The sequence below is a fragment of the Mucilaginibacter psychrotolerans genome (assembly GCF_004519315.1).
In the GTDB taxonomy this organism is placed as follows: domain Bacteria; phylum Bacteroidota; class Bacteroidia; order Sphingobacteriales; family Sphingobacteriaceae; genus Mucilaginibacter; species Mucilaginibacter psychrotolerans.
This window is the reverse complement of the sequence record NZ_SOZE01000001.1, coordinates 115,023-172,693: the sequence shown is the minus strand read 5'-3', so window position 1 is coordinate 172,693 and position 57,671 is coordinate 115,023. Positions and strand designations below refer to the sequence as shown.

Annotated in this window: 51 protein-coding genes (2 of these 51 cut by a window edge); 18 read left to right on the top strand and 33 right to left on the bottom strand. The window is 46.6% G+C overall.

Going from position 1 to position 57,671, the window contains the following annotated elements; translation table 11 throughout:
- Positions 1 to 834: the 3' portion of an HNH endonuclease gene (locus E2R66_RS00745; protein WP_158288305.1), read on the top strand. 39 nt of this gene lie to the left of the window's left edge; 834 of the gene's 873 nt are visible here — the last part of the coding sequence; its start codon lies off the left edge, out of view; the stop codon is at positions 832 to 834.
- A gap of 53 nt (positions 835 to 887) precedes the next feature.
- On the opposite strand, the gene E2R66_RS00740 is transcribed toward E2R66_RS00745, so the two are convergent.
- From E2R66_RS00740 to E2R66_RS00700, 9 genes are all read right to left on the bottom strand, one after another.
- On the bottom strand, positions 888 to 1,469 hold the full coding sequence (locus E2R66_RS00740; RefSeq protein ID WP_133230393.1) for a TetR/AcrR family transcriptional regulator: 582 nt from the start codon (positions 1,467 to 1,469) through the stop codon (positions 888 to 890).
- A 185-nt stretch (positions 1,470 to 1,654) separates the two neighbouring features.
- Positions 1,655 to 2,404, bottom strand: a complete 750-nt coding sequence (locus E2R66_RS00735) for an SDR family NAD(P)-dependent oxidoreductase (protein WP_133230391.1) — start codon at positions 2,402 to 2,404, stop codon at positions 1,655 to 1,657.
- 205 nt (positions 2,405 to 2,609) lie between these two features.
- On the bottom strand, positions 2,610 to 3,083 hold the full coding sequence (locus E2R66_RS00730; RefSeq protein ID WP_133230389.1) for a hypothetical protein: 474 nt from the start codon (positions 3,081 to 3,083) through the stop codon (positions 2,610 to 2,612).
- 137 nt (positions 3,084 to 3,220) lie between these two features.
- Positions 3,221 to 5,194, bottom strand: coding sequence for a sialate O-acetylesterase (locus E2R66_RS00725; protein WP_133230387.1), 1,974 nt, complete (start codon positions 5,192 to 5,194; stop codon positions 3,221 to 3,223).
- 291 nt (positions 5,195 to 5,485) lie between these two features.
- Positions 5,486 to 5,671, bottom strand: coding sequence for a hypothetical protein (locus tag E2R66_RS00720; protein WP_133230385.1), 186 nt, complete (start codon positions 5,669 to 5,671; stop codon positions 5,486 to 5,488).
- 59 nt (positions 5,672 to 5,730) lie between these two features.
- Positions 5,731 to 6,738, bottom strand: a complete 1,008-nt coding sequence (locus tag E2R66_RS00715; protein ID WP_133230383.1) for an NAD-dependent epimerase/dehydratase family protein — start codon at positions 6,736 to 6,738, stop codon at positions 5,731 to 5,733.
- Positions 6,739 to 6,827: 89 nt separating this feature from the next.
- Positions 6,828 to 8,606, bottom strand: coding sequence for a glycoside hydrolase family 9 protein (locus E2R66_RS00710; protein ID WP_133230381.1), 1,779 nt, complete (start codon positions 8,604 to 8,606; stop codon positions 6,828 to 6,830).
- An 86-nt stretch (positions 8,607 to 8,692) separates the two neighbouring features.
- The gene (locus tag E2R66_RS00705; RefSeq protein ID WP_133230379.1) at positions 8,693 to 9,334 is read right to left on the bottom strand and encodes a hypothetical protein; all 642 of its coding nucleotides are present in this window, start codon (positions 9,332 to 9,334) and stop codon (positions 8,693 to 8,695) included.
- A gap of 153 nt (positions 9,335 to 9,487) precedes the next feature.
- Positions 9,488 to 10,972 carry an alpha-amylase gene (locus E2R66_RS00700; protein WP_133230377.1) on the bottom strand — a complete coding sequence of 495 codons (1,485 nt, stop codon included), beginning with the start codon at positions 10,970 to 10,972 and terminating at the stop codon, positions 9,488 to 9,490.
- Between the two features lie 139 nt (positions 10,973 to 11,111).
- Between E2R66_RS00700 and E2R66_RS00695 the strand changes: the two genes are divergently transcribed.
- From E2R66_RS00695 to E2R66_RS00680, 4 genes are all read left to right on the top strand, one after another.
- Positions 11,112 to 11,474 (top strand): MmcQ/YjbR family DNA-binding protein, encoded by a 363-nt coding sequence (locus E2R66_RS00695; RefSeq protein WP_158288304.1) that lies wholly within the window; start codon positions 11,112 to 11,114, stop codon positions 11,472 to 11,474.
- 163 nt (positions 11,475 to 11,637) lie between these two features.
- Complete coding sequence (locus E2R66_RS28645) at positions 11,638 to 11,850, top strand: YtxH domain-containing protein (RefSeq protein WP_192901934.1); 213 nt, start codon at positions 11,638 to 11,640, stop codon at positions 11,848 to 11,850.
- Between the two features lie 293 nt (positions 11,851 to 12,143).
- Entirely contained in the window at positions 12,144 to 12,551 is a 408-nt protein-coding gene (locus E2R66_RS00685; protein WP_133230373.1) for a response regulator, read from the top strand.
- Positions 12,552 to 12,703: 152 nt separating this feature from the next.
- The gene (locus E2R66_RS00680; protein WP_133230371.1) at positions 12,704 to 13,417 is read left to right on the top strand and encodes a DUF4397 domain-containing protein; all 714 of its coding nucleotides are present in this window, start codon (positions 12,704 to 12,706) and stop codon (positions 13,415 to 13,417) included.
- Positions 13,418 to 13,749: 332 nt separating this feature from the next.
- Here E2R66_RS00680 and E2R66_RS00675 read toward each other — a convergent pair whose 3' ends face one another.
- From E2R66_RS00675 to ilvD, 12 genes are all read right to left on the bottom strand, one after another.
- Positions 13,750 to 14,793, bottom strand: a complete 1,044-nt coding sequence (locus E2R66_RS00675; RefSeq protein ID WP_133230369.1) for an NAD(P)-dependent alcohol dehydrogenase — start codon at positions 14,791 to 14,793, stop codon at positions 13,750 to 13,752.
- 361 nt (positions 14,794 to 15,154) lie between these two features.
- Complete coding sequence (gene ilvA, locus E2R66_RS00670) at positions 15,155 to 16,405, bottom strand: threonine ammonia-lyase IlvA (RefSeq protein WP_133230367.1); 1,251 nt, start codon at positions 16,403 to 16,405, stop codon at positions 15,155 to 15,157.
- Positions 16,406 to 16,411: 6 nt separating this feature from the next.
- On the bottom strand, positions 16,412 to 17,578 hold the full coding sequence (locus E2R66_RS00665) for a 2-isopropylmalate synthase (RefSeq protein WP_133230365.1): 1,167 nt from the start codon (positions 17,576 to 17,578) through the stop codon (positions 16,412 to 16,414).
- Positions 17,579 to 17,761: 183 nt separating this feature from the next.
- Positions 17,762 to 18,520 (bottom strand): class I SAM-dependent methyltransferase, encoded by a 759-nt coding sequence (locus E2R66_RS00660; protein ID WP_133230363.1) that lies wholly within the window; start codon positions 18,518 to 18,520, stop codon positions 17,762 to 17,764.
- Between the two features lie 155 nt (positions 18,521 to 18,675).
- The gene (gene leuB / locus E2R66_RS00655; RefSeq protein ID WP_133230480.1) at positions 18,676 to 19,746 is read right to left on the bottom strand and encodes a 3-isopropylmalate dehydrogenase; all 1,071 of its coding nucleotides are present in this window, start codon (positions 19,744 to 19,746) and stop codon (positions 18,676 to 18,678) included.
- Between the two features lie 129 nt (positions 19,747 to 19,875).
- Positions 19,876 to 20,679, bottom strand: coding sequence for a methyltransferase domain-containing protein (locus tag E2R66_RS00650; RefSeq protein ID WP_133230361.1), 804 nt, complete (start codon positions 20,677 to 20,679; stop codon positions 19,876 to 19,878).
- 93 nt (positions 20,680 to 20,772) lie between these two features.
- The gene (leuD, locus tag E2R66_RS00645; RefSeq protein ID WP_133230359.1) at positions 20,773 to 21,363 is read right to left on the bottom strand and encodes a 3-isopropylmalate dehydratase small subunit; all 591 of its coding nucleotides are present in this window, start codon (positions 21,361 to 21,363) and stop codon (positions 20,773 to 20,775) included.
- 205 nt (positions 21,364 to 21,568) lie between these two features.
- Positions 21,569 to 22,984, bottom strand: coding sequence for a 3-isopropylmalate dehydratase large subunit (leuC, locus tag E2R66_RS00640; RefSeq protein WP_133230357.1), 1,416 nt, complete (start codon positions 22,982 to 22,984; stop codon positions 21,569 to 21,571).
- Between the two features lie 90 nt (positions 22,985 to 23,074).
- The gene (gene ilvC / locus E2R66_RS00635; RefSeq protein ID WP_133230355.1) at positions 23,075 to 24,133 is read right to left on the bottom strand and encodes a ketol-acid reductoisomerase; all 1,059 of its coding nucleotides are present in this window, start codon (positions 24,131 to 24,133) and stop codon (positions 23,075 to 23,077) included.
- A 159-nt stretch (positions 24,134 to 24,292) separates the two neighbouring features.
- Entirely contained in the window at positions 24,293 to 24,946 is a 654-nt protein-coding gene (ilvN, locus tag E2R66_RS00630; RefSeq protein WP_240049197.1) for an acetolactate synthase small subunit, read from the bottom strand.
- A 52-nt stretch (positions 24,947 to 24,998) separates the two neighbouring features.
- Positions 24,999 to 26,747: a biosynthetic-type acetolactate synthase large subunit gene (gene ilvB, locus E2R66_RS00625; RefSeq protein ID WP_133230353.1), complete on the bottom strand. Its 1,749-nt coding sequence runs from the start codon at positions 26,745 to 26,747 to the stop codon at positions 24,999 to 25,001.
- Between the two features lie 160 nt (positions 26,748 to 26,907).
- Positions 26,908 to 28,617 carry a dihydroxy-acid dehydratase gene (gene ilvD / locus E2R66_RS00620; protein WP_192901933.1) on the bottom strand — a complete coding sequence of 570 codons (1,710 nt, stop codon included), beginning with the start codon at positions 28,615 to 28,617 and terminating at the stop codon, positions 26,908 to 26,910.
- A gap of 522 nt (positions 28,618 to 29,139) precedes the next feature.
- Here ilvD and E2R66_RS00615 point away from each other — a divergent pair.
- The 4 genes from E2R66_RS00615 (at position 29,140) to E2R66_RS00600 (ending at position 35,136) form a co-directional block, all read left to right on the top strand.
- The gene (locus E2R66_RS00615; protein WP_133230351.1) at positions 29,140 to 32,016 is read left to right on the top strand and encodes a UvrD-helicase domain-containing protein; all 2,877 of its coding nucleotides are present in this window, start codon (positions 29,140 to 29,142) and stop codon (positions 32,014 to 32,016) included.
- 199 nt (positions 32,017 to 32,215) lie between these two features.
- Positions 32,216 to 33,001, top strand: coding sequence for a Fic family protein (locus E2R66_RS00610; RefSeq protein ID WP_204985843.1), 786 nt, complete (start codon positions 32,216 to 32,218; stop codon positions 32,999 to 33,001).
- 66 nt (positions 33,002 to 33,067) lie between these two features.
- Positions 33,068 to 33,985 (top strand): DUF6263 family protein, encoded by a 918-nt coding sequence (locus E2R66_RS00605; protein WP_133230349.1) that lies wholly within the window; start codon positions 33,068 to 33,070, stop codon positions 33,983 to 33,985.
- A gap of 98 nt (positions 33,986 to 34,083) precedes the next feature.
- The gene (locus E2R66_RS00600; protein WP_133230347.1) at positions 34,084 to 35,136 is read left to right on the top strand and encodes a carboxypeptidase-like regulatory domain-containing protein; all 1,053 of its coding nucleotides are present in this window, start codon (positions 34,084 to 34,086) and stop codon (positions 35,134 to 35,136) included.
- 70 nt (positions 35,137 to 35,206) lie between these two features.
- On the opposite strand, the gene E2R66_RS00595 is transcribed toward E2R66_RS00600, so the two are convergent.
- The gene (locus E2R66_RS00595) at positions 35,207 to 37,750 is read right to left on the bottom strand and encodes an ATP-dependent Clp protease ATP-binding subunit (RefSeq protein WP_133230345.1); all 2,544 of its coding nucleotides are present in this window, start codon (positions 37,748 to 37,750) and stop codon (positions 35,207 to 35,209) included.
- A 625-nt stretch (positions 37,751 to 38,375) separates the two neighbouring features.
- Here E2R66_RS00595 and E2R66_RS00590 point away from each other — a divergent pair.
- Together E2R66_RS00590 and E2R66_RS00585 are read left to right on the top strand one after the other, a co-directional pair.
- Positions 38,376 to 40,823 (top strand): glycoside hydrolase family 95 protein, encoded by a 2,448-nt coding sequence (locus E2R66_RS00590; protein ID WP_133230343.1) that lies wholly within the window; start codon positions 38,376 to 38,378, stop codon positions 40,821 to 40,823.
- Positions 40,824 to 40,825: 2 nt separating this feature from the next.
- Positions 40,826 to 41,842: a zinc-binding alcohol dehydrogenase family protein gene (locus tag E2R66_RS00585; protein WP_240049196.1), complete on the top strand. Its 1,017-nt coding sequence runs from the start codon at positions 40,826 to 40,828 to the stop codon at positions 41,840 to 41,842.
- Between the two features lie 69 nt (positions 41,843 to 41,911).
- Here the strand turns inward: E2R66_RS00585 and E2R66_RS00580 are convergent, their stop codons facing one another.
- From E2R66_RS00580 to E2R66_RS00565, 4 genes are read right to left on the bottom strand one after another with little or no spacing between them, the layout of a single operon-like run.
- Entirely contained in the window at positions 41,912 to 42,469 is a 558-nt protein-coding gene (locus E2R66_RS00580) for a GNAT family N-acetyltransferase (protein ID WP_158288303.1), read from the bottom strand.
- Between the two features lies 1 nt (position 42,470).
- On the bottom strand, positions 42,471 to 42,677 hold the full coding sequence (locus E2R66_RS00575; protein ID WP_133230339.1) for a hypothetical protein: 207 nt from the start codon (positions 42,675 to 42,677) through the stop codon (positions 42,471 to 42,473).
- A 30-nt stretch (positions 42,678 to 42,707) separates the two neighbouring features.
- The gene (locus E2R66_RS00570) at positions 42,708 to 43,295 is read right to left on the bottom strand and encodes a DUF1543 domain-containing protein (protein WP_133230337.1); all 588 of its coding nucleotides are present in this window, start codon (positions 43,293 to 43,295) and stop codon (positions 42,708 to 42,710) included.
- On the bottom strand, positions 43,292 to 45,007 hold the full coding sequence (locus E2R66_RS00565; RefSeq protein ID WP_133230335.1) for an FAD/NAD(P)-binding protein: 1,716 nt from the start codon (positions 45,005 to 45,007) through the stop codon (positions 43,292 to 43,294). Before E2R66_RS00565 ends, E2R66_RS00570 begins: the two co-directional genes overlap by 4 nt.
- Before the next feature lie 489 nt (positions 45,008 to 45,496).
- Between E2R66_RS00565 and E2R66_RS00560 the strand changes: the two genes are divergently transcribed.
- The 6 genes from E2R66_RS00560 to E2R66_RS00535 all read left to right on the top strand — a co-directional run bounded on the left by E2R66_RS00560 (position 45,497) and on the right by E2R66_RS00535 (position 51,906).
- Positions 45,497 to 47,161 carry a UxaA family hydrolase gene (locus tag E2R66_RS00560; RefSeq protein ID WP_133230333.1) on the top strand — a complete coding sequence of 555 codons (1,665 nt, stop codon included), beginning with the start codon at positions 45,497 to 45,499 and terminating at the stop codon, positions 47,159 to 47,161.
- A gap of 14 nt (positions 47,162 to 47,175) precedes the next feature.
- Positions 47,176 to 47,940, top strand: coding sequence for an SDR family NAD(P)-dependent oxidoreductase (locus E2R66_RS00555; protein ID WP_133230331.1), 765 nt, complete (start codon positions 47,176 to 47,178; stop codon positions 47,938 to 47,940).
- Between the two features lie 5 nt (positions 47,941 to 47,945).
- Positions 47,946 to 48,803 (top strand): fumarylacetoacetate hydrolase family protein, encoded by an 858-nt coding sequence (locus E2R66_RS00550; protein WP_133230329.1) that lies wholly within the window; start codon positions 47,946 to 47,948, stop codon positions 48,801 to 48,803.
- 49 nt (positions 48,804 to 48,852) lie between these two features.
- Complete coding sequence (locus E2R66_RS00545; protein ID WP_133230327.1) at positions 48,853 to 49,602, top strand: (Fe-S)-binding protein; 750 nt, start codon at positions 48,853 to 48,855, stop codon at positions 49,600 to 49,602.
- Complete coding sequence (locus E2R66_RS00540; protein ID WP_133230325.1) at positions 49,599 to 50,960, top strand: lactate utilization protein B; 1,362 nt, start codon at positions 49,599 to 49,601, stop codon at positions 50,958 to 50,960. The genes E2R66_RS00545 and E2R66_RS00540 overlap by 4 nt, the downstream gene beginning before the upstream one ends.
- Positions 50,961 to 51,309: 349 nt before the next feature.
- Positions 51,310 to 51,906, top strand: a complete 597-nt coding sequence (locus E2R66_RS00535) for a LutC/YkgG family protein (protein WP_133230323.1) — start codon at positions 51,310 to 51,312, stop codon at positions 51,904 to 51,906.
- A gap of 75 nt (positions 51,907 to 51,981) precedes the next feature.
- Here E2R66_RS00535 and E2R66_RS00530 read toward each other — a convergent pair whose 3' ends face one another.
- Genes E2R66_RS00530 through E2R66_RS00515 form a run of 4 tightly spaced genes read right to left on the bottom strand, consistent with a single transcriptional unit; the run spans position 51,982 to position 54,299 of the window.
- Positions 51,982 to 52,218 carry a cytochrome b5 domain-containing protein gene (locus E2R66_RS00530; RefSeq protein WP_133230321.1) on the bottom strand — a complete coding sequence of 79 codons (237 nt, stop codon included), beginning with the start codon at positions 52,216 to 52,218 and terminating at the stop codon, positions 51,982 to 51,984.
- On the bottom strand, positions 52,215 to 52,892 hold the full coding sequence (locus E2R66_RS00525; RefSeq protein WP_133230319.1) for a lycopene cyclase domain-containing protein: 678 nt from the start codon (positions 52,890 to 52,892) through the stop codon (positions 52,215 to 52,217). Before E2R66_RS00525 ends, E2R66_RS00530 begins: the two co-directional genes overlap by 4 nt.
- A 1-nt stretch (position 52,893) precedes the next feature.
- The gene (locus E2R66_RS00520; RefSeq protein ID WP_133230317.1) at positions 52,894 to 53,466 is read right to left on the bottom strand and encodes a hypothetical protein; all 573 of its coding nucleotides are present in this window, start codon (positions 53,464 to 53,466) and stop codon (positions 52,894 to 52,896) included.
- Positions 53,466 to 54,299 (bottom strand): phytoene/squalene synthase family protein, encoded by an 834-nt coding sequence (locus E2R66_RS00515; RefSeq protein WP_133230315.1) that lies wholly within the window; start codon positions 54,297 to 54,299, stop codon positions 53,466 to 53,468. Before E2R66_RS00515 ends, E2R66_RS00520 begins: the two co-directional genes overlap by 1 nt.
- An 80-nt stretch (positions 54,300 to 54,379) precedes the next feature.
- Here E2R66_RS00515 and E2R66_RS00510 point away from each other — a divergent pair, with 80 nt between their 5' ends.
- Positions 54,380 to 55,858, top strand: a complete 1,479-nt coding sequence (locus E2R66_RS00510; RefSeq protein WP_133230313.1) for a phytoene desaturase family protein — start codon at positions 54,380 to 54,382, stop codon at positions 55,856 to 55,858.
- A 243-nt stretch (positions 55,859 to 56,101) separates the two neighbouring features.
- Here the strand turns inward: E2R66_RS00510 and E2R66_RS29065 are convergent, their stop codons facing one another.
- From E2R66_RS29065 to E2R66_RS00500, 3 genes are all read right to left on the bottom strand, one after another.
- The gene (locus E2R66_RS29065; protein ID WP_204985841.1) at positions 56,102 to 56,743 is read right to left on the bottom strand and encodes a DUF3095 family protein; all 642 of its coding nucleotides are present in this window, start codon (positions 56,741 to 56,743) and stop codon (positions 56,102 to 56,104) included.
- Positions 56,728 to 57,276, bottom strand: coding sequence for a DUF3095 family protein (locus tag E2R66_RS29060; RefSeq protein ID WP_204985840.1), 549 nt, complete (start codon positions 57,274 to 57,276; stop codon positions 56,728 to 56,730). Before E2R66_RS29060 ends, E2R66_RS29065 begins: the two co-directional genes overlap by 16 nt.
- Positions 57,277 to 57,364: 88 nt before the next feature.
- A protein-coding gene (locus E2R66_RS00500; protein ID WP_133230311.1) for an ATP-binding protein crosses the window boundary here: on the bottom strand, positions 57,365 to 57,671 show its 3' end. Its footprint extends 857 nt past the window's final position; the window shows 307 of its 1,164 coding nt (coding positions 858–1,164); the start codon falls outside the window, past its right edge — the gene reads right to left on this strand; its stop codon occupies positions 57,365 to 57,367.

The following is a 57,671-nucleotide window of genomic DNA, read 5'->3' as shown; positions in this document are numbered from 1 at the left end:
ATTCCAAACTCTAGCATTTTTTTAACATTGGAACACGTCCCACCAGAATCTTTGGGAGGAAAAGGAACCATTCTTACTTGTAAAAAATGCAACTCCGAAAGCGGAAGAACGTTGGACGCAGAATTATTAAAATATTTGGAGGGTATAGATTTCGAACAATTTCTCCCCAACTCCAAACAAAGTACCCCAATGACTTTAAACGGAAAAACTATAAATGCAAGAATTAACGTAGAGGAAAATGGTCTCATTAATTTACATTTTGATCCAAATAGGTCCAATCCTAAAATTTTCGCCGAAGTTGTAAATGAAATTGAGCGTGCCCATTCCTTTGATCCCGACCAAATAACAAACCTTTCAGGAAACATTCCAAGAAAAAAACATGATGCCCGTATCATGGAAATTGCATTATTACGAATAGCATACCTTAAATTATTTCAAACATTCGGATATGCCGCCTTGCTAAACCATGGAATGTTGTTCATACGGGAGCAGATAGCAAATCCAAATAAAGACATTTTGGAGCGCCCTCAAATAATGATTGCCGACTTTCCAGAAGGAATAAGCATAATTAAATCACCGATCGAAATCCAATGCTTTTTAGTCACATTCAATCTTAAGACAAAAAGTGCTACCCGTAAGTTTAATGTCATGCTCCCCGGCCCATCGGGTGTTAACATTGATATTTATAAAAATTACAGGTCGTTTGTTTTAGGCAATCATGAAAAGAGCAATGTGCCATTAGCAATGGAGTACCTCCCAGAAAAAAAATATGTCAGTAATTTAAATTTAGCTTTCGGCTATCATTATTATTGGCAAACCTTTACTAAATCATGATAAAGGTATTCATTTACTTTCTATAATATTTACCTGATTGACAATCAATGTCCCTACCCCAACACCATCACCGCCGTATTGATGATATCTTCGAAAACGGCCCTGTCGCAGGTTGATTTGGCGATTACCTGTATACCTTTGATGGTGTTGAACATAAAACGTGCAATGGCCCTTGCATCCTGCCGGCTGCCTATTTCGCCGTTCTCCTGCCCTTTTTTGATAACGAGGTAAAAAGTTTCTTCCAGTTGCTGGTCGTTCTTTTGTATCATATCGCTCACTTCCTTATCGTGCAGGGCAACTTCTACTTCGGCGTTCACCATAAAGCAGCCCTTATGGAATTTGTCGTTCAGCAGGTTATCTACCACGAAACTCAGCAAATTCCTGATGATGTTTTTGGTGGATTCATCGGCATTGATAATATCTACAAACATGCCCGAATTTGTGCACTGATACGCCGCCAGTGCTTTGATGAACAAGGTGTGCTTATCCCCATAAGTATCGTAAAGGCTGGAGCGGCTGATGCCCAGCCCGTCTACCAGATCCTGCATCGAAGTTGCATTATATCCTTTGAGCCAGAATATATCCACCGCCTTTTTCAGCACTTCACTTTCGTCGAAATCTTTTGTCCTTGCCATAACTGCGGATAGCCTTGCTTAATAATAAGCAAAGCTATCCATTTTTTTATTGTTTGTGGAAGCCTCACCTAAACGGCGAAGCCCTCATGTAATAATCCTCTCCAAAGGAGAGGACTTAAAAACAGAAGCTTTATTCCTTCTCCTTTGGAGAAGGTGCCCAACGGGCAGATGAGGCTTCCCGATAATTAACGCACGCCGCCACCTGCAAGCAGGGTTTCGTTGGTTAACCAGCGTGAATCTTCTGATGCCAGGAAAACGGCTATCAGCGCGATATCTTCCGGCTGACCGATACGACCCAGCGGGGTAGTTTTTTCTTGTTGCGCATGCATCTCGCTGCCGATGAAACCTGCGGTGTGCGTGCCTTCTGTTTCTATCATGCCCGGGTTAATCGAGTTCACCCTGATGTTTTTAGGGCCAAGCTCTTTAGCCAATACGTGGGTAATGGCATCAACAGCGCCTTTTGTAGCACTGTAAACAGCGCTGCCTGCAGGCGTAATAGCACTTACTACCGAACCGATATTGATGATGCTGCCACCGTTAGGATTAAAGCTAGCCACCGCACCTTGGGTAGCTAACAGCAAACCAAGCACGTTGGTATCAAACTGTTTGTGGAAATGTTCTTCGGTAATCTGTTCTATCTGGCCAAACTCGTAAACACCGGCGTTGTTAACCAACACATCTACCGGACCGAAGGCCTTGGTGGTTTCTTCAAACAAGCGTGTAACATCGGCCTTGTTGGATACGCTGCCCTGCACCGCAATGGCTTTGCCGCCTGCGGCTACAATTTCATCCACCACTTTATCGGCACCAGCCTTTGATGATGCATAATTTACTACTACCGATGCACCTGCTTCGGCAAGGCTTTTTGCAATACCGGCACCAATACCTTTTGATGCGCCTGTGACTACAGCTACTTTATCTGCTAACTTTTTCATTTCGTTTTTTTGATTAGTTTTGTTTATTGGAATAATCGTTCCGCAAATGTACAATCAAAACGGAATGAACGTTCCGTTATTTAGAATTATTAGCTGAGGATGACAAATGCAGGCTAGAAATATGGAGGAGAGGATACGAAAAGAGCAGGTTGTCACATCCTCAACCATCTGCTAATCAACGAGAAGCAATCGATATAGCTAATACTTATTTCTTTTGCTTGCGAATCGTCTTTCTTAAGGCCTTCATGCGCCGTTGGGAATCTTCGTCGCTCTTTTTGGTCTGCGCCATCAGCGTATCCAATTGTTTGTAGCCGGGCGTGCCAAAATTGTAGGTGGTAGCTATAGGGCATTTGCCAGCTGGGCACATCCGCCACTCCTGCTCGGTAATTGATTTATCGCCCTCGTAGCGAATAATCATAAAAGCATCCCGCAGTTCGGCTTTGAAATTAACGTCCACGTTTTTGGGGTGCTTTCCTTTTATGGGCGATATCTTTACCATAAACAATTGCTGACTGAGCAGCACCTCGCGCACTTTCGATTCCTTGCGGATAGAATCTATAGCAGGCTCAGGGATTGATGCCGCAGTTGGATGGGCTACGGAAAACGCAGTGAGTAATAAAAAGCAGCAAATTAATACCGTGCATTGCTGGAAACGGGATGATGTGTAATAGATGTTCATCGTGTTGTTGGTTTAGGCTATGTGTGATGTTTGTACCCGCAAAATTGCATTATTTTCTGCTAATTGAAATGGATAATCCCTTTTTCATATAGAGGAACGGGCCGTACCATGTCAAGACTCAAAACGCCCCACATCACTCACTTCTTCCCAAAAGTACTATACTGCCAGCTATCCGTACGGAACGGCGATGCAGGCAACCCAGCCGCGTTATAAAGGTTACAAACCGGGTTATTAGCCCAGGCATAGCGCACGGCTACAGGGTTCTTTACGTTCGGGCTGCTCACGGTTACCTTATCGCCGTTTACTACGGCATCGGCCCAGTAAAATTTCTGGTCGGCACCAGCTATAGCGAAGCCGGTGAGCGCGCCGTCCTTAGCCTTCATGCCATCTGCATTTTTGAATTGTATATCGATGTCATCGCCATTAATCTTAAAAGATTTATAAACCGGTCCTTCATAGGCCTCTGCCTGCCCGTAATTTTTGGCCAGGGCAATCAGCGAAAGCCTGCGGCCTACCTCCTGTTTGTTTTTAGGGTGAATATCCAGAGCCTCCCCAACATCAATAGCTACCGCCATGCCGGTATAGGGCAGCGCTAAAGTGGCGGCCTGCGCATCGCGCAGTTCGGCCCAAGCTGATGCTACAGGTTGCGGACTAACCGGCATAAAGTTGGCCAGCTGCACAAAATAGAAAGCCATTTTAGGGTTGTTCCAATCGCGGCGCCAGTCGTTTATCAAGGCGGGAAACAACTCCTTGTACTGTTGCGCCCGGTTGGCATTAGATTCGCCCTGGTACCAAATAGCACCCTTCACTGCATATTGTATAAAAGGGTTTATCATGGCGTTGTACAAAACCGAGGGGCGGTTGGGTCCATCGTTTAGTACAGGAGCCGGTAAATCTTTAAAATCTACCGCAGCTTTATATTGCCACGGCCCTTCAAGGGAGATACGCTGACCATCGGCACCTTGTATGGCCATTACACCTTTTTTGGCCATAAAGCCGCCATCGCCGCCGCTATCCAACACGCGGATGGCAATAACCATCTCACCGGCTTTTACCTTATCGGCAGGGATAACGTAATTACGTGGCGCAGCATAAAAATTGGTCTCGCCTATCTTTTCGCCATTGATGAACGTAACATCGTTGTCGTCTATGGCACCGAGGCTAAGTTGTACGGGCTTACCCACCCAGCTTTCGGGGATGGCTATCTTTCTACGGAGCCAAACGATGCCATCAAAATCGGGCAGCGTAGTGCTTTCCCAGGAACCGGGTGCTTGTATGGTTTTCCAGTTGGTAGCATCCAGTGTTGGCGCGGCCCAAACAGCTACACCGTTTTGATAGCCGCCATCTTTTGCCGCAATGGCTACTTGCCAGGTTGCCGCTTCGGTGTTATACAAGGCGAGGCTTTGTTCTTTACTGAGGGTCTTCATCTTGTCGTATGCTTTCGCCAGGTCGGGCAGTTGTTTAACGGTACCCTCGCTGGTCCATGCCTCTACAATGGTGCCTCCCCACGAGGAATATATCACCCCGATAGGTATGCCTGTCTTTTTATAGATATCTCTTGCGAAGAAGTACGCCACGGCCGAAAACTGCGCTACCGATTGCGGGGTACAAGCCAGCCATCCGCCACCGGTAATTTTTGCATCTTCAAGTGGCTCGGTGCTGGTAACGTGTTCTACCTGCAACAGGCGGATATTGGGGTAATTGGCATCTGCCAGCTCCTGCTGGTAATTCACCACCTGCGACCAGCCCGACACCGGGAACTCCATATTAGACTGCCCCGAAGCCACCCACACCTCGCCTATTAAAACGTTTTTAAGGGTTATAGCGTCGCCATCGCTCACCGTAATATCATAGGGCCCGCCGTAGGATGGTGTGGCCAGCATCACTTTCCATTTGCCATCGGCACCAGCCACAGCCGAATATTTTTTTGTGCTCCAGGTAGTGGTTACCGACACGGTTTTGCCCGGCTGGGCCTTGCCCCAAATGGCAGCCTTTGTTTTTTGCTGCAGCACCATATTATCGCTAAAGGCAGATGATAGAATAACTTTTGCATCGGCACGCAGGCTGGTAGCTACCAGCGCGGTAAGGAATAAGGCACGAAGGATTTTCATAATTTTAAGGTTAGGCAAATATTGATTTTTATCGGGGGAAATAAAAGGGTATTTTCTTTATTTGTGATATTGCTAAAAGGGTTAAGCAAACAATCTTCTCATTCTTTTGTCATTACGAGTGATAGCGCGGCAATCCTCGGCAATGAGGAGCTCATTGCAATCCGTCTTACTTACCGATGACTGCCACGTTGCGCCGCCGCGCGCCCGCTCACAACGCTACTCACAATGACCCGATAGTAACAAAAAAGCACCGCCAACTGGCAGTGCTTTCCATTTATGTTTTAGTAAAACTTAGTCTAATATTTTGAAAACAGCACGTAACGCGATGATAGAACCGAACAACAGGATGATGTTGGATACTAATGTAGCGTGAGGGAAATCGGCGAAGCGTAAAAAGCAACCTAATAAACCTACGGCGATGGTAAGGATTAAAAATTTGTAGTGGCTCTCGTTGTTGGCATTTTCCATTGATTGCATAGCGCTGTTGTTTTATTTGGCACAAAAATATAAATGTTTACCGAAAAACCGATAACCTTTTAAGCTTTTACTGCTTTTTTGTTCCAGCCCTGCGGCAGGTTTTCTTCAATCTCTATATTCTCGAACTCAGCACTTGCGCGCGAGCCTACTACCTTGGCCCATGCGGCCATTTTGCTGATACCCTCTTTAAGGCTCACATTGGCACTTTTGCCGAAAACGCTTGCCGCTTTAGAGTGGTCGCTATGGGCGTGCATCACTTCTTTGCGGGCCTCCAGGTGGGTTACTTTAGGTTCTACGCCAAGTTCATCTGCCACTACCTGTACCAACTCGTTCACGGTGTAAGGCTTATCGGCACCTACGTTGAATACCTCATTGTAGGCAGCGGGAACATTAGGGCTATTGGCAATATGCGGCGCAACATCGTCTATATAGCTGAATGCGCGGGTTTGCTCGCCATCGCCAAAAATAGTCATCGGCTTTTCCTGCATAATCTGGTTCATAAAAATGCCGATTACATTGCGGTACTTATCGCCGATGTTCTGGTTTTCGCCATACACGTTGTGAGGGCGGAAGATGATATAGTTTAAGCCGAACATGTGGTGGGCAGCTTTCAAATCCATCTCTACAGCGTATTTCGCTACGCCATAAGGGTCTTCGGGTTGTGGCACTAATTCCTCACGCATAGGTAGCTGACCAGCACCATACACCGCTATAGATGATGTGAACACGAAGCATTTAACCTTATGCAATACCGAGAGATTGATCAAATTTACCGAGCCGATAAGGTTGTTATTGTAATTGAACCTTCGGATAAAGTGCGAAAGCCCTTCTGCGGCGTAGGCAGCCAGATGGTAAACATAATCGAACTTGTGCTCTTCGAAAAGTTTCTCCAGCAATTCATAATCATTAATAGAGCCAACAATAAATTCAACGCCTGCAGGTACGTGGTCTTCAAAACCGCCGCTAAGGTCATCTAATACAATTACTTTGTGCCCCAGGTTAAGGCAATGTTTTGCTACATGTGAGCCTATAAAGCCGGCCCCGCCGGTTACTAATGATGTTATCATATTCTAATAGTTTTAGGTTCCAGTTAAAAGAGGGGCTTTTACGGTTATTTTTTTCAAATATCTAAAAAAAATATTCAATCGTTATAATTTTACTTGTTTGCGCCCTCTGGTTGTGCCATTGCCGCAACAGCTTGCAAAAACCAGGCCGCATGCGGTATCCACTGTTCGGTCCAGCGCCATTCATTGCCCGCTGCCTGTTGCTTAAAATCAATACCCGAGCCATCGGGACTGCCATCACGGCCCGTAACGCCGTTAGAAATGCCCCCACGCTCGCTTCCGTGGCCATAATTGGAGGCCATATACGGCACATTGGTTTTTCCATAGCCATAAATAAAACACATCCCATAGGGGTTGCAGCCCATTATCCACGATAATTGGCGTTCCGCAAAATCAGCAAGTGTTGATTTTATTCCCCAATTCCCCTCTGCCGGGTAGGCTAATCTGCCGCCAACAATAGCCGCCGTAGCCAGCGAGGCCAGGCGGGCGTTCTCTCCCTGCCACCACCAGCCGGTTTCGTTTTCGTGGGGGATAAAGAAGCTATCCTTCACTTTGCCTTTATACAAAAAGCTTTGGCGAGCATAGCCAAAAGGATTACTTATTTTATTGGTTACCAAAAGGTTGTAATCAAGTGCCTGTTTGATGGTTTTAAGAGCCGTAGCGCGGTAGGCCTCATCTTTTTCCTTATCCAGATAACGTGATAGGGCTACCACAGGCAGGCCCGCGTCAGAAGCATGAAAGTAGGGCCGGTTAGCATCGTTGGAGACAAAATAGCCGTCGGTGGTCATGCGGCTATTTAAGTTTGCCGCCCGCTTGCGGGCTTCGTCGCGGTATTGGTCCTCATCTGTGGCTATCCATAATTCCGTAGCGGCCATTAGCGCGCAATAATCGTCGATGATGTTTTCCTTGCCGTCGTCGTCGTATTTGGTATTGTTTACCAGCAGGTGGGCAAAGGCGCGTTTGGCACCATCCAAATATTGCCCCGAAGTAAAATCGCCATTCTTTTTCCATTGCGATATACGGGCAAGTGCGGCTATGGCCATACCTCCACCTTCGCGGAAAGCGCATTGGTATTGATTGGTAGTAACACTGTTGGCCAATAGCCCCACCACGCGGCGGGCTTTAGGATCCTTGTTGAAATAACTGAACACGATCATATAAAAATAGCCCTCTTTGCTGAGCGCACGCATCATGTAATCGGCGCCATAAAGCGCCTCATTATCAATAGAATCCTTTAGTTTCCATTTCTTAAGCAGGCCTGGGATGGCTTCGGCCGCGCTTGCCATACTCCAAGTAACCAGCGGCGTTTGCTGAGGCGAAAAGAAATTAGCATACGCCAGGTGCGAGAAATATTTGCTTACATCTCCCGAGGCATCGCACCAGCCGCCGCGCATATCAACCCTTTGGTTGCTGCCGAACAATTGCATTTTGGCATCAGCGGCCAGTTCGCCCGGGGTGTTTGCACGCTGCTTGTTATAATAGTGGATAATAGACGACAGTGTTCTGCGGGCCAACGCATTCTCGCCTATCTCAAATGGGTGCGATGTATATATAAGTCCCTCATATTTAATGCGTAATCTATACTTTCCTGCCGTTTTAAAAGCCGAAAAATCTGCCTGGAAAAAGAGCTTTCCGGGTGCCCAATCGGTGATTGTTGAAGGGTTGGTAAGCATGCCTGTGTAGGCCACCCTGCCCGTAGCAATGTTCACCAGGTTGAAGGCGAAAGCTTTAGTAAGTTTATCATCGAATTGCACCACACCTACTTTTGGGCCGTTGCTATCGAAGGCTACCTGGTTTACGTAAATAACAGGATTCGCGAAGGCAGCAGCTACAATAAGTAGTAAGGTAAATAAGGAGTAGAGTTTTTTCATATATATTAATTTTTTATCGTAGCCGAAGAAGCGACACCATACGTCTCAGGCACGCAAATCGTTGCGTTGGTTACCGTTCGAGGGAACTAACGGTCACCTTCGGAGAGGATTTTATTTATTACTTTATACTCTGATTCCCTGGCATCTACTTCAATCTTTGCTAAGGTTGTAATTACTGCCTGAGCCGGAATCCCCTCTCCAAAATAACTTACCTGCCAGCTTTGGGGTGCGTCGCTATTCACGGGTTTCGGGGCTTTGGTATCCAGCAAAATAGTAGTATTTTTTGCGTTAGCACCCAAAAGGCTTATCAGCGTTTTTCGGGTTTCATCAATCTCTGTTTTTAAAACAGTAGCCTCTCCGCTACGGATCATTAAATATCCCGAATAGGAAAGATTTTCGCTGGTATCGGAATTTGTAAGTATATTTTCCCTTAGTGCCCTCCTGATAAGATCAATATGTTCCACAAGTTTATCCACCGCTGCAGTAGCCTGCTTCGCCCTCGATAGTAAGTTAGCGGCTTTTTCCGGGTCGCGGTTCTGGGGGTTATTTTTTAGCGCTTGGTAAGATACATTGATGCTGCTATCGAGCCCTTTTTGCGATGCGTCTAAACTTTTTGTTATAACATCGAATGAGTTAAGCAAGTTGGTTGGTATGCTTACCCACGGATAGGCGATAAGGAATGTGGCTGCAAGTAAAATAAGCAATATCCAAACTGCTTTTCTTTTCATTCGACAAAATAATCTAGTGAGATGCTGGTTGTGCCTCTAAAGTAATACTTTATTTTCCATTTCAGTAGCGTGATTTCTACGTAATCGCCGAATACGATTTCGGGCCGAAATTTGCATCCCGGCCCGAAAAAGTTCTTGAAGATAAATTAGTAATTATTTCTTAACCGCCCATACCGAAACAGCGCCGGCGCGGACGAAGAACTCACCCCAGCCGTCTTCGCCGATGGTAACCCCGGCATCGTGCTTGTTGAGGTAGTCAACAAATACTTTCCCGGCGTGGGCCTGGCCTATTTCCATACGCTTGCTGGCTTCATCGCTATTGGAGATGAGCACCGCGCAGCCCGAGTTCTCGTGCTCGCCATCGCCTTCGCGGGTCCAGCCAATGCAATTAGCGTGGTCGAAATAATCGCGCTGGGCACCATAGGCTATGTGTTTGCGTGCCCATAATAGCGATTCCATTTCGGCAATGGCAGGTAGCTCCACTTCATGTTCGTTGCCGTCATCGCCTTTATCGCTGTATTTAGTGCCGTACAAATCGGCGTAAAAAACGCAGGGGTAGCCATGTTCGCGCAGCAAAATAAGCGCGTAGGCCAGTGGCTTGAACCATTGCTCTACAGGTAAAGCAAGCGATTGCAGGGGCTGGGTATCGTGGTTTTCTACCAACGTAACCGCCCGGGATGGGTTTGCCGCTACCAGCGTATTTTCGAATATTTTGGTGAGGTCATAATCTTTACCACCTGCCGAAGCATCGTGCAGGTTTTGGTGCAGTGGTGCATCGAAAAGCGACATGCGCCCGCCCGTAGCGGAAATGTATTCCTGTAGCAGGCTAATCTCGTAGCTCCAATATTCGCCTACGGTGAATATCTCCTGCCCTGTTTCGGCGCGTAGCGTATCCAGCCAGTCGTTATAAAATTCGTATGAGATGTGCTTGATGGCATCCAGGCGCATCCCGTCGAATTGCACGGTATCATGAAACCATTTGCCCCAGCGCTTCAGCTCATCGCGCACGGCGGGATTGCGGGTGTCAATGTCATCCAGCATCAAAAAATCAAAGTTTCCGTTCTCGTCGCCAACAACATCTTCCCAGGCATCGCCGTATTGATTCTGGATGCTGAAGATGGCCGACTCGTTATTTCCGGCATCATAATCTATCCCACTAAAGCATTGCCAATCCCAAACGAATTGTGAATGCTGGCCCTGCCTGCCGGGGAACGTAAATTTAGTAAACGCTTCGATCTCGTAAGGCTCGCTGATAAACTCGTTGCGATTCTCGGGGTTTACTTTGCGCACAGTAACTTTTTCCTTTTCATCTGCCCCACCCATATGGTTCAGCACGATATCCATGTACACCTGCAGGCCCTTGCTTTTAGCGGTTTCTACTGCTTCTACCAACTGCTCCTTAGTGCCATATTTGGTACGCACGGTGCCTTTTTGATCGAACTCGCCCAAGTCGTAAATATCATAAACATCATAGCCTACCGAGTATCCGCCCGCCTCCCCTTTATAAGCCGGAGGCAACCATACCGCATCTATGCCGATGTTTTTTAATCGTTCCGCATCGTTTTTAAGATGTTCGTATAAACTGCCGTCGCCAGGGTAGTACCATTCGAAAAACTGCAGCATCGTAAAATTTTCCATAAGAGGCTATTTGTGTATTTAAACAGCCTACACAACTTTTAATTTTTAATTTGGTTTTAACAGCGGTGGTAAAATGATTTAAAAAGCATGAGATAGCTTTGTTTTTTAAGAAATGGTTATTTTATTTAACTTGCATAATATGGATACAGGCGTATTTATTTACCTGCAATTTTTGCGCAACGTGGTGTTACCCTTGCCTGGTGTTACCGAGAAATTGTGCTTTGGCACGCCGGCTTTTTATGTGAATAAAAAAATATTTGTCCGCATACGAGAGGACGGCGAAACCCTGGTGCTGCACACCAAAGAGCGCGATAAATGTATGGCCGCCAAACCCAAAGTTTACTTTATAACCGAGCACTACTACAACTACGATTATATGTTGGTTAACCTCCCCAAAGCCGATCCGGAAGAGCTGAAGAGCCTTTTGATACAGGCATGGAAGAACCGCGCAAACAAGAAAACGATAGTACAATGGGCGATTGGACAGGATTTAAAGATTTAGTGATTAAACAGGATTAAAAAAAGAAGGAAAAATTGAACGGAATTTATCAAAAGAATCGTGTCAAATCGCTTAATCCCTTAATCGTGTTGAATCGTTTTTAATCATGTTGGCATCATCATTGTACATAAGTTCTTGTTAACATTTACCTTAAAAATATAAAAACATGGGCTTATTAAAATTTATAGCAGTTGGCGCGGCCATTGGTTATGGCATTAATTACCTGATAAAAAAAGATGCCAGCGGGCGATCGATGCTGGATGATATTACCGATGAGGCTTCGGTTTGGGCAGAAAAAGCCAAACGTTTTGCCGAAGAGAAAACCGAACAGGTGATAACCGCAGCGCAACCTAATGGCGGCTATAACGAAGAAAAGTAAAAGCATTAAACGCTTTCAAAGAAAAACTCCGGCCTTTGTTGCCGGAGTTTTCTGCTATTGTCACATTCGCCTAAGGGCCATAAACCTGTAAAGCCCACCGTAAATTGCGTATCAATTAATATGCTTGCGCCTATACTTTAAAGCACTTAAAACCGTAATTAAATTACAAACACACTGCTTTGCAGAGTATTTTATATAACTATATTTATCGCAGCAGACACACGCATTTATAGCAGTTAGCTGCTGTTACCATAAAACCATGCACCGGTATGCCTCGTATTTTCAATAAGTAAATGGATAGTAAGATAAAGATAGCTTGTATAATTGATGACGATGAAATATACACTTTCACCGTTAAGCGCGTTATTGCGCGAGCAGAAATAGCAGAGCAAAGCATCTTTTTCAATAGCGGCGCTTCGGCCCTTGATTTTTTTAAGGCAAACGCCCAAAAGAGCGATATACTTCCCGAACTTATCCTGCTGGATATTAATATGCCCCAACTTAACGGGTGGCAATTTTTAGAGGAATATGTAAAGCTGGCACCAAGCCTGGCAAAAAAGACGAACATCTTCATCGTAAGTTCTTCCATTGATGCCGAAGATTACGCACGGGCCAAAAAATACAAGGAAGTGAGCGACTTTATTGCCAAACCCATTACGGTAGATAACCTGCAGAAAATCCTTAGCAAGCTGCCCAATTAAGTCGGCGCAATTTTTTCTAATTGATATATTGTTGACAACCAGACCGCAATGATAAATTGGCCAAGCCTGCGTTAAAAAATATTTAAGTGTTAGTAGCGTTTTTTACAATAGCCGCGTAATGGGATTATTACACTTTACTAAATACTGAAATAATGAAAAACGTTCAACACAATTCAAGGAGGTGGGCAGGCATAGTTGGGACAATGTGTTTGCTGGCCGTAACGCTCAGTTCGTGCTTAAAAAACAGTAATACTGTTACGCCTGATACGGCCGCACTAACAGTTATTAATGCTTCGCCGGATGCACCCGCACTGGATTTTTATTTAGATGCCAATAAGGCCAACGCCTATGCATTTGGCTACGGCAGCGGTATAGATTATGTTGCGGCCTACGCCGGCCACCGCACCGCTACTTTCACCGTAGGCGGTACTCAAACCAGTTACAAATCTGACACACTTACGCTGGGTAAAAACAAATACTACTCGCTGTTTTTAACCAACACCGTTGGCAACGAGCAACTGCTGCTGCTTAGCGATACCATTGCCCGGCCCGATGGTACTAAAGCCGGCATAAGGTTCATAAACCTTAGCCCCGATGCCCCGGCTGTAGATTTGGCCATAAAAAGCGGTGATGTATTAGTTGCCAACAAGAGCTTTAAAGGCTACAGCAAATTTTTACCCATAAACGGTACCGCCAAATACACATTCGAAATACGCCAAACAGGCACCGCTACCGTTTTGGCTACAATAGAAAATGTAACCCTCAACAGCAATGCGCTATATACCGTTTCGCTGCAGGGGCTTACATCGGCAACAGATGTTAAAAAGCTGGTTGGCAAGGTGCAAACCAACGCGCAGTTTAATTAATCGTATTCGTTACAACATAACAAAAACGCCCCGGGCTTGCAAGCTCTGGGGCGTTTTTGTTATAACGGGTTTGCGTGCTAAACCATACAAAATACAAACAGCCATCAGTTTTGGCTGATGGCTGTTGTGTGGCTTGCATGGCCTGAGAGTCTACTCACCCCGGGTTCGCTTTGCTGCCCGACCCTCTCTCCGCAAGCGGAAAGAGGGTGAGCTTCAGTTTTTTCTTCACCCTCTTTGCGAAGCAGAAAGGCTCTACGACCCGTGCATAGGGGGCAGTTGGTCCGAAGGTCTCTGTGGAGGGTGAGTCAAATATGCGAGCGACTGTTAAATTATTACAGCGTTGCCATATCTATCACGAACCTGTAACGCACATCGCCTTTTTGCATACGCTCATAAGCAGTTTGGATATCTTTGATGTCGATAAGCTCGATATCTGATACGATGTTATTCTCGGCGCAGTAATCGAGCATTTCCTGGGTTTCTTTAATGCCGCCAATGCCCGATCCGGCAAGGCTCTTACGTCCGCCCAATAAGCTGAACGCTGCTACAGATGCTGGTTCGTTTGGCACACCCACGCATATCATAGTACCGTTGGTGCGCAACAGCGACAGGTACATATTAAAATCGTGCGGTGCAGATACGGTATCCAATATAAAATCGAAGGTGCCTAGTGCAGCTTTTATTTGCTCAGGATCTTTAGTTACTATAAAGTGGTGCGCACCCAGTTTTTTGGCATCGTCTTCCTTGCTGGCCGAAGTGCTTAGCACGGTAACTTCGGCACCAAAGGCAACGCCGAACTTAACACCCATGTGGCCAAGGCCGCCAAGGCCTAACACGGCCAGTTTATGCCCCTTGCCAACTCCCCAATGTTTTAGCGGCGAGTAAGTGGTAATACCTGCGCAAAGCAATGGCGCAACTGCTGCAAGGTCTACACCTTCTTTCAGCTGCAATACAAATTCTTCGCGCACTACTATGGTGTTGGAGTAGCCGCCATAAGTAGGCATCGAGCCATCGCGCTCCATGCTGTTGTAGGTTTGTGTGTTGCCTTCCAGGCAATATTGCTCCAAATCCTGCTTGCAGTTTTCGCATACCTGGCAGCTATCAACCATACAGCCGGTTCCAGCGAGGTCGCCAACTTTAAATTTGGTTACATGGTCGCCCACTTTTACTACACGGCCTACAATTTCATGGCCGGGTACCATAGGGAATATGCCTGGGAACCAATCGTTTGTTATCTGGTGCAAATCCGAGTGGCAAACGCCACAAAAAAGGATATCGAACTGCACATCGTGCGGGCCCAAATCGCGTCGCTCGAAGGTCCAGGGTGCCAAAGGCGTTTTTTCGTCCTGGGCCGCATAAGCTTTAGTTTCAATCATGTTAAATAAATTTTTTGAGTTTTTTTGAGTGGTAATGGGCGGTAAGCCATAACAAATATACAAGCTGCGGCATCGCTGCAAAGTGCTACACGTAATTTTACTTTAAAATTGCCATGACTGCTTCCCCGGTATTGTTTACAATACGGTTACTGCGGCGCATCACTTGCGGCTTTGCCCCAATTACAAACCTACAACAGTATTAAGCCCCAAAAGTTTAAACTTTTCAGGACTATCCAATAATTGTTTCGCTTCTTCGCCCTTGCATGCGCTCATCATCATCAGCGGGGCGAGGGAAATCATCAGGCAAAAAAAAAGACGCGGAGTTTCGCGTCTTTACATCTATCTTTTAAATCAATCGAAACTACACCAAATACTCAAACAAGGTAGCGTCCTTATTAATTTCGATCACTTCAAAACGGTGTTCCTCCATACGTGCGAGTAAAGCCGGATAGTCAGCCGCATTTTTTAGTTCGATACCTACCAGGGCCGGGCCGTTCTCTTTGGAGTTTTTCTTGATGAACTCAAAACGGGTGATATCATCGCCGGGGCCCAGTACGTTACTTACAAACAGTTTCAACGCACCCGGTCGCTGCGGGAAACGAACGATGAAGTAGTGTTTAAGCCCTTCGTAAAGCAGCGATTTTTCTTTGATCTCCTGCATGCGCTCAATATCGTTATTACCGCCGCTGATTACGCAAACTACATTCTTGCCTTTTATCTGGTCTTTAACGGCATCCAGTGCGGTTACCGATAGTGCGCCTGCCGGCTCTACCACAATGGCATCTTCGTTGTATAGCTTGAGTATAGTGGTACAAACTTTGCCCTCCGGCACGGTAAGCATATCATCCAGCACATCTCTGCAAAGCAAAAAGGTTTTTTCGCCAACGCGCTTTACAGCTGCGCCATCCACAAAGCGGTCGATGGTTTTTAGGGTAACAGGTTCACCTTTTTCAATGGCCGTCCACATGCTTGGTGCACCATCGGGCTCAACGCCTATCAGTAAAATATCCGGGTTCTGCTGTTTCAGGTACGTGCCTGCACCGGCTGCTAATCCGCCGCCGCCAACGGGCATAATTACGGCTTCTACTTCGGGCAAATCTTCAAATATCTCTACGCCAACGGTTCCCTGGCCTTCAATGATTTGTTCATTATCGAAAGGGGGGATGAACGTCATGCCGTGGGCCTCGGTATAGATCAAAGCTTCGCGCAGGCAATCGTCGAAGGTGTCGCCAACCAAAACCAGCTCCACATTGCCGTTACCAAACATTTCTGTTTGCTTAACTTTTTGCTTGGGGGTAATCTCGGGCATAAAAATAACACCTCTGGTACCTAGTTTTTTGCAGGAAAATGCTACCCCCTGTGCGTGGTTACCTGCACTGGCGCAAACCACACCGCGGCTTAATTGCTCGGTATTCAACCTGCTGATCATGTTGTATGCGCCCCTTAATTTATAGGAGCGTACAATCTGCAGGTCTTCGCGTTTTAAATATATCTCGCATTCGTATTTTTCAGACAGGCGCTCGTTATGCTCTAAAGGCGTATGCCTTACAACGCTCTTTAATCGTTCGTATGCCGCTTCAAAATCCAAATGATGTTCCGTTTCTGTGTCCATTTTCTCTTAGTTCTTTACCAGCTTATAAGCCATCAGTTGCTGCAGGTCATCATCGTTGATATCCAGCTTGGCATCGGCAAGCGTTAAAAAGCGTTTATAAGCGTCGTAAAGCTCGTCTTTATCCAGCTTATGGCCAAGCCTTTCCAGGTGGAATTTAAGGGCGTGGCGGCCGCTGCGTGCGGTGAGTACGATAGTTGCGCTCGGGAAGCCCACATCCTCAGGGCGAATGATCTCATAGTTTTCGCGCATCTTCAGGAAACCATCCTGGTGTATGCCCGAGCTGTGCGCAAATGCATTAGCACCAACGATGGCTTTATTGGGTTGTACCGGCATACGCATCTGCGTACGAATCATATGGCTCAGTTCGAAGAATTTTTTTGAGTCGATGTTGGTATGCAGGCCAAGCACCTGGTGTGTTTTCAAAATCATCACCACCTCTTCTATAGCGGTGTTGCCTGCGCGTTCGCCGATGCCATTAATGGTGCCTTCAATTTGGCGGGCACCGTTTTGCAAACCGGCAATGGAGTTGGCAGTGGCCAAACCAAGGTCGTTGTGGCAATGTACCGAGATAATGGCTTTATCGATATTTTTTACGTTTTCCTTAAGGAATTTGATCTTGGCACCATACTGATCGGGCAGGCAATAGCCATTGGTATCGGGGATATTTACTACGGTTGCACCGGCAGCAATAACGGCCTCAACCATTTGCGCCAGGTACACCACATCGGCGCGACCGGCATCTTCGGCATAAAACTCAATATCCTCAACCGATTTTTTGGCGTATTTAACAGCATCAACGGCACGCTCCAAAATCTCCTCGCGTGTACTGTTGAATTTATGCTTGATGTGCATGTCTGATGAACCGATACCGGTATGGATACGGGGATGTTTGGCGTATTTCAACGATTCTACCGCTACATCAATATCCATTTTGTTGGCACGGGTAAGTGCGCAAACGGTTGGCTCTTTTACAGCTTTAGAAATTTCTACTACGCTCATGAAGTCACCAGGACTGGATACGGGGAAACCTGCTTCAATAATATCCACGCCCAGTGCTTCCAACTCACGGGCTATCTCAATCTTCTCAGGGGTAGTTAATTGGCAGCCCGGTACCTGTTCGCCATCGCGAAGCGTGGTATCAAAAACATAAACGCGGTTTGGGTCGTGTAACATAATTTTAGATTTTTCGTGAGTTATTATTTTTTAATGGCACTCAAGAGGGCTTGCGCCGTTTGAGATGTTAGATATGAGATTTGAGACTTTTTGAAGTTTTCAAATTCCGTACCGTCCATCGGTTTTCATTGTTTTAATTTACTTGAGTTTTGGGGCGAAATCTCATATCTCACATCTCAATACTCAAATCTCTTTTATAGCAATAAATCTTAATCTCTTATAATCCGCATACCATTGGCCGTTTTGGTTATAAACGGGTTTCAGTATGGCGGTTATTTCTTTTAATAGTTCTTGTTTTTCGCTTTGCGGGATGCCTAATAAGTACAGCGGGGCAAACATAGTGATCCACTTGGCCACGCCCTCATCGCCATCCTGTAGGAGCGTTTTACGGTCGAAATGCGAAGCGAACGCCACGCGGAATCCTGCGGCCTCTAACCTGCTGGTATAATCTCCCAATGATGGGAAATACCAAACTTCGGTTTCGGCCTGGCGGGTGTAGCCATGCTTGCGCAATACCTGGCGGGTTGCCGCTATCAGTTGTTGCACATTGCCTTTGCCGCCCATTTCGGCTACAAAACGGCCGCCGGGTTTAAGTGCATCGTAAACACACTTTATGGCTGCATCGGCATTTTTTATCCAGTGCAGCGTAGCATTGGAGAACACAGCATCAAATTTCTCATCGAAATGAAAATCCGTTCCATCTTTCACAAAAAAATCCACCTCGGGGTAGGTTGCCTTTGCTTTGGCTATCATATCCGGCGAGGCATCAATGCCCGTAACCTTCGCACCTTTTTGTTGTATCTGGCTGGTTAAATAGCCCGTGCCGCAACCCAGATCCAGGATACGCTCATCAGGTTGAATGCCCAATAGTTCCAACACGTTCTCTCCGTATTGAAATACAAAGGAGTGTTTATCATCGTATAATTCAGCGTTCCATTTCATTTTTTTATGATTTCACCGATTCAATGATGATTTCACCGATTGCACCGATTTTATTTTTTGCGATTTCACCGAATTAAGATGATTTCACGGATTCTTCTTTCTAATTAGTCCCGCTTTTAAAAAAAGCTCCCCCTTCAGGGGGCTGGGGGGCTGGCCTATAAGTAGCTCAACACCTTTTGCCCCATGGCTTTAGTGCCCAATATTTTTGTTTTGTCGGTATTCGCATCTGCGATGTCGCCGGTGCGGTAACCGTCTTTCAATGTTTTGTCGATTGCATCGGTAATCGCCTTTGCTTCATCCTTCAGACCGAAGCTGATTTCCAACATCAGGGCTACGGATAGGATAGAGGCCAGCGGGTTGGCTTTGTCCTGCCCGGCAATATCATGCGCCGAACCATGGATAGGCTCGAAAAAGCCTGTGCCATCACCTATGGAAGCCGATGCCAGCATCCCCATCGAACCTGCAATTTGCGAGGCCTCGTCGGTAAGGATATCGCCGAACAGGTTTGCGGTTAATACCACATCAAACTTTTTAGGGTTTTTAACCAGTTGCATGGCGGCGTTATCAATAAACATGTGCTCGGTTTCTACCTCGGGGTATTGTTTGGCAATGTCCTGCACCACTTCGCGCCATAAGCGTGATGATTCCAGCACATTAGCCTTATCTACCGAGCAAAGCTTTTTACCACGCAACATGGCTGCTTCGTAAGCTTTTATGGCGATACGTTCCACCTCGTAACGGCTGTATATCATCAGGTCGGATGCGGTGTTGCGGTCTTCGCTGCGTTTTTTCTCGCCGAAGTAAACATCACCGGTCAGTTCGCGGAAGAACAGGATATCTGTTCCTTTCAGTATCTCAGGTTTCAGGCTCGATGCATCCAGCAGTTCATCAAATAGCATGATAGGGCGCAGGTTGGCGTACAAACCAAGCTCCTTGCGTATCTTTAATAAACCCTGCTCCGGGCGAACCTTGGCAGATGGGTCGTTATCATATTTGATATGGCCGATTGCGCCGAAGAGAATAGCATCGCTTGCTTTTGCTTTCTCCAGGGTTTCATCGGGCAATGGATTTCCGATAGCCTCGATACCTGCGTGGCCCATCAGCGCCTCGTCGAAGGTGAACTCGTGACCGAAGTTCGCTGCAATTTTCTCTAAAACAGCTTTTCCCCAGGTAGTAACCTCGGGGCCGATGCCATCACCGGGTATTACTAATATGTGTTTTTGGATGCTCATATCTATCTTCTATCCGTCATTTATTCCTACCCGTCATTGCGAGGTACGAAGCAATCTCTAAGCTTTGCATTACCGCCCTGCTTATCGGGAGATTGCTTCGTACCTCGCAATGACGCGTGGTTGTTATAGCTGTTTGTTATTTATGCCGTGTACTTCTTTTAGTTTCATCACCATCAGTTCCGCGTCGGTTTCTATCCAATTATTGTATTCCTCTATGGCTAGCAGGCGGTCTTCATTGCTGATGTAGCCTTCATCTACCATTTGCATCATTTGCGCTACCGACGACCAGATGCCCACCTTGTTCGCAAAGTTAGCATCGCCTTTTTTGTACACTTCGTTTGCTTCGAGCACTTCCACGTCACTTAAACCGGCTTCGGCAAAGTACTCCGGCAAATCTTCTGCAATGTGGTTGTTCATGCCTGCATCGCCGCGCCACCTTAAAAAAGTAGCATAAAACTTCCGCATACTTGCGGGCGGCTCGGGCTGCCATTCTAAAGCCTCATGGTTATAATCCAGTATGGATAATATACCACCCGGTTTCAGCATCGATTTGAGCTTCACCACTGCTTCCTGCGGGTTGCTTAACCATTGCAGCGTTCGTGCCGAGGTGATCAGATCGAACTTTTCTGCCGGTTCGTAATCAAACAAACTGGTGTGGATCAACTCCAGGTTATCGATAGCTGCATAAGTTTCTTTACCGCTTTCGATAAAATAGGCCGTGTTATCAATACCCGTTACATGCCCCGTTGAACCAACTGCCAAAGCAATGCCCTTAGAGATAGCGCCTGTTCCGCAGCCCACATCCAGTACTTTCCAGCCCGGTTGCAGCAGGGGAGGCAGGGTGGCATAATCTACCTCCAAACTACGTTCATCGAATAGTTTGGCGGTGCCTTTGCCTTCGCGTTTTATCTCTTTTTGTTGGGTCATTGGTGCATTGTATCATTGTGTCATTGGGTCATTGAGTCATTATTGCATGATGGCGACTATAATAACCACTCACCACTCTCCATTCACCACTCTCTATCTCGCTTCCTCAAATTCCTGTATCAGTTCTTTTTTGCTGAGGATGTAATCAATATCATCGTAACCGTTGGTCATACAAGCTTTTTTATAAGGGTTTACCTCAAAGCTTTCCTGCTCGCCGGTGGCTACGATTTTGATGAACTGATCTACCAAGTCAATTTCAATCACCGCATGCGGATCGGCAAACACGGCGGCAAATATTTTTGCCAGGAAATCATCGCTTACCTGTACTGGCAGCAGGCCGTTGTTCAGCGCGTTGCCTTTGAATATATCGGCAAAAAAGCTGCTCACTACGGCATCAAAACCGTAATCGGCAATGGCCCAGGCAGCATGCTCGCGACTGCTTCCGCAACCGAAGTTTTTGCCTGCTACCAATATTTTACCGCTATAGATAGGCTCGTTCAGCACGAAATCAACCTTAGGGTTGCCTTCGTTATCGTAGCGCCAATCGCGGAACAGGTTATTACCAAAGCCCTCGCGGGTAGTGGCCTTTAAAAACCTCGCCGGTATGATCTGGTCGGTATCGATGTTCTCGATAGGCAGCGGCACTACGCTGGTTTGTATGTGTTTGAATATTTTGGTTGCCATTGTCGTTTCTTTTTTCCATTCCGTCATTGCGAGGAACGAAGCAATCTCCCGATTTGCATATCGGCTATGCATAGCTTAGAGATTGCTTCGTGCCTTATAATGACATGGTTTTAAGTTATTGATTATCAGTATACATCTTCACACGTCATAACCTTTTTTTTCAGGGTTATCCCCTGATGGATACTCGCAATGACGTGGTGGACAGTTATACCAATTCTTCTTCCTTTAAAAATTCTCTTATATCCGTCACCACACCCGTTATCGCACTCGCAGCAGCCGTCAACGGGCTGGCCAGGAAGGTGCGGGAGTTTGGTCCCTGCCTGCCTTCGAAGTTGCGGTTGGAGGTGGATACGCAGTATTTGCCTGCGGGGATCTTATCCTCGTTCATGCCCAGGCAGGCGCTGCAACCTGGTTCGCGCAGTGGGAAACCTGCTGCATCAAATATTTTGTCTAATCCTTCGCGGATGGCTTGTTCCTGTACTTGTTTACTGCCGGGCACTACCCATACGGTTACGTTATCGGCTTTGTGTTTGCCTTTTACAAATTCTGCCACCTGGCGCAAGTCTTCTATGCGACTGTTGGTGCAGCTGCCGATGAATACATAATCGATTGGCTTGCCCAACAATTGTTCATCATCGTGCAGGCCCATGTAATCGAGGGCTTTTTTGTACGAACCCTGTTCTTTCTGCTCAAAGGAAGCAGTTTCGGGTACGTGTTGTGTAACGCCAATGCCCATGCCAGGGTTAGTCCCGTAGGTGATCATCGGCTCAATATCTTCGGCTTTAAAGCTTAAAACGCTGTCGAAATCTGCATCTTCATCAGAATACAAAGTTTGCCAGTAAGCTACTGCCTCGTCCCACGCTTCACCTTTGGGGGCAAATTCGCGGCCTTTTACGTAATTAATAGTGGTTTCGTCGGGCGCGATCAATCCGCAACGGGCACCCATTTCGATGCTCATGTTACAGATGGTCATGCGGCCTTCCATGCTTAAACCACGAATGGTATCGCCGGCATATTCTACGGCGTAGCCTGTACCACCTGCTGCAGATATTTGTGCGATAATGTACAGGATGATGTCCTTTGCACCAACGCCGTTTTGCAGTTTGCCGTTCACTTCAATCTTCATCCTTTTAGGGCGCGATTGCAGCAAACATTGGGTAGCCATAACCTGCTCTACCTGTGAGGTGCCTATACCAAAAGCGATAGCGCCGAATGCACCATGCGTAGAGGTGTGGCTGTCGCCGCAAACATAGGTACCACCGGGACGGGTGATGCCCAGCTCGGGGCCGATAACGTGTACGATACCCTGGAAAGGATGCCCTAAACCGTAAAGCTCGATACCGAACTCTGCACAGTTTTTGGTGAGCATATCAACCTGGTAGCGGGAAAGTTCTTCTTTTATGGGGAGGTGCTGGTCCCAGGTGGGGACGTTGTGATCGGCCGTGGCAACGGTTTGTTTTGGCCTGAAAACCGGTAAGCCTCTCGTGCGCAAACCATCAAATGCCTGCGGACTGGTTACCTCGTGTATGAAATGTGTATCGATGTATAAAATATCCGGGAAACCCTCGTTGCTACTGACGACGTGCGCATCCCAAATCTTGTCGAATAATGTCTGTCCCATTGTGTTTCTTATAATTTACAATAGCGATGGGTTTCAAACCCATCGCTAATTATTGTCAACCTGTGTTCCCCCTTCAGGGGGTTAGGGGGCTTATGCTTCTACAGCCTGGTTTTCAGGGCGTAAACTGCGTACAGTTTTGCCAGCCTGCCATAATTCGCTTTCGCGTAATTCTGCTAATTCAGCATCAAGTTTTTCGCGGTAATCAGGCTTGCTGTTGCTGTCGATTGATTTTTGTGATTCAACACCAGTTGCAACGCTTTTGTACAGGTCTTCAAATACCGGTTTGGTAGCGTCGCGGAATTTCTTCCACCAGTCTAACGCGCCGCGTTGTGCGGTGGTTGAGCAGTTGGCGTACATCCAGTCCATACCGTTCTCCGCAACTAATGGCATTAACGATTGGGTTAACTCTTCTACCGTTTCGTTGAAAGATTCTGAAGGTGAGTGACCGTTTGAGCGCAATACTTCGTACTGTGCAGCAAAAATACCCTGGATACAACCCATCAGCGTACCGCGCTCGCCGGTTAAATCGCTGAATACTTCTTTACGGAAATCAGTTTCGAACAGGTAACCACTGCCAACAGCAATACCTAAAGCGATAACACGCTCAAAAGCTTTGCCTGTAGCATCCTGGAAGATAGCGTAGCTTGAGTTTAAGCCACGGCCCTGTAAGAACATGCGGCGTAATGAAGTACCCGAACCTTTAGGGGCAACCAAAAATACATCCACATCTGCAGGAGGGATGATGCCGGTTTGCTCATTGAAAGTGATACCGAAACCATGAGAAAAGTATAATGCTTTACCCGGAGTTAAGTGTTTTTTAACAGTTGGCCATAAAGCTATCTGTGCAGCATCGCTTAGTAAATAGCAAATAACGGTTCCTCTTTCTAAGGCTTCTTCAATTTCAAAAAGCGTTTCGCCGGGTACAAAACCATCAGCGATAGCTTTATCCCAGGTTTTTGAATTTTTACGCTGACCAACTATTACGTTGATACCGTTGTCTTTTTGATTGAGCGCCTGGCCCGGGCCTTGAACACCGTAGCCAATTACAGCTACAACTTCGTCTTTTAATACGTCCTGAGCTTTTGATAAAGGGAACTCCTCGCGGGTTACTACATTTTCTTCACTACCGCCGAAATTTAGTTTTGCCATTGTATTGATTTTTGATTTTTGTGATTTCACCGATTTCGAGTGATTTCACAGATTGATTTTTTATTGTGATTTATAATTGATTTTGTGATTTCACCGATTTTATGATGATTTCACCGATTCTTTTCTTGATTCTTGGCTCTTACTTCTTGCCTCTAAACCTTACATCGTAAACACCTTCTGCCCCTTGTTCAAATATTCATTCTCTACCACATCTTCGCCTGGTTCAAGCCTTTCAAATTCGCGGAGCTTACTGTTGAAGCCGTCGCTTTTTTTGATGATGGCAACACGGGCGCTGCGAACAAACTCTATCAAGCCGTATGGCTGAAGGATCTTGATCAGGTTATCGGTCTCCTCGCGGTGGCCGGTGGTTTCAAACACGGTGTAATCCTTACGGATAACAACTGCACGGGCACCATTCTCGCGCAGCAAACGCTCTACGCTAACCTTTTCTGCAATAACATCGGTGCTCATTTTATAAAGCGCCATTTCCTGCCAAACAACATCCGCGTTGGTATGGTAGTACACTTTAAGTACCTCCACCTGTTTCTCTATCTGGCGGGTAAGCTTGCGCACTACATCTTCAGATTCGGTAATTACGATGTTGAAACGGTGGATGCTCTCTATCTCCGATGGCGAGGTGTTTAAGCTATCGATGTTTATTTTTCGGCGGGTAAATATAATAGCAATACGGTTAAGTAACCCTATCTGATTTTCGGTATAAACCGTTATGTTGAATTCCTGCTTTTCGTCGGCCCCCTCTAAATCTCCCCCGGTAGGGGAGACTTTTTTAGTGCCATTTATTGTGTTTTCCATTTTTAATATTTTTAAACTCCTCCCTTCCGGGGAGGTCGGGAGGGGCTGGCCTCTATTTTAACCTAATCTCGCTTACGCTGCATCCTTGTGGTACCATCGGGAACACGTTGTTCTCTTTGGTTACCATTACTTCTAAAAGGAATGCGCCTTTATGGCTCATCATTTCGTTCAATGCCGGGATCAGATCCTCGCGTTCCGAAATGGATTTGCCATCGATGCCATAACCTTTGGCCACCATCACAAAATCAGGGCTTTGGATATCTACGAAAGAGTAACGGCGTTCGTTGAACAACTCCTGCCATTGGCGTACCATACCCAGGAAACGGTTGTTGAGGATGATGATCTTTACATCAACTTTACTTTGCATAATGGTACCCAACTCCTGTAAGGTCATCTGGAAACCACCATCGCCGATGATGGCGATAACATCGCGCTCCTGCGCACCGAATTTAGCGCCTATGGCAGCCGGAAGGGCAAAGCCCATGGTGCCCAAACCGCCGCTGGTAACGTTGCTGCGGGTTTTATTCAGTTTGGCGTAACGGCAGGCTACCATCTGGTGCTGGCCTACGTCGGTAACAATAACGGCATCGCCTTTGGTAATTTCGTTTAGTTGTTTGATTACCTCGCCCATGGTCATTTCGCCGGTTTCGGGGTTCAGCTCTTTATGGATCACCGCTTCAACTTCTTTTGCCGTGTATTCGTTAAAGGTCTTCAGCCAATCGGTATGTTGTTTTTCTTCAACCAATGCAGTAAGCAAAGGCAGCGTTTCTTTACAATCGCCCCATACAGGTACGGTTGATTTTACGTTTTTGTCGATCTCGGCAGGGTCGATATCCAAATGCACCACTTTAGCCTGTTTGGCATATTTATCCAGGCGACCGGTTACACGATCATCGAAACGCATGCCTATAGCGATGAGTACATCGCAATCGTTAGTCAGCACGTTTGGTCCGTAGTTACCATGCATGCCTAGCATACCAACGTTTAGTGGATGATCTGTTGGGATGGCACCTGCGCCCAATACGGTCCAGGCTGCGGGGATACCACTTTTTTCTACAAATGCTTTAAATTCCTGCTCGGCGCTGCCTAATATTACACCTTGTCCCCAGATGATGAAAGGCTTTTTAGCGCTGTTGATCAACTCTGCGGCTTCTTGTATGTATTGATGACGGACGATTGGTTTCGGCCTGTAGCTACGGATATGGTTACATTTTACATAGCCTTCGTAGCTGAATTTCTGTATCTGCGCGTTCTTGGTGATATCGATCAAAACCGGACCCGGGCGACCGCTTTTGGCGATGTAAAATGCCTTGGCAATTACTTCCGGTATCTCGGTAGCATCGGTAACCTGGTAGTTCCATTTGGTAACCGGGGTGGTGATGTTGATCACGTCTGTTTCCTGGAAGGCATCGGTACCTAAAAGGTGCGCGAAAACCTGACCGGTGATACAAACCAACGGTGTGCTATCTATCTGTGCATCGGCCAGGCCGGTAACCAGGTTAGTAGCACCGGGGCCGCTTGTAGCGAATACCACGCCCACTTTGCCGGAGGTACGTGCGTAACCCTGGCCAGCGTGTATGCCGCCCTGTTCATGGCGGACAAGGATGTGGTTCAGCTTTTCTTTATAATCGTAAAGCGCATCATAAATAGGCATGATAGCGCCGCCGGGGTAACCAAAAATGGTTTCCACACCTTCCACAATCAAAGCCTCTAATAAAGCTACCGACCCTGAAACTTCTACGGCTTGTGATTTCACCGATTTTTCTTCGATTACACCGATTTCCTGTGTGATTGTTTCCATTGTTTTGTGATTACACCGATGATTTATGATTACACCGATTTTGTTTGTTTTTTTGTTTTCACCGATTGCACCGATTTTTACGATTGCACCGATTCATTTTAATCTTATGTTATTAATACGATCCGACCTTCTGTTCCCCCTTCAGGGGGTTAGGGGGCTTCTACATCTCATCTGTTACGCAACCTTCTGCAGCCGATGTAACGGTTTTTGCATAGCGGTAAAGTAAACCTTTGGTCACCTTAAGCGCCGGTTGCTGCCAGGCTGCCTTGCGGGCGGCCAATTCTTCGTCGGACAGGATCACATTGATTTTATTGGTCGTGGCATCGATGATAATTTTGTCCTCGTCTTTAATGAGGCCGATCGCACCGCCGTCGAAAGCTTCAGGGGTGATGTGGCCTACTACAAAACCATGCGTACCGCCACTAAAACGGCCATCAGTAATCAAGGCTACCGAGCTACCCAAACCTGCGCCAAATATGGCCGAGGTTGGTTTCAGCATTTCCGGCATGCCCGGAGCGCCTTTAGGGCCCACATTGCGGATAACCACCACATCGCCTTTTTGTACGCGGCCGCTCTGGATGCCTGCTATCAGTTCAAACTCGCCATCGAACACGCGGGCAGGGCCTTCAAAATGCGTTCCTTCTTTACCGCTGATTTTGGCAACGCTGCCACCTTCGGCAATGTTTCCGTATAAAATCTGTAAGTGGCCGGTAGCCTTTATCGGGTTCTCTACCGGGAAGATGATCTTTTGGGTATCGAAATCCAGTTCAGGAACATCTGCAAGGTTTTCGGCAATGGTTTTCCCGGTAACGGTAAGGCAATCGCCATGCAGCCAGCCCTGGGCCAGGCAATATTTCATTACCGCAGGTACCCCGCCAACGTTGTGCAGGTCTTCCATCATGTATTTACCGCTTGGCTTCATGTCAGCCAGTACCGGGATACGGTTACTTACGGTTTGGAAATCATCCTGCGTTACCTTTACACCTACGCTTTTGGCCATGGCTATCATGTGCAACACAGCGTTGGTACTTCCGCCCAATACCATAATCACCACCATCGCATTCTCGAATGCTTCGCGGGTCATGATATCGGATGGTTTGATGTCTTTCTCTAACAATATTTTAATTGCAGCACCTGCAGCCAGGCATTCTGCTTTTTTATCTTCGCTTAGGGCCGGGTTTGATGAGGAGTAAGGTAAGCTCATGCCCAGTGCTTCGATAGCGGCGGCCATGGTATTGGCTGTGTACACACCGCCACAGGCGCCCGCACTTGGGCAAGCGTTCTTTATCACGCCCATAAAATCTTCCGGCGTAATTTGCCCGGCTATCTTTTTACCCAGGGCCTCAAATGCCGATACAATGTTCAGGTCTTCGCCCTTCCAATGGCCAGGTTTAATGGTACCGCCGTACACCATTATAGACGGGCGGTTTAAACGGCCCATAGCCATAATAGAGCCAGGCATATTTTTATCGCAACCCGGCAGGGTGATGATGCCATCATAATACTGCGCGCCGGTAACCGCTTCGATAGAGTCGGCAATAATATCGCGGCTCACCAGTGAGTAGCGCATACCTTCGGTACCGTTGCTCATGCCATCGCTTACGCCAATGGTATGAAATATCAGGCCCACCATATCCTCGTTCCAGATGCCTTGCTTAACCAGTTTGGCTAAATCGTTCAGGTGCATGTTGCAGGTGTTGCCATCGTAACCCATGCTGGCCACACCCACTTGCGCCTTACGCATATCATCGTCGGTAAGGCCAATACCGTAAAGCATGGCCTGCGCGGCCGGTTGGGTTGGGTCTTGCGTAAAGGTTTTGCTATACTTGTTTAATTCTATAGCGCCGGTAGTATCTGCTGATGAACTCATTTTTTATATTTTACGATGTACGTAAACAGTAAATTTGTTGACGGATATTTAGGTTACAAACTGTTTCTGTAAGTTAGATATAGCTCCCGCGATTAACAACAGAATAAAAAAATATTTTTAAAAAGTATATTGTACTTTGTTAATTTTTTTAGCAGAATAAAATTTGTTAAATATATAAAATTAAAAAATATAATTTTTAACAACTTATACCAAAGTTTAAAACGGTATTCGGTATGTATTTTATGCATGCATAATAAGTTGCCGAAATTCTGCCTGAAATGAGGTGGAGGAACATTTTTTTTGATGCACGGGTATGCAGACGACTGATATGTATTTATCCGATAATATTCTACTTGACTTCACTCCAGGCAACTGTAACACGTTTAAAAACTGTATGTGTAAAATTGCATCAGCGTTGTATGTTTTGTTACTTTTACGGCAATAACGCTGTCTAACTAAATAGCTGCTGTTAGGATGTAATGTAATAAACTGGGTATAACTAAACTGATTTAAATCTTCTTGATGGATGTATTGCTGTATAATAATTTAGAGACCGGTAAACTAAGAGACAAAGTTGATAAGGTAATAGGTTTTTTAAAAATCGGCGACTTTCGTGCTGCCGATGTAAAAAAAATGGCGGGCAGCGGTTATTATCGAGCAAAGCTTGACGATACTAACCGGTTATTGTTTACCATCGGCGTATTTGAATCAAAGCGTTACATTTTTGTGTTAGAATTAATACTAAACCATGCTTATGATAAATCAAGGTTTTTAAATGGTGCTATTATCGACGAGAGCAAACTTATTTCTATAAACAATGAGCAGCAAATAAACGAGGTTGACACAACTTCCATAGGGTACATCAATCCGCGTAAGAAATCATTTTATTTATTGGATAAAATCCTGTCGTTTGATGAAATACAGGAAGAAATACTACAGATACCGGCACCGAGTATTATTATTGGCTCGGCCGGTAGCGGCAAAACGGCAATCACGTTAGAGAAAGCTAAAACGCTTGTAGGTAAAGTATTATATATAACGCTTTCATCTTACCTGGTTGAAAACGCAAGCCTTTTGTATTATTCTTTTGATTACGAAAATCAGAAACAGGAAATTGAATTTCTATCGTTTTTTGAATACCTATCAACTATTGAGGTACCCAAAGGTGCTGAAGTTGACTATCGAACTTTTGAACAATGGATTTCGAGATACCGCCAAAGCCACAAAATAAAAGATGTGTACAAAATATTCGAAGAGTTTAAAGGCGTAATCACCGGATCCGTAGTTGATAAGCCGTTTTTAACGCTTCAGGATTACATTTCTCTTGGCATAAAGCAATCTATTTTCCCTGTAGCCGAACGGCAATTGGTTTATGACTTGTTCACTAAGTACCTGGATTGGCTAAAATCAGGGAGTTTTTTTGACAGTAACCTGGTCGCATATGATCTATCTAAGCGAATTGAGCCCAAGTATGATTATATAATTGTGGATGAGGTACAGGATATTACCAATGTGCAACTGATGGTAATTTTAAAGTCGTTGAATAACCCTGCAAATTTTATTCTTTGCGGGGATTCTAACCAGATAGTACACCCGAACTTTTTTTCATGGGCGCAAATTAAAACGCTGTTTTATAAACAGGACCTGAAAGCCAACATCATTCGAATACTGGCCACCAATTACCGTAATACGCCCGAAGTTACCAAAATAGCCAACCAATTATTGTTGATAAAAAACGCGCGTTTTGGCTCTATCGATAAGGAAAGCACGTACCTTGTAAAACCAAATTCCAAACATAGCGGCGAAGTAGAGTTTTTAGAAAATAATAACACCATAAAAGCCGATCTGAATCAAAAAACAAAGCAGTCTGCCAGGTTTGCAGTTTTGGTTATGCGTAACGAAGACAAGCCCCAGGCTAAAGCCTTTTTTCAAACGCCGCTCCTGTTCTCGGTACAGGAGGCTAAAGGCCTCGAGTACGAAAATATAATTTTATTTAATACCATATCCGGTTATGATAAAGAATTCCGGGAGTTAACCAATGGTGTTACCGCCGAGGATTTGAAGGAAGATAGCCTGAAGTTTTCAAGGGCGAAGGATAAGGCCGATAAATCCCTGGATGAATATAAGTTTTATGTAAACTCGCTTTACGTGGGCATAACCCGGGCTGTGAAAAACTTATACGTAATAGAAACTAATAAGAAACACGAATTGCTGGCCCTGTTAGGCTTAACCAATTTTAAGCAGCAATCTTCGGTAAAGGGGCAGTCTTCCAGCAACGAGGAGTGGCAAAAAGAAGCGCGGAAATTGGAGATGCAGGGTAAGCAGGAGCAAGCTAACGCCATACGTTTACAAATTTTACATTTGCAACCTGTGCCCTGGGAAGTAACTACCAGGCAGGGGCTGAAAAATTTACTATCCCAGGCACTTAACCCCGATGCTTTTAATAAAAAAGCTAAAGATCGACTTTTTGAATATGCACTTTATTACGGCGAACAGGGTTATTTTACCAGGTTAGCCCTTTTGAAATACCGGCCTGCGGAGCGCTGGGAACATGAAGGCAAGCATATTTTGAAAAAAATGATTGCAGATTATCAGCAGGATAATATTAAAGCACTTCAGCCAAAACTGCAAAAGTACGGCGTTGATTTCCCTAACGAGATAAATCTTTCGCCTTTCATGCTTGCGATATCGCACGGGGCCGAAAAAATAGTAAGCTACCTTATTGACAATGGTGCTAAAATTAATGTAACAGATAATTTTGGAAGGAGCCCGCTACAATTAGCCCTTTTGAAAGCTCATGTGGATGCTGGATACAAGCAAAGAGTCGTCAATCGCTTTTACACCTTTTTAAAAGGGGAAAGCATAAAGGTGAAAATAAACAACAGGCTGATAAAGATTGATAGCCACCAGGCGGAATTTTTAATGCTCAATTATATGATAGCAGTGTTGCGTACGCACCTGATAACACAGATAAATAAGTCGGCACGATCCTATTTTTCAAGGAAAAATAATAGCCTTGCTTTTCAAACGATAGACTTTTCGAATTTTTTTGATGATCTTGACGCTAAAGTAGTGCCCGAGTACCGAAGGAAACGACCATATATCTCAAGCATACTTGCAAAAAACGAGGTTAATAAAGATGATAAATACAACAAAAAACTTTTTGTGAGATTGGCTAACGGCATGTACTTGCTTAACCCGGTGTTGGAAGTTTTAATTGATGATGAATGGATAAATATTTATGACCTTATCGACTTAGATGATATTGAAAATATTGCCCATGGGTATGGAATCGGATTTATCGGGCAAATCAAAAATTACCGCAAGCAACTTACCGATAACCCTGATATAAAGATCGACCCGGATGTTTATTGGAAGAGCGTAGGGGCAGCGGAGTAACACGATGGTGAAATGTTTGTTATCTATTTAAATTATTGGACTGATAATATCATCAAAGATGGCTTTTAGGTGCAGATGCCGATACGTAGGTACTAACCGACTATAGCTAACACTGGGTTTATAGAACTTGGGTTACTCGTAATACAGCGGTTTTCTTAAACGTTGGTTCGGTATGTATTTTTGTTATTATTGTATAAGTATGATGGATCTCCGCCTAAATATATTGCCCGTAGATATGTTACAAAGTTATTGCGGAAGTTTTGACAGCGATGTTGAGCTTGCGTTCCTTCAACTAATCGAAAGTGAATTGTCGGCTGATACTTTCAGTTTTTATACTTCTGTTTCTGCAGTATTTTCGTCTAAGATAGAAGGCGAGCAGATAGACCTCGATTCGTTTGTCAAGCATAAAATATCCGGGGCGAAGTTCCTGCCCGATTACACGCAAAAGATAGATGATTTGTACGATGCTTATCTGTTTGCGCAATCCAATAACCTAAACGCTGAGGCCCTGAGGCAGGCTCATGTTTTGCTTACCAGGCACATACTTCAAAAAGAGCAAAGGGGTAAAGTGCGTATGGATAACATGTTCGTGGTAACCACAGACGGTAAGATAGAATATGTTGCCTGTTTACCCCCACATGTAGAAAGTGAATTGGCGAAACTATATGATGATATAGCGATACTGCTGGATGCTGAGCTAAGTGTGGCAGAGACATTCTATTTTGCTTCCCTTATACATCTTGTATTCGTTAAAGTACATCCGTTTTATGATGGTAATGGCCGTAGCGCCCGGCTGTTAGAAAAATGGTTCCTGGCTGAGAAACTCGGAAAAAAGGCTTGGTTCCTGCAATCGGAAAAGCACTATTATAATTTTCACGATACCTGTTATAAGAACATCAGGTTTCTGGGCCTTGAGTACGAGGTGTTAGACTACAGTAAGGCGATGGCATTTTTGAAGATGTTACCGCAAGGACTGTTCGCCTGATCTTAGCCTTTTCCATTTGCTATTCCTGATAACTATCTGCATCTTTAACTGATATCAAATAGAAATATGAAAAAAAGCCTAACCTTATTAATGCTGTTTATCAGTATAAACAGCTACGCCCAAACGGCCAGGCTCGAATTAAACCTCAAAAAAGACAGCACTTATAATATTACCATAAATGCTGATATGGACATAGACCAATTGATAAATGGTTTACACCAGATAGTAAAAACCACCATCAGTGGTACAACTGCCCATAAGGTAATCGCTATAAAGGATACTTTATACGAAATGGAAGTTATATATAAAAAGCTGGGGATGCACATGGAATTTGGTGGTAAGGTAATAGAATTCAGCAGCGACCTTAAATCTGAGGACCTGATATCGAAATTTGTACGCAGTATGATCAACAAGCCCTTCGGTATAGTAATGAGTAGACGAGGGAAAATTGTAGAGGTTAAGAATATCGACAGCCTGTTTGCGGGCGTTATAAAAGATTTTCCGCCAATTAGCGATGCGCAAGTGGCACAGGTTATAGCGCAAATGAAGCAATCGTTTGGAGAGAAAAGCATTAAAGGAAACTTGCAGGAAACCTTCGTAATATTTCCTAAAGTGCCACTTGCGGTTAAAGGTAACTGGACAACCGTAAACGCTACAGAGGCAGCAGCCATTTCCTTAACAACAAAAACAACTTACACCTTAAATGCCATCGCCGACAAATATTATGATGTGAGTGGTACTGCTGTTATTACATCTGATAAAGTGCCGGCCTTTAAAAAATCGGGAGTCTATTTGATACGTCTGATGCAGCCCTCCGGTAGGTATACCGCCAGAATGAAGATTGATAAAACTACCGGCTGGGTTACCGAAAGTCAAATCACCAAAGATATCTCAGCTACGGCACAGATTAAAAAAACGGAAGCCGGGCCTATAGAGTTATCATACCCGATGAAGATTTTGATGAAGTTTACAGGAGCTAATTAATGCTTTTAAGACTCCGCCTATGGGAAGTTGGTTGCTTCTGCTGTTCCTGGGCGTTCAAATAAACTGTAGTTCGTTTTACCGTCTGAGTGCTAAACCATATGAGATATTGCTTTTTACTTTTTCTGCTTGCGCCCTTTGCAACCCTGGCACAAATAACCATTACCGGCAAGGTGATAAATGCTGCCGATAACAAACCCATTGCCAATGCCAGCGTGTTTTTAAGTAATGCCACCGTGGGCGATAAAACCGCCGAGGATGGTAGCTTTAGCTTAAGGAATGTGAAACCCGGCCAATACGAGTTTGTGGTTTCGGTGGTTGGTTTTGATGCTTACCGTGAAACCGTAAGGGCGGCCAATGAACCTATCAGCCTAACCGATATCAAACTTTTAGCAAAAACCACCCAGTTGAAGGAAGTTAAGGTAGTCATAGACAACGATTGGGAGAGCAACCTTCAGAAATTTAAAGATGAGTTTTTAGGTACATCTGCCGCCGCCCGGGATTGTAAAATAGTCGACGCGGACGCCCTCTCGCTCGATTATGATAAAAGTAAACGCATATTAACGGGTTCATCCTACGATTTTTTGGTGATTGAAAACAAGTACCTGGGTTATCGGATAAAGTATCTGCTGAATAAGTTTGAAAAGAATGAACAATCGGGCTTGTTGTATTATGAAGGTTCATCTACGTTTGAGGAAATGCCGGGTTCGCTAAATCAAAAACGCCGGTGGAAAAAAAGACGGCGCGAAACCTATCTTGGTTCTTCTATGCACTTTTTGCGTTCGCTTATTGTGGATAGTACGGCACAGGAAGGATTTGTAATTTACCGGCTTATACGAAAACCCAACCCGGCCTTTGATGGTTTAAACGACAAGTATATACAAACACTGATAAAGACACCCATTACGGCCTCCACTTTTGTGCACCCAACAGACCTGCCGGGTATGTATGCTATCGGCTTTGAGGATTGCTTCTACATTAAATATAATAAGTCGTCGGATGCTACTATTTTAACTATAAACGCCAACTATGCTTTTTTCGATCAGAATGGTATTGTCGCAAACCCGGCTTATTTATTAGTTGAAGGAGAGTGGGGGCGATACCGCATAGCCGAGCTGTTGCCTGTAGATTATGAGCCGGTGGGGGATAAATAATAAGCGTTTTATCTCACAAAAATGCCCCCGAATCTCTCCGGGGGCTTGCAATATCTCAAAAGCTCTTCGCTTATTGCTGTTGCTCTTCTTCGGGCGTTTTGTCTTCTCCGGCTGTTTTGCTTTTGGCTAACACTTTCACCTGGTCGGCATCTTTGTCGTAGTCTACTTCCATGGTATCGCCTTCGGTGAGTTCGCCTTTCAGTATCTCTTCGGCAATCGGGTCTTCCAGGTATTTCTGGATGGCACGTTTCAACGGACGTGCACCAAATTGCGAGTCGTAACCTTTCTCGGCAATGAACTCTTTGGCAGCCAATGTCAGCTCAATTTTGTAACCAAGGCTATTTACGCGGCCAAATAAGGCAGCAAGTTCGATATCGATTATCTTGAAGATTTCGTCTTTACCCAATGAGTTGAACACGATAACATCATCGATACGGTTCAGAAACTCAGGAGCGAAGGCGCGTTTCAAAGCGTTTTCTATCACGCCACGAGAGTGCGAATCTGCCTGTGTAGTTTTGGCAGCGGTGGTGAAACCAACACCCTGGCCAAAATCTTTCAGCTGTCGGGCGCCAATGTTTGAGGTCATGATGATGATGGTGTTCCTGAAATCCACCTTGCGACCCAGTGAGTCGGTCAGCTGGCCTTCATCCAACACTTGTAGCAGGATATTGAATACATCGGGGTGTGCTTTCTCGATCTCATCCAACAACACAACGGCGTAGGGTTTGCGGCGTACCTTTTCGGTCAGCTGTCCGCCTTCTTCATAACCTACATAGCCCGGAGGCGCACCCACTAAACGAGATACGGCGAATTTTTCCATGTACTCGCTCATGTCTATCTGTATTAGCGCATCCTCGGTGTCAAACATAAAACGGGCAAGCTCTTTGGCAAGCTCGGTTTTACCAACACCGGTTGGGCCCAGAAATATGAACGAGCCGATAGGCTTTTTAGGATCTTTTAAACCTGCACGGGTACGTTGTATAGCACGGGTGAGCTTTTTAATCGCATCGTCCTGACCAATGATCTTGTTGGCGATGGTGTCGCCCATGTTCAGCAGTTTCAGGCTGTCGGCCTGGCCCACACGTTGAACAGGGATACCGGTCATCATGGCAACAACTTCGGCCACGTTATCTTCAGATACGGTGTAGCGTTTGGATTTGGTTTCGGCTTCCCAAACGGCTTTAGCCTGCTCAAGCTCCTCTAACAGGTGCTTTTCGGTATCGCGCAGTTTGGCTGCTTCTTCGTATTTCTGGCTGCGTACAACCTTGTTCTTTTCGATTTTGATCTGCTCAATCTTCTGCTCAATATCCAGTATCTGTTGTGGTACGTGGATATTGGTAAGATGCACACGCGAGCCCGATTCATCCAGCGCATCAATAGCCTTGTCCGGTAAAAACCTATCAGTAATGTAGCGGGTAGTTAGGGTAACGCAAGCGTTGATTGCCTCATCGGTATAAGTTACACCGTGGTGCTCTTCGTATTTTTCTTTGATGCGGTTCAGTATCTCAACCGTTTCATCTGGTGTGGCAGGTTCTACCATCACTTTTTGGAAACGACGATCTAAAGCACCATCTTTCTCGATGTACTGGCGGTACTCATCAAGCGTGGTTGCGCCAATGCATTGTATCTCGCCACGGGCCAAAGCCGGTTTGAACATGTTAGATGCATCTAATGAGCCGCTTGCACCGCCCGCACCAACAATGGTGTGTATTTCATCTATAAACAGGATGACATCCGGAGATTTTTCCAACTCGTTCATCACCGCTTTCATGCGCTCTTCAAACTGGCCGCGATATTTGGTGCCTGCCACTAAAGAGGCAAGATCAAGGGTAACCACACGTTTGTTGAACAGCACGCGCGATACCTTGCGCTGTACTATGCGCAATGCCAAACCTTCGGCAATGGCGCTTTTACCTACACCGGGTTCGCCAATAAGGATTGGGTTATTCTTTTTACGACGCGAAAGGATCTGAGATACACGCTCAATTTCTTTTTCGCGGCCCACTATCGGGTCAAGCTTGCCTTCTTCAGCAGCTTTTGTCAGGTCGCGGCCAAAGTTATCCAATACGGGGGTTTTGGATTTAATATCCGAAACCTTTTTAGGTTGGGTAAAGCTGTCGTCTTCTTTAAAATCGTCGTCGCCGCCGGTAGATGAGCCGGGCATCTCGTCGGTAACATCATTTTTGTGCGATTCTACTTCGCCTTTAAATACCTCGTAATTAACGCTGAACTGCGTCAATATCTGTGAAGCTATATTGTCTTCATCGCGCAGGATAGAAAGCAGCAGGTGCTCTGTACCTATAACGTCGCTCTTGAATATCTTCGCTTCGAGGTAAGTGATCTTTAATACTTTTTCGGCTTGTTTGGTCAGCGGGATACTGCCTATGTGCACGTTAGTGCCGATGGTGCCTTTTACGGCATCTTCCACGGCACGGCGCAATTTGGCGGTATCAACGGTGAGCCCTTTTAATAATTTGATTGCCACGCCATCGCCATCACGAATGAGGCCCAGCAAAAGGTGCTCTGTACCTATATAATCATGGCCAAGGCGCAACGCCTCCTCCCTGCTGTACTGTATCACATCCTTTACACGCGGCGAAAATTTAGCTTCCATATATACCTTTCTGATTATGATCGTCCTAATCTATAAAATTGTTTTAAGTAATCAAGGCGATAGTTTTTAGTTTTATCAACAATGTTGCCAGTTTTTTAGCTTAATCGTAAACAGACAATCCGGTGATAAACACCCTGCTTAAACGGAATAAGATAATGGCGCCTTTTGTTTTTTTAACTTTAGAACCGCTTGATTTTTATATAAATACGGCAAAAACCTATTGTTGAGATGTGTTTTCGACGGATTAGTTTAGTGCATTGCCTGTAAACCCGGCTTTTTTATTTAAACAAGGCAATTAGTCACCCTTGGGTATGACATTACGGCATGCGGCTTTTATTCCCCGTTTTATCCCGTACTGTCAAAAGCAAACCAAAGGATTTGCATCGTAATATACAAGTTATCGGATGAATTTTACATGAAATTTATGGAAAGGGCAGTGGCGCAGCGAAATGCATATACAACTGGATAAGATTTAGTAATAATTGTAGCGGACATTAAATCGTACTAGCCACCTCTGCGGCAACGTTTGCGTAAAATAAATCCCCATCAATGTTTTGATTCCAGCCAAAACAAGCGTTATTTAGACGGTTTATTACAATCGATTGTACTAAACGACTTGCCAACTATGAAGAAGTTATTTGCATTGCTGCTGTTTGGGGCGCCGCTTGTCGGCCTATGCCAGCAACCCCTTAAACTTTGGTACAACCAGCCCGCAAAACGGTGGACACAGGCCCTGCCCGTAGGCAACGGTCGTTTAGGTGCCATGATATTCGGCAGACCGGAAGATGAACTTATCCAGTTGAACGAAAGTAGTTTATGGTCGGGCGGGCCGGTCTCAGGGCCGGTAAACCCGGGTTCGCCGGCGTATCTGCCGCAGGTACGCGAGGCTATTTTCGCGGGTGATTATAAAAAGGCCATCGAATTGAGCAAAAAGATGCAGGGCCATTACTCGGAAGGGTATCTGCCGTTGGGAGATATCCGCATCAAACAAAACACAGGTGCCGTTAGCGCCTACTACCGCGACCTGGATATCAGCAACGCTATAGCCACTACCAGGTTTACGGCCAATGGCGTTACCTATAAACGCGAGATGTTTTCTTCGGCCCCGGCGCAGGTGATGGTCATAAGGCTAACTGCCGATAAGCCCGGGCAGTTGAGCCTGAAGGTACTGGCCAATACACTACTAAAGAATAAGAAAACCGTCGTGTCGCTAAACACCCTGCTTATCGCAGGTAAAGCGCCAACCCATGTAGACCCCAACTATCTCAACCTGCAACGCGACCCGCTACGGTACGACGACTCCCTCACCAAGGGGGTGCGTTACGCCTGGTTTACCAAAGTGGTAAACAAAGGGGGCACCGTATCGGCAGATACCTCGGGCATCAGCATCAGCCATGCTACGGAGGTTACGATATATCTATCCGCAGCAACCAGTTACAATGGTTTCGATAAAAGCCCTGTTATGCAGGGTAAAGATGAACTGGCCATCAGCAAAAAATACCTGGCAGCTGCTAATCTGAGGCCATACACAGCATTATTGGCCGCCCATTTGGATGATTATCATCATTATTTCAACCGCCTTTCATTAAGGCTTACCGGCAGCCGGCCCGATACCGTTACCCTGCCTACCGACCAACGCTTGCTGGCCTATACCAAGGGCGATAAAGATGTGGGCTTGGAGACGCTGTACTTTCAGTTTGGGCGGTACTTGCTTATCTCCAGCTCGCGCCCGGGTGGTACTGCGGCCAACCTGCAGGGGATATGGAACAACGAATTGCGCCCACCCTGGAGTTCGAATTATACCACCAACATCAACGCACAAATGAACTATTGGCCCGCCGAGATAACCAACCTGAGCGAGTTGCATCAACCTCTGCTGCACCTTACCGCCGATTTGGCGGTTACCGGCAAAAAAACCGCTAAGGAATTTTATAATTTGAACGGCTGGGTGGTGCACCACAACAGCGATATATGGGCATTATCAAATCCCGTTGGTGATGGCTCTGGCGACCCGATGTGGGCCAATTGGGCCATGGGTGGCGATTGGCTGTGCCGCCACCTTTGGGATCATTACCTGTTCACAAAAGACGAAGCTTTTCTACGCGACAAAGCCTATCCGCTGATGAAAGGTGCTATTGATTTTACCCTCGGCTGGCTGGTGAAAGATAAAGATGGCTATTGGGTTACCGCACCGAGCGGATCGCCCGAGAACGCCTTTAAAGATGAGCATGGCAATGAAGGTACCATTGCATTGGGCAGCACCATGGATATGTCGATCATCCGCGATTTGTTTGCCCATTTTATTACCGCATCAGAAAAGTTGAATTTAGACAAGGCGTTGCGCGATACCGTGATAGCCAGGCAGGCAAAGCTGTTACCTTTTCATGTGGGCAAAAAAGGTAATTTAGTAGAGTGGTATAAAGATTGGGACGAAACCGATCCGCACCACCGCCATGTATCGCACCTGTACGGACTTTTCCCGGGCGAGCAGATATCGCCCAATACCACACCCGACCTGGCGGCCGCTGCCCGTAAAACACTGGAACTGCGTGGCGACGAAGGCACCGGCTGGAGCAAGGCCTGGAAAATAAACTTCTGGGCCCGCTTGCAGGATGGCAACCATGCTTATAAATTGGTGCGCGACCTGCTGCACCTTACTGGCGAAGAAGGAACCGATTACGCCCAGGGCGGCGGTACCTATGCCAATTTGTTTGATGCGCACCCGCCGTTTCAAATCGACGGCAACTTTGGAGCCACAGCGGGCATTGCCGAAATGCTGCTGCAAAGCCAAACCGGTGAAGTTTACCTGCTGCCTGCCCTGCCCGATGCCTGGGAGAGCGGCACCGTAAAAGGCCTTAAAGCACGTGGCAACTTTGAGGTGGGCATCAGCTGGAAAGCGCATAAACTTACGGCTGCAACAATCACATCGGTAGTAGGCGGGCAATGCCAATTGCGCAGCAATTGGCCGGTGAAAATTGCAGGTGTAGGTACATCAAAACCCGATGGAAGCAGTTATCTACTTACTTTTACAACTAAAAAAGGTGCCACGTACCAAATACTGGCTGCTAAATAAATATGATGAAAACACTGGTTTGTATGGAGCCTGGTACGTTGCACTATGGCACAGCGGATATACCCGAACCAAAGGAAGGCTATGCCACGCTACGTATCCGCCGCATTGGCGTTTGCGGCACAGATTTGCATGCCTTTGAGGGCACACAGCCATTTTTTAGCTATCCACGCATATTGGGGCACGAGCTTGCAGGCGAGCTAACCGATACCGGCAATGCCGAAAGTTTTGAAATTGGCGAAAAGGTAACCTTTATACCTTATTACAATTGCGGGCATTGCATTGCCTGCCGCAGCCAAAAGCCCAATTGTTGCGTAAACCTGCAGGTTTGCGGCGTACATACCGATGGCGGGATGCGCGAGTATTTACACGTACGTACAGATTTATTGGTACATGGCGATGGTTTGAGCCTTGACGAACTGGCCCTGATAGAGCCCTTGGCCATAGGCGCACATGGCGTGCGCCGTGCCGATGTATCGCCGGGAGAATATGTGTTGGTGGTAGGTGCGGGGCCGATAGGCCTGGGCATTATGGAGTTTGCCCGCATTGCGGGCGGGCAGGTAATTGCCATGGACGTGAACCCGCAACGCCTGGCTTTTTGTAAGGATAAGCTTGGTGTAAACCACACGGTTAACGCCCTCGATGCCGATGTAAAAGAACAACTGATGGCGATAACCGGCGGCGATATGCCAACGGTAGTAATAGATGCCACGGGTAATCAAAAGGCCATTAATAATGCCTTTTATTATATGGCGCATGGCGCGCGTTACGTGCTGGTTGGTCTGCAGAAAGGTGAATTGATGGTAAGTCACCCCGAATTTCATAAACGGGAAGGCACGCTAATGAGTAGCCGAAACGCCACCCGCGCCGATTTTGAGCATGTGATAGCTTCGATGAAGAAAGGCCTGGTAGACCCCAATGTGTACATTACCCATCGGGTTGATTTTGATGAAGTGGTTGATAATTTTGAAAGCTGGTTGAAACCGGAGAACGGAGTGATAAAAGCGATGATAAGTATGTAATAGACCCTGCTGCCTGATAGCGATGGGTTTTAAACACATCGCTATCAGGCAAAGGAAAACATTACCCTTTTACAATTGCTTCTGCAAATGATAGTGCCTGCCACCAAGCAATCCTTTCTCGCCAACAACCTGAAAACCCAGCCCTGTATATAGTTTTTGCGCCTTATCATTCCCCTTGCTTACCAGCAGGCCCACGGTATGGTGCCCCAACTTTGCTGCTGTATCAAACAAAGCTTTTATTAAACCTTTGGCTATGCCCTTGCCCTGATACTGCGGTAACACCGCCAGGCAGTCGATATAATATTCGCCGCTTTGAGTTTCATCTTCAAGCGTTCCGGTAAAACCTAACTCTGCGCGGGTGTAATTTAAGAAGGGGTCCCGCAAGGTATCCAACTCCGCGCCATCATAGGCGATTATCATGCCGCATACGGCGCTGTCTTCTTCCCAGAGTATGATGTTCTCATAGCTGTATTGATTGCCTTTCAGTCCTGCAAAACGGGTGAACAAAGCGTGAATAACTTCAGGGTCGTTACTATTGGCGAATTTGCCGGCAAGGATTTGCCCCATAGCCAGGATAATTAGTTGGGCGACAATTGGGGCGTCGGTAGGGGTGGCGGGACGGGTCATGTTAAAGTTCGTTGAGGAGTTCATGGGCATCGCGTGCCTCGAGTTTGCCCGACAGAACCAAATTAAGTTCCTTAACCGCAATTTTTAAGTCTTGCAGAACTTTGGCTCTCACAGGCGTAAGCACATCAATTTTAACGTATGGCAAATCGTTCAGCACTTCGAGAAGGGCTGCGGCTTTACTCTCTTTAACTTCGAGCAAAATTTTCATACCGACTAATTTAACTCACAGATTTAAAACTCACACCAATTTCTCCAACCTAAAATATCCTAAATGTACCTCATCCTCGGGTAAATCTACTCCGGGCGTTATTTCGATGTGATACTTCTCTTTTAATCCGGGGGATAGCATATCCTCAATATTGTAGATATCATCCACATCAATCCCGTACTTGTCATCGATATGGGAGTTAGCTCCCTTCATGCCGGCGATGGTATTGTTGCGGAAGAATACCGTTTTCTTGGATTGCTGTATGGCAGCAGCACGATCGGTTTGTACAGTTAGCACGGTGTAATGTTGCTCTTCCAGTTTGCCCGACTGGTAGCCGCCAAGGTTGATGAAGAAGAGGCGATTGTCAGTCGGTATAACCGCTTTTTCCTTTAAAATAACGCTGATTCGGTAGCCATCCACCCGGTTTACCTCGCGCCAGCCGTCGATGTGCAGGGTGCTACCGGTGTTTTTCCAAAAGGCTTTGATGTCGGGCACCAGGTCCTTTAACGATGCCGCTATCCCAAAGAACACGTCGTGCTGCTCTACATGCCTGCCGGGGGCTTTAGAGCCAAGCAGTAACATGTACAGTTTTACTTCGGTGGATGTTTGTTCGCTCATGCGTTGTTTTTAAGCAAGGCTTCCATAATTAGTCCTGATGCTTGTTCACAAAAGTCAAGTCCCGAGTAATCGGGATTGTAGCCGCCAATATACGGTACGGCCATCATATAAATGCGATTGTTGTATGCGCCAAGCTCATCTATTATCTGGAAATTATCGTTGATAGCAATGCCCGGTACAATCAAACGATAATTGCCTTTTCCATCGGTTTTAACTTTCTCTGCGTCTTTTTCTATTGCCTGCTTGCCCTTTTCCGCATCCCTGAATTTCAGCGTGGCAGGTGTTACCGATTTATTTTTGATGAGGCTTGGATAAGGCAGGTCGTCATAGGCTAAGTGCGGCTGCCCTACAGAATCTACAAATGTTTCAAAATGGTCGGCGTGTTTTTTACCGGCATCATCGGTGTACGCATATACCGCACCACCGGGTTGGCCTGGTTTTACCTCGCTATCTTCTCCAACGGAAACAATTTCCAATATTCCTGCGTCGTGCATAGCCATTAGTTCTTCGCAGGAGCTTTGCGGAATATAAGCGATCACCACCGAGATGAGCGGCTGCAACACTTTTTGCAATCTTTGCATATCCTCTGCAGATAAATGCTTGGCAGGGTAATTCATGGCAAAGCTCAATACGCCCAGCATTTCCTTCCAGTAAACGGATTTATGTGCTTTTATGGACCGTTCAGCTTCTGCATATTCCGCTTTCAGCAACGCAAATGCATCTTGTCGCTCGCGCTTTCCCATCATCTCTTCTACGAATGCTTCCATGCTCATATCCTTGATGTGGGCATAAAAATCGGGCTGCCTTTCGCGGATGGGTTCTTTAAAGTCCTTCTCGAAAATATAATCTAGCGACAAAAAGCCGTCGTTGTTTTTGATGTGCTCATCTACTTCTTCCTCGCTTAATATCGTGTCGTTCTCCAGGTGCGGGTTATCCAAATGAAAGCGCACTGCTGGCAGCAACCCGTTGCGCGAATGCAGGATGATTTTAAAGTCGGGACTATCTATGCCCAAATGATAAACACGTTTACCATCTTTCTCTATAGAAAATTTCCCATTCCCCCGTCCCAGTGTGCGTATCGCATCTACGGCGGTAAGCGACGAACCTTTTATAGCAACCGTGTGGTTTGTTTTAATGCAAAGCTTAGCAGGGGGATATGGCGAATCGAAATATCCCGGTACTTTGCCTTCGTATTTTTTGGGCCAGTTGTGCCCGGTGCAGATAATTACCGTGTCGAAATGTTGCAGGTTGTTGACATTCACTTCTACTGCAACCTGTTTGTCATCAGGCTTGTCGATAATATCGCTAACTGTGCTTTCAAAATGCACATCTACCCTGATGCCATGCTTCCGGGCCTGTTGCATCAACAAATCGAACTGTGCCGATAGGTATTGCCCGAAAAGCAGGCGCGGGAGCACTTTGTAGTCGTTATAGCTTTGGGAGGTGATTTGATAATGAGCCAATAGTTCCTTTGGCGCGGCGGCAATCCAGTCGGCAACAGATGTTACCAGTTCAGGTATCTCATTGCCCGATACATTGGTGATGTGTTCGTCGTTTGCGCCTTCGGGGCTGTATGGCATGCCCGCGCCAAGTTGTTTTTTGCGTTCGAAAATGGTTATGCTGATTTCGGCATCGCCGGTATCAACCAATCGTTTAAACATAAACAGCCCGCTGGGGCCGCCACCAATTATTGCGATGCGTTTTTTGTTCATCAAAATGCTGTATGGCCTTAAGTGGCCTGATAATAAATGAGAAACACGTGGATTTGTTTTAACTTGAGCGCACAAATACAGTAGGGATATTTCGCTTAATAACTATCCCAATATCGCTTAATAGTTGGCATATAATGGTTAAGCATTCTTTAGGGGCATACCTTTCCTTTGTATGCTACCCTGCGTAGTTATACATATTGAAGTGTGCGCCGATTTCTTGCCTTGCAATAGAAAGATTAAAGCGCAGTATAGGTGTGTTTTTAGGGAGAGTTTATTTTGTGAATATGGACCCGCAGACCGGCTGAAGCCCGCCATTTTAAACTGAGTTAAGCAATTATAATAAAGACCTTTAGTTTTTTATTGCCGCCGGATAACGTTATTATCCATCTTTTTTTGGATATTATCCATTTTGAACACGCGATTGGTGTTTAATTTTACGAACCGATAATAAAACCGAGCATCCGACAGGAGCAAATCAAAAATACTACCATGGTAGCAAAAGATAAACTTACTTTTTTACAGATTCACCCTGCCGATAACGTATTGGTGGCCCTTACCGATTTACCCAAAGGTACGCCCATACAACATGGCGGCACCAACCTGGTGCTGGCCGACGATGTAGCGGGCAAACATAAATTTACTCTTGAGGCGCTTCAGCCGGGCGACGAGATACATATGTATGGCGTATTGGTAGGCAAAGCCAGTCAGTACATACCGCAGGGCGGGGCAATTACAACCGAGAACATCTTGCATGCCGCCGACGGTTTTAAGCTGGGCAGCCGCAAAACGCAATGGCACCGGCCCGATGTTAGCGCTTACGCGGAGAGGACTTTTATGGGCTATCCCCGTACTGATGGCAGCGTGGGCACGGCCAATTACTGGCTGGTGATACCGCTGGTGTTTTGCGAGAACCGCAACATCAACGTGTTAAAGGAGGCTATGCTGGAGAAACTGGGTTTTGCGAAGCCCCGCGGTTATGAAGACGAGGTGGATCAACTGATAGAGATGCTGCAAACGGGCAAATCCGTACAGGAGATTTTGCAGGCCGATTTGAAGATGACACCCGAGGGCGAATCATCGCGGAAGGTATTCGCTAACGTTGATGGCATCAAATTTCTGAACCACGATATGGGCTGCGGCGGCACGCGTACCGATTCTGATGCGCTTTGCGGCTTGTTGGCCGGATATATCACCCATCCCAATGTGGCAGGCGCAACCGTATTAAGCCTGGGCTGCCAGCATGCGCAGGCCAGCATTTTACAGGAAGAGATCAAAAAACGCGACCCCAATTTCTCCAAACCCTTAATGATTTTAGAGCAGCAAAAGCTGGGTACCGAAAGCCGCCTGCTGCACGAGGCGTTGAAGCAAACCTTCGCCGGACTGATAGAAGCAAATAAGCAGCAGCGCGAGCCTGCTCCTTTGAACAAGCTGAATATAGGCCTGGAATGCGGAGGGTCTGATGGATTCTCCGGCATATCGGCCAACCCGGTATTGGGTTATCTGTCGGATATTTTGGTGACGCTAGGCGGTAGCGTGGTACTGGCCGAGTTCCCCGAACTTTGCGGCGTGGAACAGGAACTGAGCGACCGCTGCATAGACGAGCCAACGGCGCAGAAATTCATGAACCTGATGACCACTTACGCCGCCAGGGCCGAGGCCGATGGCTCGGGCTTTTACGCCAATCCATCGCCGGGCAACATCCGCGACGGGTTGATTACTGATGCTATCAAATCGGCAGGTGCAGCCAAAAAAGGCGGCACATCGCCCGTGGCAGCGGTACTGGATTATCCGGAGAAAGTGACTAAGCCGGGCCTTAACCTGCTGTGTACGCCAGGCAGCGATGTAGAAAGCACCACGGCGGTAGTAGGCTCGGGCAGTAATATTGTATTGTTTACTACAGGATTAGGCACCCCAACGGGCAACCCCATTACGCCGGTAGTAAAACTATCAACCAACACCAAACTATATAACCGCATGCCCGATATCATCGATTTTAACTGCGGTACTATTATAGAGGGAGAAGAAACGATAGAACAAGCCACGCACCGCTTGTTGGATTACGTGGTAGAGGTAGCCAGTGGCAATATCAAACCCAAAGCTGTGCAATTGGGGCAGGACGATTTTATTCCCTGGAAGAGAGGCGTTTCATTATAAACTTAAGTAAAAGCATGTTTAGCTTAGTAAATAAAATAGCCGTTATTACCGGCGGTGGCAGCGGCATAGGCCGGGCCATAGCCTTGCTGTTTGCCCAACAAGGCGCAACGGTACACATCATAGAACTAAATGCCGATGCAGCAAGCGGTGTTGTAGAAGAAATTAGCGCCACAGGCGGTAAAGCAGAAGCACATGCTGCCAACGTGGCCGATCAGCAGGCGGTATTAGCTGTATTCGATAAGATAGGCAAGGTGGATATTTTGGTAAACAATGCGGGCATTGCCCATGTAGGTAGCCTGCTGAACACCAGCGAAGCAGATTTGGACCGCATCTACAACGTAAACGTAAAAGGTGCCTATAACTGCCTTTTTGCGGCGGTGCCAGGCATGAAGCTGCATGGCGGTGGGGTTATCCTCAACATGGCATCCATAGCGGCGCAAGTGGGTATTACCGACAGGTTTGCCTACTCTATGAGCAAAGGCGCCATCTTTGCCATGACCTTATCCGTAGCACGCGATTATATGGCCGATAATATCCGCTGCAACAGTATCTCGCCGGCAAGGGTGCATACACCATTTGTAGATGGCTTTATCGCAAAAAATTATCCTGGCAGAGAGGACGAGATATTCGAGAAACTATCCAAAAGCCAGCCCATCGGGCGTATGGGCAAGCCGGATGAAGTTGCTTCGCTGGCCTTGTACTTATGTTCGGACGAAGCCGGGTTTATCACGGGGACCGATTACCCTATAGATGGCGGCTTTATTACATTAAACAACTAAGCAAGATGAAACTAATAAGATTTGGCAACGCCGGCGAAGAGAAAGCAGGCGTGCATATTGATGGCGTTAACTACGATGCCTCTTTTTTGAACAGTGATTACGACGAGAAATTCTTTGAACGTGGCGGCATTGCCGAACTGGAAGCTTACGTAAAAGCGCACCAAAGCGAATTGACCCCAATACCCGAAGGCAGCCGTTTAGGCAGCCCTATAGCCAGGCCATCAAAAATCGTTTGCATCGGCTTGAACTATGCCGACCATGCCCGCGAAACCAACGCACCAATACCGCCCGAGCCGGTGATATTCATGAAAAGCAGCACCTCGCTGGTTGGGCCGAATGATAATATCGTTATCCCTAAAAATTCGGTAAAAACCGATTGGGAGGTTGAGTTGGCTGTGGTTATCGGTAAAAAAGCATCCTATGTAGAGGAAGCCGAAGCGGCGGATTATATAGCTGGTTACGTGCTGCACAATGATGTATCCGAGCGTGAGTTCCAATTGGAGCGCAACGGTACCTGGGATAAAGGAAAAGGCTGCGATACTTTTGCGCCGATGGGTCCATACCTGGTAACGCCCGATGAAGTGGCCGACCCCGATAACTTGCGCCTTTGGCTAACCGTAAACGGTCAGAAAATGCAGGATGGCAATACGGCTAACTTCATCTTCAAAGTGCCTTTCGTGATAGCTTATGTGAGCCGGTTTATGACCCTGCTGCCGGGCGACGTGATCTCTACCGGCACACCTGCCGGCGTTGGTCTCGGTTTTAAACCGCCTGTTTATCTGAAACCCGGCGACGTGGTGGAGCTGGGCATAGATGGTTTGGGCACCTCCCGCCAGGAATTGGTGGCTTATACTAAAGCTTAAGCATACAGTAGAGGACGGTTAATTTAGATACATACTGCAGATTTGTAATATGAGAGTAGGCTTGTTTATCCCCTGTTACGTCGACCAGTTTTACCCCAATGCGGCAATTGCTACCCTGGAGTTGCTGGAAAAGCTTGGGGTAGAGGTAGGGTATCCGGCACAGCAAACCTGTTGCGGCCAGCCCATGGCCAACTCTGGCTACGAACATTTAACCGGTGGATGTAACGACTTATTTGTAGCTAATTTTGCAGAATACGATTACATCGTTTCGCCGTCTGGCAGTTGCGCTTTGCATATTAAGGAACATCTGCACACGCATGATAACGAGGAGGCAGCAACCGGCATCCGAAAGAAAATATACGAGTTGACCGAATTCCTGACCGATGTTTTAAAGGTAGAGAAACTGGATGCCAAATTCCCCTACCGTGTAGGCTTGCATCAAAGTTGCCACGGGCAGCGCGGACTTAAACTGGCGCAAATGACGGAATTGACCGCCTCGCCATTCTCCAAACCCGGCAGCTTGTTGAATATGGTGGAAGGTGTGGAACTGGTGCCCCTGAAACGGGCCGACGAATGCTGCGGCTTCGGCGGTACCTTTTGCGTGGCGGAGGAAGCGGTTTCGGCCAAGATGGGGAAAGACCGCGTGGCCGACCATATCCAGGCCGGCGCGGAATACATCACCGCTGCCGACCTTAGTTGCCTGATGCATATGGAAGGCATCCTGAAAAGGCAAAAAAGCGCTGTAAAGGTGATACACATTGCCGAGATATTAAATGGTGTGAAGGAGTCTGTAGCATGAAAGACCACGCCGAACTCTCCGAAGTATTTAATGAAGACGAGCAGCGGGTAAACTGGCACGACGAAACCCTTTGGTTTGTGCGCCAGAAACGCGATAAAGCATCGCACCAGATACCCGATTGGGAGGAACTCCGCGAAGCTGCCTCGCAAATAAAGCATAACGTGCTATCCAACCTGGCCGACTATCTGGAGCAGTTTGAGCAGCAGGCCAGCAACAATGGTATTCGTGTACATTGGGCGGCGGATGCCCTGGAGCATAACAAAATAGTCCACGGTATCCTCAAGCGCCATGGCATCAGCCAGATGGTGAAAAGCAAGTCGATGCTGACCGAGGAATGCCACCTGAACCATTACCTGGAAGAACAAGGCATCAGCGTAGTGGATTCTGACCTGGGCGAACTCATTGTGCAATTAGCTAAAGAACCGCCTAGCCATATTGTACTGCCTTGCATCCACAAGAAAAAAGAAGAGATCGGCGATATATTCCACGAACATTTGGGCAGCGTCAAAGGCGAAGCCGACCCGCAGGTACTCACCGAAACGGCCCGTATCCATTTACGCAATACCTTTTTATCGCGCAGAGCAGCGCTTACCGGCGTCAACTTCGCGGTAGCAGAAACCGGTGAATTTGTGGTGTGCACCAACGAGGGTAATGCAGATATGGGCGCGCACCTTTCTGATGTGCACATCGCCAGCATGGGGATTGAAAAGCTGATACCCAAGCGTAAAGATCTTGGGGTGTTTCTGCGCCTGCTTACCCGCAGTGCAACGGGCCAGCCCATAACTACTTACAGCAGTCACTTTAAACGACCAAGGCCGGGGCAGGAGATGCATATCATACTGGTGGATAACGGCCGCAGTGTACAGTTAGGTCGTGAAGATTTCCGCAACTCGCTCAAATGCATCCGTTGCGGGGCCTGCATGAACACCTGTCCGGTTTACCGCCGCAGCGGCGGCCACAGCTACCATACAGCAGTGGCAGGGCCAATAGGTTCTATCCTGGCTCCAAACCTGGATATGAAACAATACGCCGATTTGCCATTCGCGTCCACGCTTTGCGGATCGTGTAGTAATGTTTGTCCGGTAAAGATCGATATTCACGAGCAGCTGTATAAATGGCGACAGGTAATCATCAAAGAAGGTTACGGCGATAAAAAGAAAGCCGCTGCCATGCAGGCTATGGCTTATACGCTTTCCTCGCCAAAGGTTTACCGGCTGGCAGGCAAAGCAGGTCGCTGGGTTATTAAGCATGTGCCATTCGCTGTAAACAATCCGCTGAACCCCTGGTACAAGCACCGCGATATGCCGGATGCACCGAAGGAATCATTCGGGGAGTGGTATAGGAAGAACAGGAAATAGAATCAAGAGGCAAGAATCAAGAAACAAGATATAAGAAGTAAGAGAGAAAAACCGTCATGCCGAATTTATTTCGGCACCCCACACGGCAGGTAATCCGCATGCAAAGCGGCTTGGCATGATGGCAACTTTTATGATGGGGTGTTGAAAAAAGTTCAACATGACGGTTGAGCAAGTAGCGATGGGTTTGAAACCCATCGCTACCGTAGATATTCTTTCCTCACCCTCTTTGCGCAGCAGAGAGGGTCGACGCCCGCGAATGGCGGGCCGTCGCGCCTACCTGTCGGCAGACAGGGTGAGTAAAATATGCGAGCGATAAGAAATCCGAAATCAAAATAAATCCGAAATCGAAATGACCACCCGCGATAAAATATTAGCCGATGTACGCCGTAACCAGCCGCCTTTGGTGGCTGCGCCGGATATTGCCGTTTGGGAAGATAAGGCGAAGGCTAAAGGCGCTTTGCTGGAGACTTTCGCAACCGTTGCCGGTAACGTAGGTAGCAGGGTGGTGTTGGTTGATTCTATCGACAAGCTGAAAGCACATCTGGTAATTACCCCCGGCTCGCGGGTGTTAACTTCTATGCCCCAACTGCTGGATATCGCCAAAGATGCGGCCCAGTTTGCCAACAAGGCCCCGCACGAAATGGAAAATGTGGAGTTGGCCATTTTGCAGGCGGAATTCGGCGTTGCCGAGAATAGCGCCCTTTGGCTTACCGAAAAACAAATGGGCACCCGCGTGCTGCCTTTTATCTGCCAACATCTGGCGCTGGTGGTTAAATCTACCGACATTGTACCCGATATGCATGCTGCTTACCTACGCACACAGGGCAGCGACCATGGCTTCGCCGCATTCATCGCCGGCCCATCCAAAACCGCTGATATTGAGCAATCCTTAGTGCTTGGCGCCCACGGGCCGAGGAGTTTGGTGATATTTGTGTTGATGGGGTAGGTTAATAACGAAAGATATTTAGCTAACCCAACCAGCCCTCTTGTCATTGCAATGACGATGTGGTTTCGTTGGGGCCTACTCCAATCTCCCCACTACCACAAACTTCTCGAATACGGTTTCGGTATGCGGGGCATCGGCCAGTTCTTCGGTAAGATCCTGCCCGGCCCAATGCTCGTAATGCTTACCATTGCGCCAAAGTCGGCTTTCGGTAACATCGTAAATTACACCTTTAAATGCCACCCATATCTGGGGCTTATCCTGTCCGTTGCGCAAAGCAAGTTGCGATTTGGTATATACCGGCAATTCGCTCATGCTGTCTTTCGAGACTTGAAATATTCAAAAAAAGCAACATTCATCAGCAGCAGGGCCATACTGTAAAAATGATCCTCAAAGGGAATGGTGCCCACGCGCAGGCTCATGTTTTGCGCATTGTTATATAGTACTACCGGCCAGGCTGTCAGTACGCCGTTGACGATGTAGAAAGGGATAAGCGATACCAAGAACGCCATGTAAAACCTGCCCAGCCAATCTGCTTTAAAAAAATAAACCAGGGCTACCAGCAAAACAATCAGCAAGCCAAAGGTTACCGCAGTGTACAACCGGGTGTAGTTATAGGCTAGCAACGATACCGATGCGCCAATCAGCAGATTGGATATCATCCTAGTCAGCACAAACGGCGGCTCCCATTTTACATAATAATTGAGGCAGGCGTAGATAAACAAGCAGGAAAAGGGCACCGTAAGGAAGAACAATATCTCCTCCAGCGGCAAGCCTATGAATTTAATACCCGTAATGTAGGCATCGTTGAAACTCCACACGCCATAAACGGTAAACAGCACATCCCAAAACAAAAACACCAGCCCGGTGATGGCCATCCCCGGCCAAAGATATTTCCAGCTTTTGGCGAACGCTACCCGCTTATCGAAAGACAAGGCCACGGGGAATATTACGGTAAGCAAATTGATGATGAGGTAAGTATATTTCACGCTATAGGGCAGCTAAATGTTGGTGAAGGCGTTTCTGCTCGTCGGCGGTGCAGCGTTTAGATTCGAGCATGAACTTGATGATGGTTTTAACCAGCACTTTATCTGCCGAAGCATAGTATTTTGCATCTATCTGTTTAACCATCTCTAATCTATCGACAACCAGGTTTTTGTTATAGCCCAAAAACTTGGGCACGTTATGCTCTATAGAAAAGCGCATAAAGCGTATCTCTATATTATGTGGGTCGGCCGTCACGGCACTTTTGAACGTCTTTTCGCAATCGTTAAGGTATTTGAACTTGTTGTACGGGTTCCAGGCGTGCTTGGCTTTAAGGGCCTCCAGTGTACCCATATAGGCGTTAATGAGCGCCGAACGCTCCTTTATTTCGCCAAGGCTGTTGTAAAGCGAGTCGGTAGTTTTTTTGCTCTCCAGGGCAGTTACCAGCAGTTTGCGTATAACAGGTAGGTCAGGCGGTGTGTCAACGGCGTTTTTCATCGGGCCGAACGACATCAGCATCCCCGCCAGCATCACTAATAGCAAGTATTTAACGGGGTTATATATAAACGTTGCCGACATTATATTACGTTCATTTTTTGGTGCAACCGGGCCTTTAGGAAAAGACTAAGTTTCCGTGCATTGGAAATTCGCACCCGCTTCTGCATGATGATGCCCGCGGGGGTGCTACGTATTTTCTTGAACAATTGCAGATAATACACATAGGCCACATATACACCCAGGCGCGCGGATTTAGGCAAGAGCTTTATGCCTAACAGAGCTTCATCAAAATCTTTTTTGATATCGGCTTCTATATTGGTTTTATCCTGCGCGGTAAAGTTACCAAAATCTACGCCGGGGAAATAAGTGCGGCCACGGTCTTCGTAATCGGCCTTGATATCCCGCAGGAAATTTATCTTCTGAAAAGCTGAGCCGAGACTGCGAGCCTTGGTAATGAGCTGGTTGTACAACCCGCCATCACTGGCGCAAAACACGCGCAGACACATTAGACCCACCACTTCGGCTGAGCCGTAGATGTACACTTTATAGCCGCCTTCATCATACGCAGTTTTATCCAGGTCCATTATCATGGATGTAAGAAAAGCGTCTATCAGTTCACGTTCTATTCCGTATTGGTTTACCACCTGCTGAAAAGATTGCAGCACGGGGTTGGTGCTGATGCCCGCATTGATAGCCTTGAAGGTTTCAGTTCGGAAATCTGCTATAAGCTGGCGCTGATCATGCTCGTAAAAAGTATCTACAATTTCATCGGCATAGCGCACGAAGCCGTATATGGCGTAAACCGGATAGCGTAGATGCTTCTCGAAAGCCTTTATACCAAGGCTGAACGAGGTGCTGTATTTCTCGGTAATCAGCTTGCTGCATTCAAAACACGTTTCGTCGAATAAGTTCATTTACGTTGTATCTTGTCCAAAAGTACAAATTCATTGTTGCATTGTTTTTTTGACTGACACAATGTTTACTTTTGATGGGAATGAAAAGTAAACATGTTATCATTATAGGGGCAGGTTTTGCTGGTTTAGCTTCGGCATGTGTGCTGGCTAAGGAGGGTTATCGGGTAACAGTCTTAGAAAAAAACAGCCAGCCCGGCGGCCGTGCCCGCGTTTGGGAGAAAGATGGCTTTAAATTCGATATGGGCCCAAGCTGGTATTGGATGCCCGATGTTTTCGAAGATTTCTTCGCGCTTTTCGGTAAAAATCCGGCCGATTTCTATGATTTAAAACGCCTCGACCCAGGCTACCGCGTTTATTATGGCAAAAATGACATACTTGATGTGCCCGCTGATATGGGCGAATTGGAGTCGCTCTTCGATTCTATAGAACCCGGCAGCAGCCAAGGGTTAAAATTATTTTTAGAACAGGCCGCCTATAAGTACAAAGTGGGCATGGGCGAATATGTTTTCCGCCCCTCGCATTCCATCACCGAGTTTATCGACTGGAACCTTATACGCAAAAGCTTCAGCATGCAATTACTCACCAGCATGAGCAGCCATGTACGCAAGTATTTCAAAAACCCCAAGCTTATCAAACTGCTGGAGTTCCCCGTGTTATTTTTAGGTGCACGCCCTAAGGATACACCCGCCATGTACAGCATGATGAATTATGCCGATCTGGCTCTTGGCACCTGGTACCCTATAGGCGGCATGAACGAGATTGTAAAGGCGATGGTAAACATTGCCGAAAGCTATGGTGTAGAAATCAAGCTTAATACCGAAGTAACCAAAATTGAAGTTATAAATCAACAAGTAAGCAATATCCAAACCACGCATGGAGATTTTAAAGCTGACTTTGTGATAACCGGTGCCGACTACGAGCACGCCGACCAGCATCTCTTAGACAAGCCCCACCGTAACTACACCGAAAAATACTGGGATACCCGCACCATGTCGCCATCGAGCCTGTTATTTTATATCGGCACGAATAAAATAATACCGGGCATTGAGCATCATAATTTGTTTTTTGACGAAGACTTTGAACAGCACGCCAAAGAGATATATACCGACCCGCAATGGCCCAGCAAGCCGCTGTTCTACGTGTGCTGCAGCTCCAAAACCGACGCTGATGCGGCACCCGAAGGTTGTGAGAACCTCTTCTTCCTGATGCCCCTTGCACCAGGGTTGGAAGATAGCGATGCCTTGCGCGAAAAATACTTTAATATCATGGTGGATAGGTTTGAGCAAGTAACCGGCCAACCGCTTCGCAATGCCATCATCCTGAAACGGAGCTACGCCATGGAAGATTTTAAAGCCGATTATCATTCCTTTAAAGGCAATGCCTACGGGCTGGCTAATACATTATCGCAAACGGCTTTTTTTAAACCAGCTATGCGGGCAAAGCATATTAAGAATATGCTATACACCGGGCAGCTTACCGTACCGGGACCAGGCGTACCACCGGCATTGATATCCGGGCAGATAGCGGCAAAGGAAGCAATGAAGATGATGGAGCAATAGTGTAAACCTATCACAGTGTTAATCAGCAAAATACGTCAGGTGTTTCGCTTCTCGGGCGTGAGACACATGAAACACTTTTTTATAATTTTTAACTGATAATCAGCTAGTTAAAAAAAACAGGCGAAACAGCACCTATCATTTAGGAAAAATACTTAAACTACTTACAGTTAAATACTTAATGGCATATCTTCAAAAATAAGCGAAACACTTTTTTGGGCCGAAAGTGAAACACTTCGTTTGACGTTACCCCGCAATCTTCCGCTTCAACATTTTGGCCGCCTGGGTGTAGCCACCTTCCGAGCCATCAACGAAATGGATATGGCCGTCTTTTAAATCGCGTACGTAACACGACATTACCGAGGCCCTGCTGATGTGCAGCCCGTAGATGAGTTTACCATCCGCCTCCATTTTATCTAAAACTTTTTGCAGGGCCACACGCTGCTTAGCCGTACCCGATATCACCGTATTTATCTTGCCATCAATCACCAGCGTATCGGCCATTTCTACCAGGCTTTGCAGATAGCGTTTGCCGTTATCGGTACGAAAATAGATGTAACCATACAAGCCTATCCCCCATTTCCATAGCAGTTGCAGCCATTTTACCTTGCCTATGGTGGCCAGCATTTCGGTACTTAGTTTAGAGAAGGTGCTTTTGAACTGCAGCTTAGCAACGGAGATAGGCTGCCGTTTTTGGGGCGGGCCGTATAGCTTATCCAGGGTTTCCATTACTTCTTTAAACACTTCCGATTGCTTGTGCCCGTCTTGGGCAACTACCAGCAGGCTTATTACCTCTTCTTTATCTTCGGGCGGAGCTATGCGGTCCCAGCGGCATTGCATGCCGGTAAGGTCGGGTTCTTCATAATCGGTATTTACGCCCGAGAGCATATAATCATCACCTTCGAGAGCATATAATCATCACCTTTAATAATCTGCTCGGCGTAGTTGATGCCGTTGCCCAACACCACGGGGATGGAGAACACGGCAGAGCTACTGTATTTGGCAATATGCAGTTTACGGCCATCGGCGTATATTTTGGCTACGGGCAGGGTACCGGTACGAAGTTCCAGTCCGAAATTCTGCTGCGTGCTTACCTTATAAGCAGCCAGCGCCTGCATCACCTTGTCAATAATATCGGGCGGCACCAGCACCGTTGCGCCATCGCCGCCGAAAAAGAAAGGCACCGTAACGTTCATGCTAAAGGCGATGTTAAGCACCGCAATGATACTGCCCGTGGCAATAAGATTAACGTTTTCGTGCGCGCCACTCATCACCGCTCGGGTAGAGTTTTTGATATCCGTAATTACGATATGCCAGTCATCGGGCACATCTGCAAACAATGCCTCGTTCGTAAGCAAATTGCCCAGGGGCATCCGCCTGGCGGGCAATTGAGTATAAAACTGGCTATTGTTAACTGGCATTGATGTTTGTTTGATTAAACGATATACGGAAAATGCAGGCTAAGCAGCTATAAATTTAGACAATGTTTTGCCGGCTTGCATATACTTGTTAATCATTAATATCCTTCCAGCTTAGTACCCGGTAGTTGCTGCGCTGCTGGTTTTCCGAGCCGCCGTAAATCAGCGTTTTATTTACTTCTTCAGGCGAAACCAAACCAGCAAAACGGTCGAGCTCTTTAAACAAAGCGGAAGTGACGGTTTGCGTTGCTTTAACCTCGTAAACATCAAACCCGTTGCTGTTTTTCATCAGCATATCCACTTCGTGCCCGCTACTATCCTGCCAAAAAAAGTATTCCTGGTGCAGGTACAGATGCTGGTTCTTTTTTTGGTATTCGGCGAGCACCATGTTCTCAAAG

Bases quoted from the DNA above. Each gene is read 5' to 3' on its own strand.
- E2R66_RS00740 (WP_133230393.1), bottom strand. From the start codon at position 1,469: ATGGCAAGGACAAAAGATTTCGACGAAAGTGAAGTGCTGAAAAAGGCG.
- E2R66_RS00735 (WP_133230391.1), bottom strand. From the start codon at position 2,404: ATGAAAAAGTTAGCAGATAAAGTAGCTGTAGTCACAGGCGCATCAAAA.
- E2R66_RS00730 (WP_133230389.1), bottom strand. From the start codon at position 3,083: ATGAACATCTATTACACATCATCCCGTTTCCAGCAATGCACGGTATTA.
- E2R66_RS00725 (WP_133230387.1), bottom strand. From the start codon at position 5,194: ATGAAAATCCTTCGTGCCTTATTCCTTACCGCGCTGGTAGCTACCAGC.
- E2R66_RS00720 (WP_133230385.1), bottom strand. From the start codon at position 5,671: ATGCAATCAATGGAAAATGCCAACAACGAGAGCCACTACAAATTTTTA.
- E2R66_RS00715 (WP_133230383.1), bottom strand. From the start codon at position 6,738: ATGATAACATCATTAGTAACCGGCGGGGCCGGCTTTATAGGCTCACAT.
- E2R66_RS00710 (WP_133230381.1), bottom strand. From the start codon at position 8,606: ATGAAAAAACTCTACTCCTTATTTACCTTACTACTTATTGTAGCTGCT.
- E2R66_RS00705 (WP_133230379.1), bottom strand. From the start codon at position 9,334: ATGAAAAGAAAAGCAGTTTGGATATTGCTTATTTTACTTGCAGCCACA.
- E2R66_RS00700 (WP_133230377.1), bottom strand. From the start codon at position 10,972: ATGGAAAATTTTACGATGCTGCAGTTTTTCGAATGGTACTACCCTGGC.
- E2R66_RS00695 (WP_158288304.1), top strand. From the start codon at position 11,112: ATGGATACAGGCGTATTTATTTACCTGCAATTTTTGCGCAACGTGGTG.
- E2R66_RS28645 (WP_192901934.1), top strand. From the start codon at position 11,638: ATGGGCTTATTAAAATTTATAGCAGTTGGCGCGGCCATTGGTTATGGC.
- E2R66_RS00685 (WP_133230373.1), top strand. From the start codon at position 12,144: ATGGATAGTAAGATAAAGATAGCTTGTATAATTGATGACGATGAAATA.
- E2R66_RS00680 (WP_133230371.1), top strand. From the start codon at position 12,704: ATGAAAAACGTTCAACACAATTCAAGGAGGTGGGCAGGCATAGTTGGG.
- E2R66_RS00675 (WP_133230369.1), bottom strand. From the start codon at position 14,793: ATGATTGAAACTAAAGCTTATGCGGCCCAGGACGAAAAAACGCCTTTG.
- ilvA (WP_133230367.1), bottom strand. From the start codon at position 16,405: ATGGACACAGAAACGGAACATCATTTGGATTTTGAAGCGGCATACGAA.
- E2R66_RS00665 (WP_133230365.1), bottom strand. From the start codon at position 17,578: ATGTTACACGACCCAAACCGCGTTTATGTTTTTGATACCACGCTTCGC.
- E2R66_RS00660 (WP_133230363.1), bottom strand. From the start codon at position 18,520: ATGAAATGGAACGCTGAATTATACGATGATAAACACTCCTTTGTATTT.
- E2R66_RS00650 (WP_133230361.1), bottom strand. From the start codon at position 20,679: ATGACCCAACAAAAAGAGATAAAACGCGAAGGCAAAGGCACCGCCAAA.
- leuD (WP_133230359.1), bottom strand. From the start codon at position 21,363: ATGGCAACCAAAATATTCAAACACATACAAACCAGCGTAGTGCCGCTG.
- leuC (WP_133230357.1), bottom strand. From the start codon at position 22,984: ATGGGACAGACATTATTCGACAAGATTTGGGATGCGCACGTCGTCAGT.
- ilvC (WP_133230355.1), bottom strand. From the start codon at position 24,133: ATGGCAAAACTAAATTTCGGCGGTAGTGAAGAAAATGTAGTAACCCGC.
- ilvN (WP_240049197.1), bottom strand. From the start codon at position 24,946: ATGGAAAACACAATAAATGGCACTAAAAAAGTCTCCCCTACCGGGGGA.
- ilvB (WP_133230353.1), bottom strand. From the start codon at position 26,747: ATGGAAACAATCACACAGGAAATCGGTGTAATCGAAGAAAAATCGGTG.
- ilvD (WP_192901933.1), bottom strand. From the start codon at position 28,617: ATGAGTTCATCAGCAGATACTACCGGCGCTATAGAATTAAACAAGTAT.
- E2R66_RS00615 (WP_133230351.1), top strand. From the start codon at position 29,140: ATGGATGTATTGCTGTATAATAATTTAGAGACCGGTAAACTAAGAGAC.
- E2R66_RS00610 (WP_204985843.1), top strand. From the start codon at position 32,216: ATGATGGATCTCCGCCTAAATATATTGCCCGTAGATATGTTACAAAGT.
- E2R66_RS00605 (WP_133230349.1), top strand. From the start codon at position 33,068: ATGAAAAAAAGCCTAACCTTATTAATGCTGTTTATCAGTATAAACAGC.
- E2R66_RS00600 (WP_133230347.1), top strand. From the start codon at position 34,084: ATGAGATATTGCTTTTTACTTTTTCTGCTTGCGCCCTTTGCAACCCTG.
- E2R66_RS00595 (WP_133230345.1), bottom strand. From the start codon at position 37,750: ATGGAAGCTAAATTTTCGCCGCGTGTAAAGGATGTGATACAGTACAGC.
- E2R66_RS00590 (WP_133230343.1), top strand. From the start codon at position 38,376: ATGAAGAAGTTATTTGCATTGCTGCTGTTTGGGGCGCCGCTTGTCGGC.
- E2R66_RS00585 (WP_240049196.1), top strand. From the start codon at position 40,826: ATGATGAAAACACTGGTTTGTATGGAGCCTGGTACGTTGCACTATGGC.
- E2R66_RS00580 (WP_158288303.1), bottom strand. From the start codon at position 42,469: ATGACCCGTCCCGCCACCCCTACCGACGCCCCAATTGTCGCCCAACTA.
- E2R66_RS00575 (WP_133230339.1), bottom strand. From the start codon at position 42,677: ATGAAAATTTTGCTCGAAGTTAAAGAGAGTAAAGCCGCAGCCCTTCTC.
- E2R66_RS00570 (WP_133230337.1), bottom strand. From the start codon at position 43,295: ATGAGCGAACAAACATCCACCGAAGTAAAACTGTACATGTTACTGCTT.
- E2R66_RS00565 (WP_133230335.1), bottom strand. From the start codon at position 45,007: ATGAACAAAAAACGCATCGCAATAATTGGTGGCGGCCCCAGCGGGCTG.
- E2R66_RS00560 (WP_133230333.1), top strand. From the start codon at position 45,497: ATGGTAGCAAAAGATAAACTTACTTTTTTACAGATTCACCCTGCCGAT.
- E2R66_RS00555 (WP_133230331.1), top strand. From the start codon at position 47,176: ATGTTTAGCTTAGTAAATAAAATAGCCGTTATTACCGGCGGTGGCAGC.
- E2R66_RS00550 (WP_133230329.1), top strand. From the start codon at position 47,946: ATGAAACTAATAAGATTTGGCAACGCCGGCGAAGAGAAAGCAGGCGTG.
- E2R66_RS00545 (WP_133230327.1), top strand. From the start codon at position 48,853: ATGAGAGTAGGCTTGTTTATCCCCTGTTACGTCGACCAGTTTTACCCC.
- E2R66_RS00540 (WP_133230325.1), top strand. From the start codon at position 49,599: ATGAAAGACCACGCCGAACTCTCCGAAGTATTTAATGAAGACGAGCAG.
- E2R66_RS00535 (WP_133230323.1), top strand. From the start codon at position 51,310: ATGACCACCCGCGATAAAATATTAGCCGATGTACGCCGTAACCAGCCG.
- E2R66_RS00530 (WP_133230321.1), bottom strand. From the start codon at position 52,218: ATGAGCGAATTGCCGGTATATACCAAATCGCAACTTGCTTTGCGCAAC.
- E2R66_RS00520 (WP_133230317.1), bottom strand. From the start codon at position 53,466: ATGTCGGCAACGTTTATATATAACCCCGTTAAATACTTGCTATTAGTG.
- E2R66_RS00515 (WP_133230315.1), bottom strand. From the start codon at position 54,299: ATGAACTTATTCGACGAAACGTGTTTTGAATGCAGCAAGCTGATTACC.
- E2R66_RS00510 (WP_133230313.1), top strand. From the start codon at position 54,380: ATGAAAAGTAAACATGTTATCATTATAGGGGCAGGTTTTGCTGGTTTA.
- E2R66_RS29065 (WP_204985841.1), bottom strand. From the start codon at position 56,743: ATGCTCTCGGGCGTAAATACCGATTATGAAGAACCCGACCTTACCGGC.
- E2R66_RS29060 (WP_204985840.1), bottom strand. From the start codon at position 57,276: ATGCCAGTTAACAATAGCCAGTTTTATACTCAATTGCCCGCCAGGCGG.